51 protein-coding genes and 4 pseudogenes (1 of these 55 cut by a window edge) are annotated in these 56557 nt (G+C 61.7%); 25 read left to right on the forward strand and 30 right to left on the reverse strand.

Annotated elements, in window-relative coordinates:
* Positions 1-322: 322 nt before the first annotated feature.
* The 5 genes from ASG57_RS40045 (at position 323) to ASG57_RS19815 (ending at position 4333) form a co-directional block, all read left to right on the forward strand.
* Positions 323-484: a DUF3768 domain-containing protein gene (locus ASG57_RS40045; RefSeq protein ID WP_422866749.1), complete on the forward strand. Its 162-nt coding sequence runs from the start codon at positions 323-325 to the stop codon at positions 482-484.
* Positions 485-488: 4 nt separating this feature from the next.
* Positions 489-569: a DUF3768 domain-containing protein gene (locus ASG57_RS40050; RefSeq protein WP_155248696.1), complete on the forward strand. Its 81-nt coding sequence runs from the start codon at positions 489-491 to the stop codon at positions 567-569.
* 383 nt (positions 570-952) lie between these two features.
* On the forward strand, positions 953-2032 hold the full coding sequence (locus tag ASG57_RS39690; RefSeq protein ID WP_057197096.1) for an alpha/beta fold hydrolase: 1080 nt from the start codon (positions 953-955) through the stop codon (positions 2030-2032).
* A 156-nt stretch (positions 2033-2188) separates the two neighbouring features.
* The gene (locus ASG57_RS36905) at positions 2189-2995 is read left to right on the forward strand and encodes a class I SAM-dependent methyltransferase (RefSeq protein WP_162250068.1); all 807 of its coding nucleotides are present in this window, start codon (positions 2189-2191) and stop codon (positions 2993-2995) included.
* A 12-nt stretch (positions 2996-3007) separates the two neighbouring features.
* Positions 3008-4333, forward strand: coding sequence for an adenylate/guanylate cyclase domain-containing protein (locus ASG57_RS19815; RefSeq protein WP_024342030.1), 1326 nt, complete (start codon positions 3008-3010; stop codon positions 4331-4333).
* 92 nt (positions 4334-4425) lie between these two features.
* On the opposite strand, the gene ASG57_RS37955 is transcribed toward ASG57_RS19815, so the two are convergent.
* Positions 4426-4593 carry a hypothetical protein gene (locus tag ASG57_RS37955; RefSeq protein ID WP_156402751.1) on the reverse strand — a complete coding sequence of 56 codons (168 nt, stop codon included), beginning with the start codon at positions 4591-4593 and terminating at the stop codon, positions 4426-4428.
* 493 nt (positions 4594-5086) lie between these two features.
* A pseudogene (locus ASG57_RS36910) lies at positions 5087-5505 on the reverse strand (sensor histidine kinase).
* Positions 5506-5524: 19 nt separating this feature from the next.
* Between ASG57_RS36910 and ASG57_RS19820 the strand changes: the two are divergent.
* Positions 5525-6719, forward strand: a pseudogene (locus ASG57_RS19820) (OpgC domain-containing protein).
* 993 nt (positions 6720-7712) lie between these two features.
* On the opposite strand, the gene ASG57_RS19825 reads toward ASG57_RS19820, so the two are convergent.
* From ASG57_RS19825 to ASG57_RS19840, 4 genes are all read right to left on the reverse strand, one after another.
* The gene (locus ASG57_RS19825; protein ID WP_230646708.1) at positions 7713-10052 is read right to left on the reverse strand and encodes an ABC transporter permease; all 2340 of its coding nucleotides are present in this window, start codon (positions 10050-10052) and stop codon (positions 7713-7715) included.
* Positions 10053-10341: 289 nt separating this feature from the next.
* On the reverse strand, positions 10342-11031 hold the full coding sequence (locus ASG57_RS19830; RefSeq protein WP_057197098.1) for an ABC transporter ATP-binding protein: 690 nt from the start codon (positions 11029-11031) through the stop codon (positions 10342-10344).
* Entirely contained in the window at positions 11024-11686 is a 663-nt protein-coding gene (locus ASG57_RS19835; RefSeq protein ID WP_057197099.1) for an ABC transporter ATP-binding protein, read from the reverse strand. Before ASG57_RS19835 ends, ASG57_RS19830 begins: the two co-directional genes overlap by 8 nt.
* Positions 11687-12280: a serine/threonine kinase C-terminal domain-containing protein gene (locus tag ASG57_RS19840; RefSeq protein ID WP_057197100.1), complete on the reverse strand. Its 594-nt coding sequence runs from the start codon at positions 12278-12280 to the stop codon at positions 11687-11689.
* 198 nt (positions 12281-12478) lie between these two features.
* Between ASG57_RS19840 and ASG57_RS40055 the strand changes: the two genes are divergently transcribed.
* Positions 12479-12727, forward strand: coding sequence for a DUF1344 domain-containing protein (locus tag ASG57_RS40055; RefSeq protein ID WP_082529010.1), 249 nt, complete (start codon positions 12479-12481; stop codon positions 12725-12727).
* A 458-nt stretch (positions 12728-13185) separates the two neighbouring features.
* On the opposite strand, the gene ASG57_RS19845 is transcribed toward ASG57_RS40055, so the two are convergent.
* Positions 13186-13989, reverse strand: coding sequence for a tyrosine-protein phosphatase (locus tag ASG57_RS19845; protein WP_230646709.1), 804 nt, complete (start codon positions 13987-13989; stop codon positions 13186-13188).
* A gap of 242 nt (positions 13990-14231) precedes the next feature.
* Between ASG57_RS19845 and ASG57_RS19850 the strand changes: the two genes are divergently transcribed.
* From ASG57_RS19850 to ASG57_RS38770, 3 genes are all read left to right on the forward strand, one after another.
* Positions 14232-15005 carry a COG4280 domain-containing protein gene (locus ASG57_RS19850; RefSeq protein WP_028146045.1) on the forward strand — a complete coding sequence of 258 codons (774 nt, stop codon included), beginning with the start codon at positions 14232-14234 and terminating at the stop codon, positions 15003-15005.
* Between the two features lie 288 nt (positions 15006-15293).
* Positions 15294-15458 carry a hypothetical protein gene (locus tag ASG57_RS38765; protein ID WP_200948570.1) on the forward strand — a complete coding sequence of 55 codons (165 nt, stop codon included), beginning with the start codon at positions 15294-15296 and terminating at the stop codon, positions 15456-15458.
* 23 nt (positions 15459-15481) lie between these two features.
* Complete coding sequence (locus ASG57_RS38770; RefSeq protein ID WP_200948571.1) at positions 15482-15787, forward strand: DUF2127 domain-containing protein; 306 nt, start codon at positions 15482-15484, stop codon at positions 15785-15787.
* A gap of 745 nt (positions 15788-16532) precedes the next feature.
* On the opposite strand, the gene ASG57_RS19865 is transcribed toward ASG57_RS38770, so the two are convergent.
* The 3 genes from ASG57_RS19865 to ASG57_RS19875 all read right to left on the reverse strand — a co-directional run bounded on the left by ASG57_RS19865 (position 16533) and on the right by ASG57_RS19875 (position 21287).
* Complete coding sequence (locus ASG57_RS19865) at positions 16533-19772, reverse strand: efflux RND transporter permease subunit (protein WP_024342022.1); 3240 nt, start codon at positions 19770-19772, stop codon at positions 16533-16535.
* Between the two features lies 1 nt (position 19773).
* A complete protein-coding gene (locus tag ASG57_RS19870) occupies positions 19774-20817 on the reverse strand; it encodes an efflux RND transporter periplasmic adaptor subunit (protein ID WP_244490938.1) in 1044 nt (347 codons plus the stop codon).
* 188 nt (positions 20818-21005) lie between these two features.
* Entirely contained in the window at positions 21006-21287 is a 282-nt protein-coding gene (locus ASG57_RS19875; RefSeq protein WP_024342020.1) for a metal-sensing transcriptional repressor, read from the reverse strand.
* Between the two features lie 107 nt (positions 21288-21394).
* Between ASG57_RS19875 and ASG57_RS19880 the strand changes: the two genes are divergently transcribed.
* A complete protein-coding gene (locus ASG57_RS19880) occupies positions 21395-21673 on the forward strand; it encodes a metal/formaldehyde-sensitive transcriptional repressor (RefSeq protein WP_024342019.1) in 279 nt (92 codons plus the stop codon).
* Positions 21674-21680: 7 nt separating this feature from the next.
* The gene (locus tag ASG57_RS19885) at positions 21681-22742 is read left to right on the forward strand and encodes a HoxN/HupN/NixA family nickel/cobalt transporter (protein WP_057197102.1); all 1062 of its coding nucleotides are present in this window, start codon (positions 21681-21683) and stop codon (positions 22740-22742) included.
* Between the two features lie 435 nt (positions 22743-23177).
* On the opposite strand, the gene ASG57_RS19890 is transcribed toward ASG57_RS19885, so the two are convergent.
* From ASG57_RS19890 to ASG57_RS19915, 6 genes are all read right to left on the reverse strand, one after another.
* Positions 23178-24602 (reverse strand): HAMP domain-containing sensor histidine kinase, encoded by a 1425-nt coding sequence (locus ASG57_RS19890; RefSeq protein WP_155248690.1) that lies wholly within the window; start codon positions 24600-24602, stop codon positions 23178-23180.
* Positions 24589-25266: a winged helix-turn-helix domain-containing protein gene (locus tag ASG57_RS19895; protein WP_057197175.1), complete on the reverse strand. Its 678-nt coding sequence runs from the start codon at positions 25264-25266 to the stop codon at positions 24589-24591. The genes ASG57_RS19890 and ASG57_RS19895 overlap by 14 nt, the downstream gene beginning before the upstream one ends.
* A 69-nt stretch (positions 25267-25335) precedes the next feature.
* Positions 25336-26124, reverse strand: coding sequence for a COG4705 family protein (locus tag ASG57_RS19900; protein ID WP_057197103.1), 789 nt, complete (start codon positions 26122-26124; stop codon positions 25336-25338).
* A gap of 144 nt (positions 26125-26268) precedes the next feature.
* A complete protein-coding gene (locus ASG57_RS19905; protein ID WP_057197104.1) occupies positions 26269-26628 on the reverse strand; it encodes a PepSY domain-containing protein in 360 nt (119 codons plus the stop codon).
* 166 nt (positions 26629-26794) lie between these two features.
* The gene (locus ASG57_RS19910) at positions 26795-27349 is read right to left on the reverse strand and encodes a phosphatase PAP2 family protein (RefSeq protein WP_057197105.1); all 555 of its coding nucleotides are present in this window, start codon (positions 27347-27349) and stop codon (positions 26795-26797) included.
* An 8-nt stretch (positions 27350-27357) separates the two neighbouring features.
* On the reverse strand, positions 27358-27606 hold the full coding sequence (locus ASG57_RS19915) for a PilZ domain-containing protein (RefSeq protein ID WP_057197106.1): 249 nt from the start codon (positions 27604-27606) through the stop codon (positions 27358-27360).
* Between the two features lie 323 nt (positions 27607-27929).
* On the opposite strand from ASG57_RS19915, the gene ASG57_RS19920 reads away from it, so the two are divergent.
* The gene (locus ASG57_RS19920) at positions 27930-28766 is read left to right on the forward strand and encodes a COG4705 family protein (RefSeq protein WP_082529012.1); all 837 of its coding nucleotides are present in this window, start codon (positions 27930-27932) and stop codon (positions 28764-28766) included.
* 78 nt (positions 28767-28844) lie between these two features.
* On the forward strand, positions 28845-29372 hold the full coding sequence (locus ASG57_RS19925) for a cytochrome b (RefSeq protein ID WP_057197107.1): 528 nt from the start codon (positions 28845-28847) through the stop codon (positions 29370-29372).
* Positions 29373-29588: 216 nt separating this feature from the next.
* Here ASG57_RS19925 and ASG57_RS19930 read toward each other — a convergent pair whose 3' ends face one another.
* From ASG57_RS19930 to ASG57_RS19940, 4 genes and pseudogenes are all read right to left on the reverse strand, one after another.
* Entirely contained in the window at positions 29589-30368 is a 780-nt protein-coding gene (locus ASG57_RS19930; protein WP_057197108.1) for a sulfite exporter TauE/SafE family protein, read from the reverse strand.
* Between the two features lie 16 nt (positions 30369-30384).
* A complete protein-coding gene (locus ASG57_RS40060; RefSeq protein WP_422866743.1) occupies positions 30385-30717 on the reverse strand; it encodes a YgaP family membrane protein in 333 nt (110 codons plus the stop codon).
* Positions 30698-30927 (reverse strand): annotated as a pseudogene (locus ASG57_RS40065) (rhodanese-like domain-containing protein); the annotation flags it as partial. The pseudogene ASG57_RS40065 and the gene ASG57_RS40060, both read right to left, overlap by 20 nt.
* 18 nt (positions 30928-30945) lie before the next feature.
* Complete coding sequence (locus ASG57_RS19940) at positions 30946-31278, reverse strand: ArsR/SmtB family transcription factor (RefSeq protein WP_057197109.1); 333 nt, start codon at positions 31276-31278, stop codon at positions 30946-30948.
* A gap of 93 nt (positions 31279-31371) precedes the next feature.
* Between ASG57_RS19940 and ASG57_RS19945 the strand changes: the two genes are divergently transcribed.
* Entirely contained in the window at positions 31372-32256 is an 885-nt protein-coding gene (locus ASG57_RS19945; protein ID WP_082529013.1) for an MBL fold metallo-hydrolase, read from the forward strand.
* A gap of 41 nt (positions 32257-32297) precedes the next feature.
* Here the strand turns inward: ASG57_RS19945 and ASG57_RS19950 are convergent, their stop codons facing one another.
* Together ASG57_RS19950 and ASG57_RS19955 are read right to left on the reverse strand one after the other, a co-directional pair.
* The gene (locus tag ASG57_RS19950) at positions 32298-33611 is read right to left on the reverse strand and encodes an ATP-binding protein (RefSeq protein ID WP_057197111.1); all 1314 of its coding nucleotides are present in this window, start codon (positions 33609-33611) and stop codon (positions 32298-32300) included.
* On the reverse strand, positions 33608-34270 hold the full coding sequence (locus ASG57_RS19955) for a response regulator (RefSeq protein ID WP_057197112.1): 663 nt from the start codon (positions 34268-34270) through the stop codon (positions 33608-33610). The genes ASG57_RS19950 and ASG57_RS19955 overlap by 4 nt, the downstream gene beginning before the upstream one ends.
* A gap of 102 nt (positions 34271-34372) precedes the next feature.
* Between ASG57_RS19955 and dsbD the strand changes: the two genes are divergently transcribed.
* The 4 genes from dsbD (at position 34373) to ASG57_RS19970 (ending at position 38110) form a co-directional block, all read left to right on the forward strand.
* Entirely contained in the window at positions 34373-36196 is a 1824-nt protein-coding gene (gene dsbD, locus ASG57_RS19960) for a protein-disulfide reductase DsbD (protein WP_057197113.1), read from the forward strand.
* Between the two features lie 29 nt (positions 36197-36225).
* Entirely contained in the window at positions 36226-36873 is a 648-nt protein-coding gene (locus ASG57_RS19965) for a DsbA family protein (RefSeq protein ID WP_057197114.1), read from the forward strand.
* A 317-nt stretch (positions 36874-37190) separates the two neighbouring features.
* Complete coding sequence (locus ASG57_RS39695; RefSeq protein ID WP_283806200.1) at positions 37191-37319, forward strand: hypothetical protein; 129 nt, start codon at positions 37191-37193, stop codon at positions 37317-37319.
* 95 nt (positions 37320-37414) lie between these two features.
* Positions 37415-38110, forward strand: a complete 696-nt coding sequence (locus tag ASG57_RS19970; RefSeq protein ID WP_057197115.1) for a L,D-transpeptidase — start codon at positions 37415-37417, stop codon at positions 38108-38110.
* A 151-nt stretch (positions 38111-38261) separates the two neighbouring features.
* Here ASG57_RS19970 and ASG57_RS19975 read toward each other — a convergent pair whose 3' ends face one another.
* Positions 38262-38645, reverse strand: coding sequence for a DUF302 domain-containing protein (locus tag ASG57_RS19975; protein WP_057197117.1), 384 nt, complete (start codon positions 38643-38645; stop codon positions 38262-38264).
* 30 nt (positions 38646-38675) lie between these two features.
* Positions 38676-39134 carry a hypothetical protein gene (locus tag ASG57_RS19980; RefSeq protein ID WP_057197119.1) on the reverse strand — a complete coding sequence of 153 codons (459 nt, stop codon included), beginning with the start codon at positions 39132-39134 and terminating at the stop codon, positions 38676-38678.
* A 405-nt stretch (positions 39135-39539) separates the two neighbouring features.
* Between ASG57_RS19980 and ASG57_RS39250 the strand changes: the two genes are divergently transcribed.
* Both ASG57_RS39250 and ASG57_RS19990 read left to right on the forward strand, forming a co-directional pair.
* Positions 39540-39866, forward strand: a complete 327-nt coding sequence (locus tag ASG57_RS39250) for a hypothetical protein (RefSeq protein WP_063997006.1) — start codon at positions 39540-39542, stop codon at positions 39864-39866.
* A 383-nt stretch (positions 39867-40249) separates the two neighbouring features.
* Positions 40250-41770 carry a multicopper oxidase family protein gene (locus ASG57_RS19990; protein ID WP_057197180.1) on the forward strand — a complete coding sequence of 507 codons (1521 nt, stop codon included), beginning with the start codon at positions 40250-40252 and terminating at the stop codon, positions 41768-41770.
* 247 nt (positions 41771-42017) lie between these two features.
* Here the strand turns inward: ASG57_RS19990 and ASG57_RS19995 are convergent.
* The 5 genes and pseudogenes from ASG57_RS19995 to ASG57_RS37960 form a co-directional block, all read right to left on the reverse strand.
* Positions 42018-43217, reverse strand: a pseudogene (locus ASG57_RS19995) (MFS transporter).
* A gap of 273 nt (positions 43218-43490) precedes the next feature.
* Positions 43491-44951, reverse strand: coding sequence for a heavy metal sensor histidine kinase (locus tag ASG57_RS20000; protein ID WP_057197120.1), 1461 nt, complete (start codon positions 44949-44951; stop codon positions 43491-43493).
* Positions 44929-45603 carry a heavy metal response regulator transcription factor gene (locus ASG57_RS20005; protein ID WP_057197122.1) on the reverse strand — a complete coding sequence of 225 codons (675 nt, stop codon included), beginning with the start codon at positions 45601-45603 and terminating at the stop codon, positions 44929-44931. Before ASG57_RS20005 ends, ASG57_RS20000 begins: the two co-directional genes overlap by 23 nt.
* Positions 45604-45969: 366 nt before the next feature.
* Complete coding sequence (locus ASG57_RS20010; protein WP_156402753.1) at positions 45970-46470, reverse strand: hypothetical protein; 501 nt, start codon at positions 46468-46470, stop codon at positions 45970-45972.
* A gap of 26 nt (positions 46471-46496) precedes the next feature.
* Positions 46497-47183 (reverse strand): hypothetical protein, encoded by a 687-nt coding sequence (locus ASG57_RS37960; RefSeq protein ID WP_156402754.1) that lies wholly within the window; start codon positions 47181-47183, stop codon positions 46497-46499.
* A 414-nt stretch (positions 47184-47597) separates the two neighbouring features.
* Between ASG57_RS37960 and ASG57_RS20015 the strand changes: the two genes are divergently transcribed.
* From ASG57_RS20015 to ASG57_RS20025, 3 genes are all read left to right on the forward strand, one after another.
* Complete coding sequence (locus ASG57_RS20015; RefSeq protein WP_057197127.1) at positions 47598-49001, forward strand: TolC family protein; 1404 nt, start codon at positions 47598-47600, stop codon at positions 48999-49001.
* Positions 49002-49111: 110 nt separating this feature from the next.
* Positions 49112-50080 carry an efflux RND transporter periplasmic adaptor subunit gene (locus ASG57_RS20020; RefSeq protein WP_230646711.1) on the forward strand — a complete coding sequence of 323 codons (969 nt, stop codon included), beginning with the start codon at positions 49112-49114 and terminating at the stop codon, positions 50078-50080.
* Positions 50077-53283 (forward strand): efflux RND transporter permease subunit, encoded by a 3207-nt coding sequence (locus tag ASG57_RS20025; RefSeq protein WP_057197131.1) that lies wholly within the window; start codon positions 50077-50079, stop codon positions 53281-53283. Before ASG57_RS20020 ends, ASG57_RS20025 begins: the two co-directional genes overlap by 4 nt.
* A gap of 209 nt (positions 53284-53492) precedes the next feature.
* On the opposite strand, the gene ASG57_RS36245 is transcribed toward ASG57_RS20025, so the two are convergent.
* A complete protein-coding gene (locus ASG57_RS36245; RefSeq protein ID WP_063997007.1) occupies positions 53493-54251 on the reverse strand; it encodes an IS5 family transposase in 759 nt (252 codons plus the stop codon).
* A gap of 260 nt (positions 54252-54511) precedes the next feature.
* Between ASG57_RS36245 and ASG57_RS20050 the strand changes: the two genes are divergently transcribed.
* Positions 54512-56557, forward strand: the 5' portion of a protein-coding gene (locus ASG57_RS20050; protein WP_082529015.1) for an adenylate/guanylate cyclase domain-containing protein. 1215 nt of this gene lie beyond the right edge of the window; the window shows 2046 of its 3261 coding nt (coding positions 1-2046); the start codon lies at positions 54512-54514; the stop codon falls past the right edge of the window.

A 56557-nucleotide genomic window follows, 5' to 3' on the forward strand; every position in this document is an offset into this window, starting at 1 on the left:
CCCCGCCGCCTCGCGCTTGTACTCTTCAGTAAACGACCGACGTGCACGTTCCATTCAACACCTCCAGGCTCAACGAGCCTACTACAGGTGTCCACTCATTCGGAGGAAGTTCAGAAACTTCTAGCACTGCGCGAACGCGGCCGTGAGTGGACCGATGTGTGGTCTGCACAGTATGACGTGATTGTCCCTACTGCGGGGCCCGCCACATGTCTCCTTACAAGAGCGGGACGCTGATGACGCAGAGGAGAGCGATGACGAATAGGATCGCTCTTCTCATGAAGTCTTCATAAGCGCATTCCGCGGCGGCAAGGTGATGCTGCCGATGGCGGGGGTGCGACACTGCCTGACTGCGAAGGCACAGCCGCTGCTTTTGGTGACGAGCTTCTCGGAATTTTCCACCGAGAATGACTCGCATGGCGAGCACGACTTAGGCCGCTTTAGCTTGGTGGGCCGCACGTTCTTCTGGAAGATAGACAATCGATAAGGGCATGCGGCACGACTCCGAATACCCGAGCGATCCCGAACGGACGCTGCGTGTGCTCACGTTGATGCTCGCCAGTGAGTACTGAACAGAGCAAGAAGTGACCGCCTCCCATCTAGACGCGAGGGGCGAATGCTCCAGCAGGAGGAGCACAGTTGTGGGGACCATCGTATGGCCTGCCAGAACCTACGGGTTCGGTGCCCGATCAGGGCGGATTTTCCCTGGACATTCTTGTCCACCAACCCTTGCTTCAACGCGAGGGTCTTTTTTTCTCGATCGAAATGACCCCTTCCAATTCAATGGCAGGGAAAGGCGCATTTAATCATACTGCTGACATTGCATCACTTTAGTCATTGAAATATCTTCAAAGAATCGGCCAGTGCAGCGGTGATAGGGTAACGGGCACCGGCGGCTTGGTCGAGCTGCCTCCCTTGAACCTTACAATGACCTAGACCATTCGAAACCTTTGACATGACTCAGATCCGGTTCTGCAAATCCTCAGACGGCGTCCGTATCGCTTATACTCAGGGCGGCCAAGGTCCGGCGATGATCGAGGTAGCGACTTGGCTCAATCATGTGGAATACGATTGGAAGAGCCCAATCTGGAATGCGCGACTTGCCGAGCTGACAAGGAACTACACGCTTACGCGCTATGATGGTCGCGGCTGCGGACTCTCCGAACAAAATCCCCCGCACCTGACATTCGATGATCTTGTTGCCGACCTCGAGGCGGTCGTCGACGCGTCAGGGCTGAAGCGATTCATACTCCTCGGCTGCTGCCAGGGAGCGCCGGTGGCGATGGCTTACGCGGCACGTCATCCGGAGCGCGTGAGCCACTTGGTTCTTTATGGCGCCTATGCACGCGGAAAGCTCACTCACAATCCGTTGCCGCAGGACGTTGACGAAGCCGAGACGATGCTCAAGCTGGTCGAACTCGGGTGGGGGCGTGACAATCCGGCGTTCCGCCAGGTGTTTTCTGCCCTCCTGATACCCGATAGCAGGCCGGAGCAATACAGCTGGTTCATGGATATGCAGCGCATGACGATCTCGCCACAAAACGTGGTGCATCTGATGCGGACGCATAACCGCATCGATGTTAGCGACATGCTGTCCGATATCCGCAGTCCGACGCTTGTCATGCACGCGCGCAATGACAGGCGAGTGCCGTTCGCCGACGGCCATACGGTCGCCCATTCAATCCCGAATGCCGAATTCGTGCCCTTGGAAAGCAATAACCATCTTCTGCTCGAACATCAGCCTGCGTGGCGTCAGTTCCTTGACGAGACGGCACGATTTGTCCGCGCTGATCGGCGCGCGGAATCCGGAGAAACCCCGTTTCTCGAGCTGACTGCACGCGAACGCGAGGTGCTCGACCTGATCGCCCGCGGTTTAGGCAATTTGCAGATCGCTAAGTCGTTGACGCTGAGCGAGAAAACCGTCCGCAATCACATCAACAGCATTTTCGGCAAGCTCGGCACGCTAAACCGCGCGCAGGCGATCGTCCGTGCGCGCGAGGCGGGGCTTGGATCTCGGGGCTTCTCCAGGAACTGACCGAATCTGGGTCCTGGGCCCCAAACTCTTTCATTGATCTCGTCAAAATTGTGCAGCCGTCTGGGTCCGGCGGCTCATGACGAATGCTCAGTATTCTTGATGAATTGGCAAACCTGGAGCGATCGCGCCACCAGCCAAGTTTGGAGGGAGAAGGCAATGACCGTGACAAAAACCGCACCTGCTGGATCTGCTTCGGTGCAAGGGGACTTGTGGGGCTCGCGTCCCCGTGACTATGCCGAGGTACAGGAGCCGACGTTCCTTCCCCTTTATGAGAGCGTGCTGGCGCGTCCGGAAGTCGCGAAGGCTGGGTCAATCCTCGATATTGGGTGTGGAGCTGGGCTCGCAGCGCAGGTTTTCTCAAGAGCAATCGGCCGTGTTGCAGGCGTCGATGCTACTGCGCCCTTCATCGAGATTGCGCTGCGTCGCGTCCCCGGTGGAGAGTTCCACGTCGTCGAAATGGAAGCCCTCCCCTACGAGGACGACTCTTTCGACGTCGTGACAGGCTTCAACGCATTTCAGTATGCCGCTTCACCGGTGAACGCCCTGCGTGAGGCGCGACGCGTCGTGAAGACCAACGGCATCATCATCATCGCAGTCTGGGGCTTGCCGGAGACCTGCGAGGCTGCCGGGCACCTGAAGGCTTTGGGATCGCTGATGCCGCCACCACCCCACGGCGCTCCAGGCCCGTTTGCGCTCTCGGATGAAAGCAAGCTCAAAACGCTCGCGAGCGAAGCGGGCCTGACACCGGGCGTAGTCGTGGATGTCTCATGTCCCTGGATTTATCCCGATTTGGAGACCGCACTCAGGGGCATGCTGTCCGCGGGACCAGCCGAGCGCGCGGTCCGGGCCTCCAGCTTTGAACGCGCCCGCGACGCAGTCGCCGCTGCGATCGAGCGCTACCGCACTGCGTCCAGCGGCTATCGTCTGAACAACACGTTCCGATACCTAGTCGCTCGCTCATAGAGACGAGACTCAATGTCCGACATAGATTTGCCCCCGACGCATTACGCGCTTTCAGGTGAGGTCAGTATTGCCTACCAGGTGATGGGCAACGGAGCGATCGACATCATCATGGTCCCTGGCCTGTTTTCGCACGTCGAGTTCATGCATGAGCTCCCAGGCTACACGGCGTTCTTGCGGCGGCTATCCCGATTTGCCCGGATTGTGAGCTTCGACAAACGAGGCCAGGGGTTGTCGGACAGAATGTCCGGCGCGCCCTCACTCGAGCAACGCATGGACGATGTCCGCGCCGTCATGGACGAGATTGGATCCCGCTGCGCCATTATTTTCGGCTTCTCTGAGGGTTGTCCTATGAGCATTTTGTTCGCGGCAACCTATCCCGACCGGGTCTCGCACCTTATTCTCGTGGGAGGGTTTTCCCGCGCTGCGGATCGGATGTCTGACGACTTGTGGCAGCCTCGTTTGGAACAGATCATCAAGTCGTTCGGTAGCGGAGCCATGATCAAAACGGTCATCCCGAGTCAATTGCACAGCGCCGCCGCCGTTAGCCAGTTCGCTAAGCTAGAGCGGTTATCCAGCAGTCCCGGCGCGTTGCGGACGCTCTTGGCACTCAACCGGCAGATCGACGTCTCCTCGATCCTCCCCACATTGCAGATCCCCACTTTAGTGGTGCACCGCAAAACAGATGCTCAGGTCCCCGTCGCCCTGGGTCGAAAACTGGGTCAGAAAATTCCGGGGGCAAAGTACGTCGAATATGCCGAGGGCGATCACTGTTACTGGCTCGGTGAAGTTGAGGCGCTCTATGGAGACATTGAGGAGTTTGTTACCGGCCGACGGGAAGCTGCATCAATGGACCTGGAGCGAGTATTGGCGACCGTGCTTTTCACGGACATCGTCGGTTCGACCCGGAATGCCGCCGAGATGGGCGACCAAACGTGGCGTCGATTGCTGGATTGTCACGATGAATTGGCGAAGCAGATGGTCGCAAAGCATCGCGGCACTTTGATCAAGAACACTGGCGATGGTATTCTCGCGACATTCGACGGACCTGGTCGGGCAGTTCGATGCGCGATTGCCGTCGTGTCCGCTTCAAAGAGAATCGGTTTAACATTGCGCGCCGGCCTTCACACTGGCGAGATCGAAATCAGAGGGCGGGATGTCGGCGGTATTGCCGTGCACGTCGCGGCTCGCGTCATGGCCAATTCCAAAGCTGATGAGGTACTTGTTTCAAGAGTCGTGACCGATCTCGTGGCCGGAGCAGGTTTGAAATTCTCCGATCGCGGGTCGCACGAGCTTAAGGGCATTCCGGACCGGTGGGATCTCTTTGCTGCAAGCATCTAGTCTCTGGTCCACGACGTCATCTGTTGCGGTTTGCACAAGAGAGGTCGTTATCGGAGCGAAGCGCCCGTCGCTGAAGTTTATGAGTGTGCGCCCTAATAGCCTTCGGCCTCCCCTATCTGAACGGCCGCGACATTCGGAAGCTGCCCCACCTCGAGCGAAAGGCCGAGCTCAAGAAGATCATCGCGGGAACGGACGACGTACAGTATAGCAAAAGCTTCGAGAGCGAAGGGCAGCTTTAGCGACTTCACCATCTTCTCCACGGTCGTCTTGTACTTTTAAATGATCCGATCCGAGATGAGCGTCGTAGCGCTCCTATCCCGGTAGATCTCGAAGACTTCTAGCGCTGCCGTTGGCCGTCGGTGTTTCATCGTTCTGGATGCACCCGCGACCCTTCGCAATCTTACATACCCGAAACTTCCTCAATCACGCTCCGGATAGTTCTTTCCCAAGCGATGACAGCGCCATACTCTTCCGATGGGTTTGGTCCTCTGGGTGTCCGCCTCAACGCCGGCACGTCGTGCCGGGGCCCTAGCCGCCGCCCTCGGGCTCTGCGTAGGCTGGGCCCGGGTCTACCTCGCCGCCCATTTCCCTTTGGACATTGTCGGCCGATAGACGCCCCGGGTCCTTACAACCCGGTACTTTTTGCGGTGATAACCGATGAAGAGTCGCAGACAGTCGCCTGTGCACTCGATAAGTTCGCCAATTACGCTTGGGACTTGATGTCCGGGACCGCGGGTAAGCTGGCGCTGGCAATTAGCCGTGCTCGCCGGGCGGCCTCGTGTTCTCGAGTCGGATCGAACCGTGACACCGTTCGGCTACACGACGCACAATCGAAAGGCCGAGGCCGGTTCCATCACCTCGCGAGCGACTTCCACGAAAGAACGGTTCGAGATGCGGTCGATTTCCGAAGCAGGGATGCCCGGGCCGGTATCGGCGACCTCCAGGATGACAGCATCGTTTTGCCGCAACAGGCTTAGGTCCACCCGACCGCCTGGCGGGGTGTGCCGAAGTGCGTTATCGATCAGGTTTCGAGAAGTATCGCAAAGGCGACGGGTTCGCCACGCACCCGGTTCGTCTCGATCCGCGCGAAACCCAGGTCGATCGAGCGGTTCTGGGCCGCCGGGCGCAGATCGGCGACCCTTGAGGATGCGATCGAGTGCGCTTAGCGGCATTTCTACTCATCATTAAGAAATGGAGAAAGAGACGTTGGTTGATGAGACCTTTGCCGGTACGGCCGGTTGGGCCATAAGGCCTGTATGGCGCCGGATTCGAGATGTAATCGCCGTCCGATCCGTGCTGCCCAAGTCCCAGCGCGACGCCCGCCTGGACCTATTTCGAGGCCTGGCAAATTGGCTGATCTTCCTAGGGCACATTCCGGACAGCGTACTCGCATGGTTCACAACGCGGAACTACGGCTTTAGCGATGGAGCCGATCTCTTCGTGCTGATTTCCGGCTACACGGCGACGCTTGTTTTCGGCAAGATGATGATGGAACGGGGCTTCTTCATCGGTGCTACGAGGGTGTTGCGCCGGGTCTGGCAGCTCTACGTTGCCCATTTGCTGATCTTCATTTTTTACCTCACTTCGGTTCACTATCTTTCGCATAAGTTCGACGATCCGCATCTGATGGATCAATTCAACGTCACGTCCCTGATGAACGTCCCCGTCGAGACTCTCTTGCAAGGTCTCATGCTCAAGTTCAAGCCTTTGGTTCATGTTGCGATGGCACAATGCGGTGATGATCGGATCTATCGGCCTGTATCTGGCAGCTCGCCATTACGGCTGGAATTTTGCCTCCTATCCTGCGGGCGTTTGGTACTTCAATCCGCTTACCTGGCAGTTGCTCTTTGTTTTCGGAGCTTGGCTGGCACTCGGGGGAGCTGCGGCGAATCGAGGGCTTCTGCAATTTCGCAGCCTTTACGTCCTGAGTATCTGCTTCGTCCTGTTTGCTGTCGCCATCACGCTGGCTGAGCGGATTCCCGAATTGCGGCAGACCGTTCTCGACGCGATCGCAGAGACATTCATTCCGAACGACAAGACGAATCTGGCGCCTTACCGGGTGATCCATTTGGTGAGCCTGATGTTCATCGTCGTCTCGCTCATTCCGGTCGATTGGCCAGGGCTGAAATGGCCGATCTTCAGGCCGATGATTAGATGCGGTCAGCAGTCGCTGCCTGTATTTTGCGTTGGCCTGTTCCTGTCCTTCATCGCGCACTTCGTGCTGGAGTTCGCGTCAGTGGGAGTAGCGGCCCAGCTCCTGGTCGGTGCCGCAGGTCTTTGGATCATGACCATGGTCGCGTACTATCGGGCTTGGTCGAAGGAGGTCGACAAGGGTCTGCCTTCGGGCGGCAAGTTGCCGAAAGGAGAGGCTCGGGCTGAGCCATAAGCCATTCTGAAGTATGGAAGCGTTCCCACATCGAGCCAAGATTTCGGAGCTTCAGCACGAGATTGTCCAGCGCTGTTCGCACTGTGCGTGGCGGGAGGGAAGCGGCAAGAGTAGCGCACCACTCGACGCGGCGCCGCAACACTTCGCTCACGCTCATCGGAGGCACCTCCCGTTGATTTCGAGCTGTTGCACCTGCAGAACTTTTCTGGATTCCTAGCCAACGCGGTTTGCGGAATGCGAACAATTACTACAGGACCGCTACAGGAGAGGAAGGACGGCTTCAGCCGCTACCTTGTAGCACGTGCCATGCTCGTTATGGTCCAGCGAGCAAAGACATGGCAGATTTGGTGTGTCTGGATCTCTCTTCGGCCGGAGCGGTGGTCCTGCAGCTGGGCCGCCTTGGTGAAAATCCCATTCCTCCATTGCATATGGCTTTGATGTCTGGGCGCGCGGTCAGTACAGCGCATTCTTTTGTCGACGCCCCTGTCAACGCGCAGGACAGTCGCCGCCCAACTCGAGTTCGATGATTCCAGCCCTTGCATGCTGCGCGGGCGGGAAACGCCGATGTGGCGCGTCGCCCGAGATCGGAGCCGCCAGTGTGATCTCGACGCGAACGAGAGCTGGCACGCGAATCTCCGCCCAATCGACCCCGGCGGGCTCAGTGAACCGCAGGCTGTGAGCCGCTCCGTGCCGACGCGACGCAGCAAACCCTCTTACCAGTCGTAACTCCACGCCGCCAGCGCTCGGTGCCCGACACATGACCTGCGTTCGCTACGTAACCTTAAAGCTAGACTTAAAGTCAAATCCTCAGGCCGCCTATCAAGCTATGCAAGGCGGCCGACGAAGGATCCAGCGGAATCGCGGATACCGACGCAATTCCATCTAGCCAGAAGAGAAATGGCTGCGCCAACGTGCCGGAAAAGCGTCCGAACGGTCAGCTCTGAGAAGGTGAGGTCGATGGGCGCTGATGCTCCTTCAAGCCTGACCTCAGCCTCAGCCGCCACGCAGGGCTTCAAGGTCGGGCTTCCTGGAGAGTGCCTGCGCGCCGCCTATGGCGGCGGCACCGCAGGCGAGTGCCATCGCAACAGCGAGCGCCAAGTAAAGCCAGGGAATGGAAAGAGCTTCCGGAGCCGGATCGAATACGCCGGTCAGGATCGTGACCAGCGCCTCGGCAAGGCCAAAACCGGCCACGATGCCTAATATCGCGCCTCCGATGACGACCAAGAGCCCTTCGCTCCATAGAAAGACGCCAAGCTGACCCGGCCGCGCACCCAGCGCCGAGAGAATCGTAAAATTACGTCGCCGCTCAGCGAGACCCAGCGCCATGATCAGCCCCGTGACGCCCACGATCATCAAGACAGAAAATCCGAGCTCGAGGGTGGTGAGGCCCTGAAGATTGATTGCCGTCAGGCTCGAACTGATGAGGGCCTGGGTCTCTCGGAGGGTTGTGACCTTCATGCCCGGCAGTGACGCAGCGGTCTGGCGCGCTGCCGCCGCAACACTCTCGGCATTCGCTGAGGTCCGGATTAGGACCACTTCGGCAACATCTGATCCGGTCTTCTCTGCGATGTAGTTCGCGTTGGCCACGAGAAACGAGTCCTTCGGGGCCGTCGGAAACTCCCGGGCTACGCCGATAAACCGGAATGGCATGACGTGATATTGATGATCGGCGGCACTTTGCAGCCTCAGGTTCAATCGATCTCCGGGCTGCAGTTGGAAATCGTTGACGGTCTCCTGCGAGACGAGGACGCCATCGGGCGTCCCGGCCAAAAGGGCGAGAGTCTCGGCGGCGTTTCCGCCCGCAAAATATGCGTTCGAAATCGTGGTCGCCTTCCCGATATGGGCGGGGTTGATTCCGAATAGGTCCTGCAGGTCGGAGCCGACATAGGCAAAGCGGTGCATCATCGGCTCGGCCGTGACGACTCGGGGAATGGCTTGCAGTTCCTTCAGCAAGGTGCCGGCCGGATGTGTCGACGTTCCGGTAACCGTGACGTCGGCGCCATTGGTCAGTTCCGCATCGACGCGCGATTGGGCGTTATAGGTGGTGTTGAAAATCGCGGTGGCCGTGGCGAACGCGAATGCAAGCGCGACCAGTGCGCTTCCGCGCGCAATGCGCAGGCGCTGGCGGGATAACGAGGCAGCGACCAGCGGAGAGAGGTCGTACGACATTGACGCTATCGCAACTGCAACAGCACGCCGGCCGGGTCCAAGCATCAGCCTGTATAATCGTACCGACAAGAGACCGAGGCCGAGCCACAAGCACAGTGGCGCGAGAAACGCCTCGTAGTGCACCGAGGTCTGCGCAACACCTTCAGGCGCCAAGACGATCTCATAGCCGCTCTTCGCCGTGCTCCAGAAGGCGATGGCACCCAGCATGATGAAGGCAAGGTCCAGATAAAGTCGCTGCCAGAGCGGGAACTGTTGATTAGCGTCGACGCGCGCCGCCGATACCGTCAAGAGCTTCGCGTCGCGCCAAGCGGGCACCAGAAAGGCTGCCATGGCGAGAACAAAGCCAACGCCAGCGGCCAACGCGAACCACGGGATTGCGAGACGAAGGTCTGCGAGATGCCACCAGGCAATTGCCGTTGTGCCGGCAAGAGCAAGACCTAGCACGATCGCCAGCAGTCCGATCGCTGCGGCTTCGGTCCCGGCTAAGCCCAAGACCTGCAACAAGGATGCCCCACGTATCCGGAGCAATGCCTGCTCGCGGCGGCGGCGATCCGAGCCGGACGCCGCGACCGCAAGCGTAACCAGGAGAGCAAGGACGATGCCGGGAACTCCGAGAAAGAGAAACAGCACCCGGGCATAGAGCGCGTCAGCACGCACGCCGTCGAGCCGTGCGGCAAGATTGTTGGCGATGACCGCGCTGCCGGCGACTCTGGCTTCAAGATTATTGGCCAGCCGCTGTGCCTGGATGAACGCCGCGCTCGGGTCGGGTGGCAAAGCATTGCGTGCGAGCTGAACATGAATTTCGGTCTTCACCGTGTCCGGCCGAGCCGCCTTTTGTGGATCAAAGATGGCCTGCCACTCGGCCATGGGCATGAGCAGGACGTTATCCGGCGGCGCCTGAGGAGCAATGCCCTTGGGAAGGCCGATCGCCTGGAACATCGAGTCGGCGTTCGGTAGTGCGACGACGCCGGCGATCTTGACGTCGACCGGCGCCGCACCGATCCGGTCGATCGTGACGGTATCGCCAGGAGCGACGTGAAGATTGGCGGCGGTTTGTGAGGCGATCAGCACGCCGTCCGCTGAGCCGAGAATGGAACGAATTTGATCTGGAAAATGATTGCGATAGCCCGCCTCAAGACCGAGCACCTTGCCCGGTCCCGTCATTTGCGAGGTATCGCCGGTCGTGGCCGCGAAGCCGGCGCTGTCGGCATAGCCGACAGGTGCGAGCGCCGTTGTGGTCGCAGCCTCGCCGACCGCCTTGGTGACGGCTGCGACGTCGGCTCCCGGAGCGATCAGGACCTGCCAATCGACGGGCACGCCGGCCACCGCACGCCGCGCCATGCTCTCCGAGGAGGCGACGATGAACGCCCCCAGCGCGCCCAGCAGCCCCACGGTCAGCGCCACTCCCGCAACCGCTGCCACAAGACGGCCCGATCGCGCGGCGACAAGCCCCTTAAGCCACAGCTTGATCATTTGCACACCCTATTTGCGGTGCCCGAAGGGTCCCGTGGTCCATGAGCCAGGTGACTTTCATCCGTTCCGCAACCATGGGATCGTGGGTTGCGATGACTAATGCGGCATCGCTCCCATCGATTGAATTGAGCAAGGTCTCGATGGTTTGGCGTGCGGTCGGCTGATCCAATTGGCCGGTCGGCTCGTCGGCCAGGACGAGCCGAGGTTTGAGGACGACCGCCCTCGCAAGGGCCACGCGCTGCGCTTGGCCACCCGACAATTCGTCGGGCAGCTTGTCGGCGACCGCTGTAAGGCCAAGCAGCTCCAGCATCTGCATGGCTACCTCCCTTGGTCTTGATACGCCTCCGACCAGACGCAAGGGGACCTCGACATTCTCAACCGCACTCAGGGTTGGGATGAGACTCGGTGCCTGGAAAACCATGCCGATATGCTTGGGGCGCAGTGCACCACTTGGGCCGAGGGCCGGCCACGTCAGTTGGCCGGTGCTTGGGCGATCGAGGTCCGCCATGAGGTGAAGGAGGGTTGATTTTCCGCTTCCCGAGGGACCCAGCAGCGCAATGCGGTCGCCCGAACGGACCTGGAAAGATGCCGGCCGCAGGGCATAGACATCCATATCTCCCTGCTGGAAGCGACGCGTCACGGCGGCCCCTTCGATGAGAAGGTCAGGCATCGACGACCCTCCCATCCCGAAGTTGGACAATTCGATCGGCTCGGTCGGCGAGCGGTCGGCTGTGCGTTGCGACCAGAATGCCTGTTCCCGCCTGCCGTTGTTCGTTCAGAAAATCGAGAATGAATCCTTCGGTGGCGGCATCGACCTCTCCCGTCGGTTCGTCCGCCAGGAGCACACGCGGGCGGGCCGCCAGGGCAACGGCAAGGCCCGCTCGCGCCAATTCGCCCCCCGACAATTGCCCGGGACGCGCCCCCCGTCGCTCCGCGATGCCGACACTCCGCAACAGCTTTTCTGCCCACGCAGGATCTTTCCTGCGTGCCAGCAGCATCGGCAATTTGACGTTGTCGCCAACGGACAGGGTTGGGAACAGGTTACCCGACTGCATCAACACGCCAACACTTGCGGCTCGTCGCTTCGCTCGCTCCGCTTCGGGAAGCCGTGTCAGACGCTCACCGAGCAGCTCGACGTGACCGCCGTCAGGTTCATCGAGGCCCGCGAGGCAAGCGAGCAGGGTAGATTTGCCGCTGCCCGACGGCCCCATCAGCGCCACCATCTCGCCGGCATCAACCCACAGGCTGACACCGCGCAGAGCGAGGGTCTCGGACTCGCGGGTATGGAAGAAGCGGTAGAGGTCGATGGCTTCGAGAACAGTCATCTAGCGCCACCTGAAGCTCTTGGCCATGAGCAGCCACTGATCGGCATTGTCCGCTCCGAAAGGAGCCGACAGCGTCAAGGTGACTAGCTTGCCGTCCTTCCACAAGAAGTAGCGCTCGTTCTCAAGGCGGACCGCCTTGTTGGTCACCGCGTTTGGCTCGGAATTCGACCCGTAGGAAACGACGATCGCGCTGCTCGATGGCAGTGAGGTCGGCTTGACTCTTGAGACACGAACCGCCTTGCCGGATCGCTCCAGGTCGGCGACCTCCTTCTGCTTCACATTGTTCAAATCGATCGATCCGGCGCGCTGTGCGACGGTGAGTTCAATGGTGTTGTATTTGTCGCTGAAAACAACGCTATCGGATGCTTCACGCCGCGCCCACCCTTCCGGAACCTTGATCGTGAACCCAAGCGGCGACTGATAGTCGATGAAGACTTGATTGTCAGGAATGTCGCCTGGTGGGTTCTTCTCCGACTTAATCGGGTTCTCGAGTGCCGGTAGGGGCGTCGCTCCCTGCGCCAATCCCGGCATGGGTGCAACTCCGATGGGACTCGAAACCAAGCCTATCGCGAGCCACGCAGCTACCTTCTTCATTGATATCTCCCGCCGACCATCGGTTGGTAAGCCATGATCGAGCATAGAGAACGCGAGCTCTCCGGGATTTCGCCGGGACTATACGAATTTGTAATCTCAGATCGCTACCCGGGTGAGGTTCGGTCGTGTGAACGAGCACAAATCTGTCTTATTCTGGTTCGTGTGTTGATCGGGGGCGACGCAACGGAGTGACGCGCTATGCGTAAATTTCTCTTGGCAACGGCAATCGCAGCCGTCGCGGCGACGAATGCCCAAGCGGCCGAAACTACTGGAACTGTCCGCAGCGTGAATACGAGATCGGATTCCGTCACATTGAGTGACGGGACGACCTATTCGTTGCCCGAAGGCATCGAGACTGAATCTGTGAAAGTTGGAGAGAAGGTCAGGATCAAATTTTCTTCTAGTCACAATCAGAATCGAGCCTCTTCCTTGGTCAAGGCGAAGTAACCTGCCCGTTAGTGGACAGAGCGATCACGCTGCGAATGCCAAAAGGGTCAGCGCTGTGAGTCCGAAGGCCCAGCAGTAATAGGCAAAAGGATTTAGCGCCTGGGAACCGTGTGACACGAAAACCGCATCAATACCCAGTCCGAAAGTGAGGCAATCGCGCCGGCGAGTGCTTCCGACGCGATTACCAGTCCGGTGATGCCGCCCGCGTTTTGATGTCCCATCTTTCGGACTTCGAGTACAGCAGCGCCGAAGATGATCGGGGTAGCGATGAGGGAATGAGAATGGGACGCGGCTCATGCTGGGGCTCGACCCTCAGAGAATGCGATGACAAATGCAGAAACGGCGACACGAACAACCCCGGTCGACGAACGCAACAAGACCGCAAAGAGCGATAGCAAGCTGACCACGGCCCGTCAGTTTCAACGGGCCGGTCCTGCCGCTTCCGTAAGCTGGCGCGACTACCGGGATGAGCGATGCGCTTCAACATACTCCCAAAAGCTCTTGTCCATCGCATTTGTCTTGCTCAGGAGATAGGGAAAATGCCCGTAGACCAGCGAAAGCTGTTGAGCAGCTTCATCGGCCGATTTGCCTTCCACTTCGGCGACGTAAAGAGCCGCCACCAGACCCGATCGGTCAGCGCCGCCTTGGCAGTGAATGAGGAGTGGCTTGGGGGCGTCGCGAACGATTTTGAGAATTGCACGGATCTGCTGTGATGTGACAAGACGGCGCGCTCCAATGCCGTAATCAAAGTGCGTTACGCTCATGCTTCGCGAGATAGCGATTTCGTCGTCGTACCAGGATGTACCAGAATTATCCCCTCGTAGGTTTAAGATCGACCTTATCGAGTACTCGTTGATTACCCGCTCAAACTGGTTCTTGTTAAGTTGCGCCGAGCGGTAAAGTTGTCCGTCTTCTACGACATGAACGTTGCCCAACAGCTGGATGATACCGCAATAGGACGCGATAGACGTCACGATGAGCAGGGTGGTGAGGGCTGCGATATTCGCGGTACGACGGCAAGCCCGCCAGAGATTTGAGGTGATGATGGCGTCTGATTCAGTCATGAAATTTTTTTGGGTGGCAACTGGAATCCCTCGACTTGTCATCCGGGAGAGCCCGACTCGCATGAAAACAGGCGCGATCGCGGGCTGGGTTGTGACGTAAAAGGCGATGATCGTCGGCGACGAGCCAAGCCGATAGGCACCCCCGGGAGCCGCCTTGGCCCGGATGTAAATTCGGCGGGCTCGACCAAACCAAGGCAAGCCGCGCGCTTCCCTTGTTCATTGGTGTTCAGCCGGCTACCGGTGATTCGCCATGGCCGAGCATACGGGCCCCAAGCTCTCCAAGATTTTACCGAAACTATACGAATCCGTAATCTGATTCGAACTGCCGCGTCGGGACTTGCGCTGGAGCTGGCGTGTATATGTTGAGAGCCAAGCATCGTAGGCTGAGCAGGCTGGTCGGGCGCGGCAGAGGCCGAGCTCACAATCACGCGTAACGTTCCATGCCCGTCGCCGCCACCTTACATACCTGGACCCATTCGGCTCCCTCTTTCTTGGCGGCATTCCTCGCCTCGCTTGTCGAATTCGTGGAAGCGCTGACCATCGTGCTGGCGGTCGGAATTGTGCGCGGATGGCGCCCTGCACTTGTTGGCACGGCAGCCGGCACCGTGCTTCTCGCCGCGATGATTGCCCTGCTCGGGCCATTACTGGGACAGATACGAATCGAGCTTCTTCAGTTGGTAATCGGATTCTTGTTGCTGCTATTCGGGATGCGGTGGCTGCGCAAGGCAATCCTCAGAGCGGCAGGCATTATCCCGCTCCACGACGAAATCGCCGCTTTCTCCTCGGAAGTCATCCAACTCCGCTCCGCCGGGCCGATGGCCACCATCATGCTCGACCCGATTGCGGTCGGGACGACTTTCAAGGCCGTCGTGCTCGAAGGCACCGAAGTGGTCTTCATCGTCCTTGCAGTCGGTGCTCCCGGCAATGCGCTGATACCGGCGAGCGTTGGAGCCGCCGCTGCGGGCGTTCTGGTCATCGCTCTCGGTATCGTCTTGCATCGGCCGCTATCTCGTGTCCCGGAGAACGCCCTCAAATTTGCCGTTGGCATTTTGATCTCCGGGTTCGGAATTTTCTGGGTCGGCGAAGGACTCGGCTTTGAATGGCCGGGTCGCGATCTTGCGCTGATCCCGATGTTCGCGTTGCTCCTCACGACATCGCTGGTCGGGGCGCAACTCGCTCGGCGGGCGACCGTGCCATCCGGAGCCAACAAATGAGTTCTCTTTCTGGCGTGCTGCGCCAGCTTTGGCGGTTGTTCGTCGATGATGGCAGCCTCGCTGGTACGCTTGTGATCTGGTGTGTGGGCGCCGGGTCCGTTCTTCCGCATTGGATAACATTCGGCGGCTGGAACGCCCCAATCCTGTTCGTCGGATGCATTGCGATACTGCTCACAAATATTATGTTGGCGGCGCGACACCATCGCTCACGGAGACGAACGAATTTCAATGCTGAGTGAGCAATCGCCTTCGAGGTAAGTAGATCGATGCAATTGGGCTTACCGGTTCATGAGCATTCCATTTCAGGAAAAGAACCTTCGTCTCGCATTTCGGATTAGCCTCACGATCAAGGGCGTCTTCGCTCTACTGGAGATATTCGCTGGCATCACCGCGCATTTCGTCAGCCAGCAGTTCCTTTTGAGCGCCATCCTTGCAATAACCGCGAAGAGCTGACCGAAGATCCTGGCGACGTCGTCGTGCGCAATCTGCTCCAGACGGCACACAGCTTCTCGCTGGACACCCAAAATTTCGCGTCGATATGTCTGCTCAGCCACGGAATAACCAAAGCCTTACTCATTGCCGGACTGCTGCGCCAAAAGCTGTGGTATTACCCAGCGGCAATTGTCGTATTTGTGTCCTTCATTCTCTATCAGCTCTACAGATTTAGCCATACCCATTCGGTCTGGCTCTTGCTGATCACGCTATTGGATGTAGTCGTGATTTGGTTGACATGGCACGAGTACCGCCATTTGCAAAAGCATCATGCAGCGATCGGCCCATAGCCCCGGACAATTCATGCAGTCGCCGGCCTTGCCGTTGCCAGGCGCCTCAGTGATTCAGGGCAATCAATCGCCGCGCATCGCCCTAGCTGCTGTCTCACCGCCAAAGGTATCCTTTGAGTCCTATTTCGCCGGCGCGGGGATCGTCGAGGCAGGCACAGGAAATATCGCCCATCGGAGTGTCGGTTTCCGACATTGGTGGCGGCCGGCGAACCGCGCTTCAAGATCGACGATTTAGGGCAAGGACCACTCCTGCCGGCCCTCGCCAGAGTGAAAGTGGCACAGGCAAGTCTTGCGACGACAAAGAACCTGCTCAAAGCTGGCAAAGGATTGAGCGTCGCAGGCTCTATCAGCACCATCGACGTGGACAACAGCCGGTATGACGGGAGGCTTTCAATGACCCACATCTAGCCGAGTGCGCTTGGGCTGTGCCGACATCTGCGACCCTCCAGACGGCCTCCGACGAGGAGATGATCTGCAGGATGCTCGACATATGTGCCGCGACGTGCCGGCTCATGGCCGACGAAGGGCAGGGCACGCCCAAAATGCATGAGCATTCCCGGATCTGCAGCCGATGCCGGCGTACACGAGCGCTTGCGGGGAAGTCGGGCGCGGCAGAATTCACTAGTCGCCTGCCCACGAAGGGCCCTAGAGGGTGTGCGCGTGACTACCGAACTGAGTGCGGCCGCGGAGGCCACTAAGATGCCCTCCGATGTGGGACCAAGGCCGAAGAAATTGGCCTGTCCGATCATTCAGCCGCCCGAGGCATTCCACTTCGTTCAAGAACAGAACTGATCTGCTGTCGCCTCGTGAACCTTGCGTAGAGTGCTGGTAGTACCACGAGCGTGAGTACTGTCGCCGTCAGCAATCCGCCGATGACGACCGTGGCAAGCGGCTTCTGCACTTCCGCGCCCGTCCCTGTTGCCAGCGCCATCGGCACGAAGCCGAGCGAGGCCACGAGAGCTGTCATGACGACGGGGCGAAAGCGTGTCAGGGCTCCGTCGCGGATCGCCCGGACAGGCGCCACCCCTCGCTCGATCAGCGACCGGATCTGGGTCAACATCACCAGACCGTTGAGCACGGCTACACCGGACAATGCGATGAAGCCGACAGCTGCCGATATGGAGAACGGCATGCCGCGCAGCCACAAAGCGGCAATTCCGCCGGTCAGGGCGAGCGGCACGGCGCTGAAAACCAGTAGCGCATCGCGTGCCGACCCGAGCGCCCCAAAGAGCAGCAGGAAGATCATCGCGAAGCATCCGGGGACGACGATGGCGAGCCGCTGGCGCGCGACCGAGAAGTTCTCGAACTGTCCGCCCCAGGCCAAGTAGCTTCCTGGGGACAGCTTCACCCCTTCCGCGACCTTTTCCTGCGCTTCGGTGACTAGCGATCCGATATCCCGCCCGCGGACCTCTGCGGTGGCGACGACGCGCCGTTTGCCGTTCTCTCGGCTGATCTGGTTGGCCCCTTCGGTCTGCTCGAACGACGCGACCGCACGCAGGGGTACGGTCGCCGCCGGTGCGATCGGATTCGAATGCGGCAACGGCACCGGGAGGTTCTCAAGCGCGGAAATGTCGCCGCGCAGCGCGTCGTTCAGCCGAACCACGATCTGGAAGCGCCGATCCCCCTCGAACACTAGCCCCGCTGCGCGCCCGCCGATAGCAGTCTCGACCAGGTCTTGGACGTCTGCGAGATTGAGGCCGCGCCTTGCGATTTCGGCCTTGTCGATCTTGATGTCAAGGAACGGCAGTCCGGTGGTCTGCTCGACCTTCACGTTTTCGGCGCCATCGATCTTCCGCAGGACGTCCGCAATGCGGGCTGCCGTACGCTGCATGTCCGCGAAGTCGTCGCCGAACACCTTGACGCCGAGATCCTCACGGACCCCCGCGATCAATTCGTTAAAGCGCATCTCGATCGGTTGCGAGAAGCCGACCTTGTTGCCGGGAAGCTTGGTCGCCTCCACCTCGATGGCCTGGATGAGATCGTCCTTCGTCATCGAGGGGTCGGGCCATTCCCTTTGCGGCTTGACGATGATGTAGGTGTCGGACGCGCTCGGCGGCATCGGATCGGCCGCCAGATCCGGCGTGCCGGTGCGGGAGAACACGAAGGCGACCTGCGGGAACTTGCTGATCACCTTTTCGATCTCGAGCTGCATGGCCTGCGACTGGGCCAAGGCCGTGCTCGGCACGCGCTTCACCTCCATGACGATGTTCTTTTCGTCGAGCGTCGGCGTGAATTCCTGTCCCAGACGTGAGAACAAGGCGAGCGAGGCGGCGCAGAGCACAGCCGCCGACGCGACGACCACGCCCGGACTTGCGATGCTTCGCGACAGGATCGGCTCATAAGCCTCCTTCAGTCGGCGGACGAGGAAGTTCTCGGTCTCCCTTACGGACTTTGTCAGGGTGATCGCCGTCGCCGCCGGGACGAAGGTCAGGGAGACCACGAAGGCCATCGCCAGTGCGATCATCACCGTCAGGGCCATCGGTTCGAACGTCTTGCCCTCCACGCCGGTGAAGGCGAGCAGCGGGACGTAGACGAGGATGATGATGAGCTGGCCGTAGACGGTCGGCCGGATCATCTCGACCGCGGAATCGGAGATCGTCCTGAGCCGTTCGTCGCGCGTCAGAGTCCGTCCCAGGGCGACCTGCCGCTCGGCGAGGTGCCTGAGGCTGTTCTCGCAGATGATCACCGCGCCGTCAACGATCAGACCGAAGTCGAGCGCGCCAAGGCTCATCAGGTTCGCGCTGATGTGCCCCCGCAGCATGCCCGTCGCGGTCAGCAACATGGTGATGGGAATGACGCACGCAGTGATAAGGGCCGCCCGGAAATTGCCGAGCATCAGGAGCAGCACGGCGATCACCAGCAGCGCTCCTTCCGCCAGGTTAGTCGCGACCGTGAGGATCGTGGCGTCGACGAGCTGAGTGCGATTGAGCACTGTCCGGGCGTGTATGCCCGGCGGCAGCGCCCGACTGATATCCTTAATCTTGGAGTCCGCCGCGGCAGCAACGGTGCGGCTGTTCCCGCCGATCAGCATCAGCGCTGTTCCGAGGACCACCTCGCGTCCGTTGACGCTGGCGCTTCCGGTTCTCAGCTCCTTCCCGATGGTGACGTCGGCGACGTCTTTGATCCGCACCGGCACCCCATTGCGGGTCGAGGCCACGATCTGTCTGATGTCCTCGACGTTCGCGACGCGCCCGGCGGCGCGGACCACGTACCCTTCACCGTTCTGCTCGATGTAGTTGGCGCCTCTGCTGGCATTGTTGGCTTCGATTGCATCGATGACTTGCTTGAATGAAAGGCCGTACGCGATCAGCTTCGCTGGATCCGGCTGCACCTGATACTGCTTCACGAATCCGCCAATCGCGTCGGCGCCGGCCACGCCCGGTACCGTCTTCATCTGCGGCCGGACGATCCAGTCCTGCACGGTCCGCAAGTAGACCGTCCGTCGAAAGTCGTCAGTCAATCTCTCGCCTTCCGGCGTGAGATAGCTGCCATCGCTCTGCCAGCCCGGCTTGCCATCACGCACGGGCGCCGTGGCGCCAGGCTTTTCGTATTCGACCGCCCACCAATAGATCTCGCCGAGGCCGGTCGAGACCGGCCCCATCTTCACTTCCACCCCCGGGGGCAACGAGGATTTGGCGTCGTTGATGCGCTCGGCGACGAGCTGCCGCGCGAAGTAGATGTTCGTGCCGTCCACGAAGACGACGGTTACCTGAGCAAAGCCGTTCCGGGAGAACGATCGCGTCGACTCCAGGCCAGGAATGCCGGCCAGCGCCGTCTCCAGCGCGACCGTGACCTGCTTCTCGATCTCGACCGGCGTCAGCGCCGGCGCCACCGCGTTCACCTGCACCTGGACGTTGGTCACGTCCGGCACGGCGTCGATCGGCAGCTTTGTCAGCGACCAGAGGCCGGTCGCCGCAGCGACCAGCACTACCAGCAGAACCAGCCAGCGGCGCCGGACGGAGAATTCGACGATACGCGCGATCATCTCAGTCCTCGTCGCCAGGCTTGGAGAGCTCGGCCTTCAGTGGAAAGGTATTCGATGACGCGATTGTTTCGCCGGCGGCGAGTCCGGACGTCACTTCGACCATCCCATCGTCGCGGCCGCCGAGCACGACGTCCCGCTTCTCGAATCCCTCCGACATCCGCACGAACACGACCTTCCGTCCATCCACGGTCTGCACGGCGGTCGCCGGCACCACCACAGGGACCTGGCGCGATTCCACGGCGATCGCCGCCGTCACGAAGGATCCGGGACGCCAGAGCCGATCCGGATTGTCCAGGGTGGCGACGACGCGCGAGGCCCGCGTTTCCTTGTCCAGCAACGGGCTGACGAAGATGACTTTGCCCGTCCCTACGCTGCTTCCACCTCGGACGGAGACCGCAACCTCCTGCCCTTCTCGGACCGCGGGGAGGTCGGACGAGTTGACCGTCATCTCGACCCAGACCCTGCTGAGGTCGATGATGACAAAGAGCTCGGTCTCGAGGCTGTCTCTTCCGACGGCGGCTCCGCGCTCCACCTTGCGTTCGACCACTTGCCCGGAAATCGGCGCCCGGATGTTCTGCAGCCGCAGCGCCCCCTCGGGCGCGTGAGAGATCGAGGCGATCTCGCTTTCCTCGATACCGAGCGCAAGCAGCTTTTGCCGTGCGATGTCGAGGCGCATCGCCGTCTGCGCGGCAGCGTTGCGCGATTTGATGTACTGCTGCTCTGGCACCGCCCGGCCTTCCCAAAGGGACTTGTCGCGGGCTGTCAGATCCTGCTGCAGATCGTTGGACAGGCGGGCCGCCATGAACTCGCTCTTGGCGTCGGCGACCTCCCGGCTTTCCAACGCGCCCAGAACCTCGCCCTTCGCGATCTCGTCGCCGATGTTCTTGCGGAGTTCGGCGACCGTTCCCGACAGCTTCACCGATACGTGGGCCACCCGGTCGGCGTCCGGCGCGATGACGGCCGGGACGGACAGCCTCGTCGCAATCGTGGCCGGTCCGGCCTTGGTCTGTTCGATTTTGGCCAAGGCAATCCGCTCTTCGTCCATCCGGATGATGGGTTTGCGCTCCTCCGCCTGCGGGCGGGGTGGCTGCGGCGGCCCGGCTGCGGCTACGCCCACCGTCTTGCGTAGCGCCGGCGCGCCCGGCTCCCAGGCCGCGAACGCGCCCGCCGCGACGATGGCGGCCAGACCGAGAACCCATAGGGAGTTTCGAGAGGACATCGGGCGACTCCCGGTCATAGATAGCGCGAGATCGCCTTGAACTCGGCGAGTACGGTCTTGGTCGGCTTCGAGGAGCCGCCGTTGGCCGCGACGTCGAGGCAGTTGTCGACGTGATCGTGGATCAGCGTCCGCTTCGCTTCTGTGATCGCCTTCTCGACTGCGTGAAGCTGCTGGGCCAGGTCCAGGCAGGAGCGCCCGTCGTCGAACATCTCGATGACGCGGCGAAGGTGACCCTCCGCGCGCTTCAGGCGCTTGACGATCCGGACGTGGCTTTCATGGGCGTGCTGCTTCGTCATCCCTATATCCTATCCTCGTGGAGGGGATATTCCTAATCTGGAAGGGGCAGAAACTGACTGCGGTATCGTAGTTGACTATCATAGGATACCCCCCTATCTTATGGTGCATGTCGCACACCATCACACACAAGTCAAAGCTCCTTGCCCGCGTCCGGCGCATTAAGGGACAACTTGACGCGGTCGAGCGGGCTCTGGAGGCGGAACTGGGCTGCGCCGACGTACTCATGCTCGTCGCATCGGTCCGGGGCGCCGTCGGCGGTCTGACCACGGAACTGCTCGAGGATCACATCCGCCATCACGTCGTCGATCCCGCGCACGAAAAGGATCCGGAAAAAGCCAAGGGCGCAGCTGACCTGATCGAGGTCGTCCGAACGTACTTGAAGTGAGCCGGAGATGCCTGACCTGTCTCAACTGCTCCAGCAGAGCAGCGCAAACGCATGGCTGTTCGTGCCTAGCGCGATCCTCCTCGGCGCGCTGCATGGTCTCGAGCCCGGTCATTCCAAAACCATTATGGCGGCGTTCATCGTCGCCGTCAGGGGCACCGTGCTTCAGGCCGCGCTCCTTGGTCTGTCCGCGACCATCTCCCACACGGCGATCGTTTGGGCGATTGCGCTCGCGGGCCTCTACTTCGGCCAAGAACTCTCCGGCGAACGCAGCGAGGCCTACCTGCAACTCGCGTCGGCCGTCATCATCATCGGCATAGCCGGCTGGATGGTCTGGCGCACCCGGAGCGAGCAGAACGAGGAGCACGACCACCACCATCACGACGAGCCGCACTCCGTCTCGCTGGCCGGACAGTCGCTCTCGCTGCAGATCAACGAAGACGACGCGCCGCCGCGCTGGCGAATGCGGAACGACACCGGCGCGCTCCCGCCAGCCGGCGGCATCCGGGTGACGACGATCCGTGAGGACGGCGCCGAGCAATCGTTCGGGTTCGTCGCCAAGTACGGATACTTAGAGAGCCTTGATGAAATTCCGGAGCCGCACGCGTTCAAGGCGCGCGTCGCACTCGCCGGCGACACCGCCGAGGTTCTGTTCGATGAACACGATCACGACCACATCGATCTGGGCGACGAGGACGACGCTCACGCGCGCGCCCATGCGGCCGACATCCGGACGCGCTTCGCGGGCCGCACGGCTACGACCGCGCAGATCCTTCTCTTCGGTCTTACCGGCGGGCTGATTCCCTGTCCGGCCGCGATCACCGTTCTGCTGCTCTGCATCCAGTTGAAGCAGTTCACTCTCGGCTTCCTCCTGGTGCTATGCTTCGGCATCGGCCTGGCAATCACCATGGTATCGGCCGGCGTCCTTGCGGCCCTCAGCCTGCGACACGTCGAGCGGAACTGGCGCGGCTTCAGCCGCTTCGCCCACGGGGCCCCCTATGTGTCTGCAGCCTTGATCGTCCTCGTCGGGCTCTACACGGGGTGGATGGGCGTGCACGAACTCGTCTTGTAGGATGCGCGGAGAAAGAGGCCTGGTGTCAAGCAGGAGACCAGGGATGGGCGCACGCTTGCTCTCGATTGCTGTGGTCGTCGCACCCCGCCTAGCGCCGTAGCCGCTCAGATCGCCGCCGATCCGCCGTGGAATCCACATCACATCGGCTCCATACGTCAGGCTGTCCTTGCCAAATGCCCATCGAAACCCAGCGCGGCCCACTCCTTCGTGACCTACCTTCGCAGCGAAGTGCACCTGCAGTACCTTCACTGCGAGGGCGTTACCTTTCTGCGACACGGCGGGATGTCTGAGTGGAGGCCATTACCGCCAGCTTCGACGTTTTCGTGCGCTCGCCAACGATCGATGCAAACAGAATCCGTACTGGCTCGACCGGCGACTTTTCGCCAGCCTCCTTCGCAATCTGGCCGAAGGTCGCGTCAGGCGCGTCGACCTCGCTTATTCACTGTGAGAGACGCAAGATACGGCCAAGCCGTTCTCGCGTCCGGCACCCGTTCCAGAGCTCGCATCCGGAAATCGCAGCGTGATCTTGAGACCTGGTTTGTTGTCGGACAGTTCAATCACGGCTTGATGGAGATCGGTAACGGCAGCAACCAGACTAAGTCCAAGGCCGTTTCCCGCCGTGGTGCGGCTCCGCTCCAGGCGGTAAAATCGCCGGAACACGCGATCTCGCTCGGGTTCCGGGATGCCGGGACCGTCGTCGCTCACCTCCGCGATGACTGTGCCGCGCGAGTGAAATCCGCGCAAGACGATGCGCGTCTTCGTCGGTGTATGCCGCAGCGCGTTTTCCATCAGGTTGGAAAAGAGTTGGATCAGAAGCTCGCGGTCGCCATTGATCGGAAGCTCGTCGGCAAGTTGCAACTCCAAAGCTCGGCCGCCGTCCTCGATTGTCGGCTCGTAAGCATCCGCAACCGTCCGCATGACCTCCTCCAGATCGACCAAACGGAACGACGCGCGTCGAGCCCCGGCCTCGATTTGCGCGATTCTCAAGAGTGCCGAAAATGTCTCGAGGAGCTGGTCTGCGTTCTCGATGGCCTGATCGATGGCACGTTGATAATCGACTGGCGAGCACGCCCGCGCTTTGGCGGACTCGAGGCGCTGGCGCAGGTGAGTGAGCGGTGTCCGGAGATCGTGGGCAATATCGCTGGAGACCTGTCGCAGGCTCTCAAGCAAATCCGCGATGCGATCGAGCATCGTGTTCAAGGTCGCGGAAAGCCGATCGAAGTCGTCGCCCGAGCCCGTCAGGGCGATGCGCTGAGACAAGTCGCCGGCAATGATTGCTTCCGCAGTCCGGCTGACGTGGTCAACCCGCTTGAGCAGCGAGCGGGTGAAGAGGATCCCAGCCGCCAGACCGAGCACGAGTGCAAGGCCGAGCGCGATGAAAAACCCATTCAGGACCACATCTTCGACGTCCTCGACGCTTTCGAGATTGTCGGCAACGACGAGCGTCAAGCCGTTTGCCAATGCAGTCGACTCCACCAGGATCTGGTCGGTTGCGTCTTCGCCATGGGACCGAGGCACGATCTTCGGTCGTGCGGTCGACGTTGCGGCAAATTCAGCCAGATAGCTTTCACCGATCAGGACGTGGCCTTCGGCATTGACAATGGCATAATGCAGACGCCGCTTGGCGGCCGAAGATCGCTCCTCGATCGTAGAGCGCAAGCCCTCCATGCCGTGGCGCCGATATTCGGCCAGCAGCGACGAAGACTCCGCGTCCATGCGGTCCCGCGCCTGATGCTCAAGAGCGGACGTCACCGTGATTTCGGCAACCCAGGCGATGACAGAGACGGACAGTACGAAGACGACCGTGTGAAGCAGAGCGAAGCGGAACCCCGTGCTTCTAAAAAGTCTAGGGGCGGGCACGGAGAATGTATCCTGAACCGCGAACCGTCTCGATCAGCTCAGTGTCGAAACCGCGATCGATTTTTGACCGCAGCCGGCTAATGTGAGTTTCTACGATGTTCGTTTTCGGATCGAAATGGAAATCCCAGACACTCTCCAAGAGCATCGTGCGCGTTACGACCCGACCGGCATTGCGCATCAAATACTCCAACAGACGGAATTCGCGGGGTTGTAAGTCGATGTCCAGACCGGCGCGGCGCACTTCTCGGCTGATCAGGTCCATCTCCAGGTCCGCGACTTTCAACACGGTCTCGACTTGGGCCATTGGCGGCCGTCGGGCCAGGGCATTGATCCGAGCCGACAGCTCGGCAAACGCGAACGGCTTGATGAGGTAGTCGTCCGCGCCGGCCTCGAGGCCTTCGACGCGATCACCGACGCCAGACATCGTTGTCAGAAAGAGCACTGGGGTCTTGAGTCCCGTCGCACGGGCCGTCTTGACCACCGAGAGGCCGTCGAGATGGGGAAGCATCCGGTCGACGATCAGGATATCGTAGGCCTCGCTGGTCGCCATGAACAACCCGTCACGACCATTTGTCGCGATGTCCACCACGTGACCCTGTTCCCGCAAGCCCCGCCTGAGATAGGACCCCGTCTCGGCGTCGTCCTCGATTACAAGAACACGCATCGCCTGCATCTCCCATCGCATGAGCAGCCGCCTCGCGATCAGGTACGATCCTACAATGCCGGCGCGTCGTCAAACGCGCCGCTCGACCGGAACGGCCTCCTCGCCCTCGTGGCTGAGCGTCATATAGACTATCACGCCGGCAATAACGGTCAGGAACACCGCGCTCGTGATCACGGTGCCAAGTCCCAAGCCGCCATTTCCGATCGGTTGCGACAGGAGATCGCCGAAGGATGCGCCCATCGGGCGCGTCACAATATAAGCGAGCCAGAATGCGAGGATGGAGTTCATCTTCAGCCCGAAATAGCCGAATGCAATAACGGCGATGACTGCGCCGTACACCAGCCCGGCCTGCAGATAGCCCAGGTTCAGGCCTTCAGCGGCGAGGTCTCCGGCGGCCGTGCCGAGGGCGAACGTCAACAAGATGGCCAGCCAGTAAAACAGTTCGCGCCGGGTGGTGTAGATGGTATGAATGGAAAGGGTCCTTTCCGCCAGATACCATACGGCGAAGGTTGCCGCGAGCGCGATGGCGAAGCCGATGCTGGCGGCCTCTTGGCTGACGCCGAGGTGATCGACAAGGCTGTCGGTGAGCAGGGTGCCGACAATGCTGACCAGAACCACGGTCACCCAGTAGATCCAGGGTACATATCTCTTCTGCGCAAACTGCACCATCAGCACGGCGAGCAAGAGCCCGCTCATCAGCAAGGATGTCTTCGAGAGGCCGAGACCCAGATTTGCGTTGAGGAAGTCTGCCGCCGTCTCGCCGACGGTCACAGCCATCAGTTTGATCAACCAGAAGTCGACTGTTACCTTCGGTACGCGATTGTAGATGGCGCTTAGGGGCGGCTGGGTTGCATGCATCGGATCGGCTCCTATTCGAGAACTGCTGCCAATTGCGTACGGCTCCCGCGCGTTCGACGCGCAAGCCGAGGGTCAAAAAACATTCGGGAAGATGCGCGAGAGGAAGGAACTGGGGCCGCCGTGTAGCGGCCCCAGTCGTCGAGATCAGTCGTCGTCGCCTTCGTGACCGTTCTCGTTCTGCTCGTTGTGGGCAGTGACGGTTTTCACCACCTTGCCCGATTGGGGGTCGATCAGCACCTCGTGGCGGGTGCCGCCCTTGAGGACCTGCACTTCGAGATAGACCGTACCATCTTGATCCTCGATGCCCGAGCCGACGGCCTTGCCGCCGACCGCTTGTTCTGCGGTTGCCATGGCCTCTGCCATACTGACCTTGGCGTTGGCCATGACCGCCGCTTCGTCGGTCGGAGCATCGCGGTTTTTGGCGTAAGCCGCGACTGAGCCGCCGATCGCGCCCGAGGCAAGGGTACCGGCCAGGATAGCGGTCATAAGTTTGGTGCGGAGCATTGGTGTCTCCTTTCGTCCGCCGCGAAGCGAAGGCTTCGCTGATAGGCCGAACCATGACCGGGAGAGCATTGCCTGAAATCGACCGACGCTATACGTTTTGGTAATGATCGCCCGGATATCGCGAGGGTGCCGCGATATGCGGTCCGCCTCGGGACCCTAAAATCCATTATGGAAAACGGATGATCACCTCGGTGATCGGCTGACGCAAGGCGACCGTCGCGCGCATCACGATGGCCGCCAATAGCGCCGTGCCCATGCCGCCGACTACGTCCGAAACGTAGTGCGTTCCGACGTAGATGCGCGAGACCATCAGCAGCGCCGCCGGAATCGCCAAGATCAGCGCGCGGAGCCGGCGATGCTGCAGCAGTGTCGCGGCGACGATCGCCATCGCGGCCGTGGCATGATCTGAAGGAAAGGAGGGGTCGGAGCTGCGTGCGACGATGAGATGGGTTATACCTAGCTCGTAGGGGCGGAGACGACTTACAAACAACAGGATAAACTGGTTAATGAGGAGACCGAAAAGAAAGGTCAGTCCGGCGTCGACCGCGAGCATCCTCTCGTTTGCCCTGTCCTCGCGTTGCCACCACCGCACCGCGACCGCCAGAACCATGACCGGAATCGTGAAATCCGTCACCCCGATCATGAACCAATCGAGCATAGGACGATGTCCGGCCGAGCTGTTGAGCCACTGAGTAAGCGCGATATCGAGACCTTGTCGCATGCGTGGTGCTAAGCCTCCAGGAAAGCAACGCCAATCTGGGTTTGCGTTCTCCAGGCGGCCCGGCAGGCCTTTCGCGCTTTGTCGGCGTTGACAAGAAGGATGAACTCGTCCGGAATTCCGCAGGTGTTTTCGACATTCAGCGCAGCGCCACCCTGCGACAAGTTCTTGATGGTGCAGTCGATGATTGAGCGCCCGTGGTTGAAAACAATCTTGCCACCCTTGAAGGTGCGCCGTCTGTCCGCTTGCCGCTTCTCCATGACTGCCCCAACTCGGCGCGATCCATCCGACGAGAACAGGAGCCTAGCAGTCGACACCTGACGGGGCCTTCACCAAAACTATACCGATTTGTAATGTCGGCTCGACGAGTTCTGGCGAGCAGGGGGCGGTTTTAATGTATGCGACGCTCGCAGTCCTGATCTTCCGGATGAGGCGATAGCATTCGACTTGCGGTTTGCAAGTCTGCCCTCGCGCCGCCTTGCAGTCCGCAGAATACGAAATTGTATAGAGCCCGTAACCTCGCGGAAGGAGAACAGATTGCACTCTGCGCGTTGTCGCGTCGTTCAAATCAGGAGGTGCTCACATGCAAGAGAGAAATGCCGGTCGCCATGCAGGGCAGGACTTCTCATCACCGTCTGCTTCAATCGAACTGCAGGATTTTGCCACAAAAGTACCGGCGGTTACTCTCTCGTTCTGGGTGATCAAGATCGCCGCCACCACGCTGGGCGAGACCGGCGGCGATACCGTTAGCATGACGTTGCATTGGGGGTACCTCGCCAGCACCGCGCTGTTTCTCTCGATCCTTGCGGTCTTGGTTGTGCTGCAGACCGCAGCGAAGAGGTTCCACCCGTTCCTTTACTGGGCCACCATCATCGCATCGACCACGGCCGGCACGACCATGGCTGATTTTGCCGATCGCTCGCTCGGTATCGGCTATGCTGGCGGCTCCTCGATCCTATTTGCTTGCGTCATCTTTACCCTGGGTTTGTGGTACTGGTCGCAGGGATCGATCTCCGTCGACACCGTGAACACGCCAAAGGTCGAGGCATTCTATTGGGCGGCGATCACCTTCTCGCAAACCCTGGGCACCGCTCTGGGCGACTGGACGGCCGATTCGACCGGGCTTGGGTACGAAGGAGGGGCGATTGTCTTTGCGGCAGGACTTGCCGTCCTCGCAGCGCTGTATTATCGGACCACAGTTTCACGTGTTCTGCTGTTCTGGGCTGCGTTTATCCTGACACGACCATTGGGCGCGACCGTGGGCGACTTCTTCGACAAGCCCGTCAGCCAGGGCGGTCTGCACCTGAGCCGCCCTATCGCTTCGGCCGTGATTGCCGTCTTCATCGTCGCCTGCCTCTTGATTTTCCCTCAGCGGGCCGGCCGACATCCGGCAGGGCGCCTCGCCAGCGATGCGGTCTAAACCCTCAGCCCACCTGGCAAAACGCGGCCCGGCGTCAGGTGAAGCAGCACCCAAAGCAAGCCTGTGCAGGACATGCGGATGACAACCCCATTGCAGTACGGCACCACCGCGAGAGTTCTTCACTGGCTCGTCGTCGTACTGCTGCTCGCGCAATATTCGATTGGATGGCTGATGCCGGACATTCACCGCGGCGAGCAGCCGGGCATCGGCATGACCCTCCACGCCAGCTTGGGGATCCTGATCCTGGCCGCAATGCTGCTGCGGTTCGCATGGCGGCTTGCCCATCCTGTCGCGCCAGAGAGCTCGCTGTCCACCTGGCAGCGCTTGAGCTCGGAAATGGTGCACTGGTCGCTTTACGCGCTGGTGCTCGCGACGACGCTCACGGGATGGCTGTTCGCCTCTTTTCGTGGCTGGTCGGTCTCCTTCTTGTTCTTGACACCGCTGCCGATGCTGGGTTCTGTCGATGCGACCGCCGCTCGAGCCATTGATGGCCTCCACCAAGCCATGGAATGGACCCTGCTGGCGTTCATCGTTATCCATGTGTCGGCAGCCCTATTGCACATCCTGCTGTACCGCGATGGGGTCGTGCAGCGGATGCTACGATAGAGCCCTTTCGTCGCGCGCGTTCGCGGGCGGTGTGGAGCATCGCAGCTTCATCCGCGGGATCTCGGAATCAGATAGATTTCCATGCCGGGCGCGTCATCGAGCGACCAGCTGGAAGGCCAACCGTTCAGGAGCCCGGCCCCTCCTTGAGGGGGCGGCCACGCCTCTCATGGCTTTCGCGCCCGGTCACGTTCGGAACAGCCGGCCTGCCAAGGTCCATCACAACAGACCCAGGCTGCGGACCAGCATGTAGATTGCGACTGCGAATATGAGCGCCGCAAACACGGTGTTCAACGCGCCTTTGCGGCCAGCGAGGGAGGTCGCGGAGCGGGCGCCGAGAAGCCCGCCGAGAACGCCGCCGACGATGAACAACCCGGCGAGAGACCAATCCACAAGGCCGGACAAGGCGTAGTTCGCCGCAGTTGTCAGCCCGAACGCGGTGACCGCCAGGAGTGAGGAACCCACCGCGTACAAGATCGGCATGCCGGTGGCTGCGATCAGGGCGGGCACGATCAGAAAGCCACCGCCGATCCCGAAGAAGCCGGATAAGGATCCCGTGACGAGGCCGAAGGCCACAAGCTTCGGCAGATTTTCGCGATTGAGCCTCACCGACGGCTCGCCCTCGCCAGAGCGGCCTTTCATCATTAGCGCGCCCACCACCAACATGACGATGGCGAAAAGTGCGAGCAGCTTCTGGCCATCGATGATCTTGCCGAGAGTGGAGCCGAGAAAGGCGCCAGCTATGCCTGCAAGCGCGAACACCGAGGCGCAGCGCCACTTCACGTTACCGGCGCGGACGTGATTCGCCAGGTTGGCGGCAGCGTTTGCCGCGACGGCGATCGCGCTCGTCCCGATCGCGACATGAGGATCCGCTACCCCAACCAGATAGATCAGCAGCGGAACCGCCAGAATGGAACCGCCGCCTCCTACCAGGCCCAGCGAGAAGCCTACCAGCGAGCCGGAGGCCAGACCGAGCGCGCCTTGGGTCAGGGACAGCATGGCGACAACTCCTCCTTCATGCGGCTCGCGCCGGCGCGCCGTAAACTTCGCGGTTCCAAGGCGCCCGCATGAGGATGCGGGCCATGCCGCAAAAGCCTGTGAGCCCGGCCGTCATCAGTCCGGCACCCACCAAAGCCGGCACGGCGAAGAACCAAGGCGAGGCCAAAAGGCCGAGCAGCGTGCCAGCGAAGACGAGACTTCCGGCCCCGATCTGCACCTGCCGCTGAAGCTCGATCGGCAGCCGTCGGTCGGTCACGACCGGCACCAGCCTTGCGCCAAGCGTCGAGCCCGCCATCAACGACGAAGGACTCGCAAGCGGCATCGAGTTTTGCGGCGAGCCGCGGCGCATTGGCTTGGGTACGGGCGCCGCTCTTGCAATGAAAGATGATCGGCTTGTGATGCCCCCGACATCGGCTTCGTCGAGTTTCGACAATGGTAGGTTTCGCGCCCCCGGAATTTTCTCGCGCGCGTGCTCGTCTGCTTCGCGGATATCGACGAGGGTGGCGCCCTCGTCGAGAAGACGGCGGGCGTCCATCGGGTTGATAGTCCGTAGCGACATTCCTAGTTCCTTCTTGGCTTATCTGCTCTTGGCTTTGACGGGCGTGCAAAACAGCTTGTGCAGCGTGGCATAGAGCTGCTCGATGCGCGGATCGGCGATGCGATACCAGAGCGTCTGGCTTTCCCGCCGGAAAGTGACGAGACCCTCGTCGCGCATCTTCGCGAGATGCTGCGAGAACGCCGATTGCGAAAGGCCGACGGCCTCGGCGAGGGAACTCACGCTGTCCTCCCCGCATTCAAAGAGCCTGCACAGGATCATCAGCCGACGCTCATTGGCGAGAGCGCGCAGGATGGAGGCAACCTCAACCGCCTGCTTTTCGAAAGTTTCCGGATCGAACGTTGCTGAGGCCACCGCCCTGTTCCCATTATTTCAGTCATTGCTGAATTAGATATTGCTAATATATCCGTCAAGACCAACCGAACAATGGCATCAGGGAGTTCCAGAATGTCACAGCCAATCATCCGATCGTTCTTCGACGAGCCGACAAACACGGTGAGCTACCTCGTCGCCGATCCGGCCACGAAAAAGGCCGCTATCATCGACCCCGTGTTCGACTACGATCACAATTCCGGCGAGGTGGATACGCGCTCCGTCGAGGCGATGCTGGTGGCCGCCGAAGAGGCGGACAACACTGTCGAATGGGTGTTGGAGACCCACGCGCATGCCGACCACCTCTCGGGCGCACCGTTCATCAAGGCGAAGACCGGCGCGAAGATCGGGATTGGCGAGCACATCAAGGACGTGCAGCGCATCTTCCGGCCGATCTTCAACGCCACCGACTTGAAGACCGACGGCAGCGACTTCGATCATCTGTTCCGCGACGGCGAGCGCTTCAAGATCGGCGAACTCGACGTCGAGGTTCTCTACACGCCGGGGCACACGCCGGCGGACATCTCTTACAAGATCGAGGATGCCGTGTTCGTCGGCGACACATTGTTCATGCCTGATTACGGCACCGCACGCGCCGACTTCCCGGGCGGCGATGCTCACAAGCTCTACCGGTCGATCAAGCGGCTGCTGTCGCTCCCGCAGGAAGCTCGGCTGTTCATGTGTCACGACTACAAGGCTCCCGGCCGCGACACTTTCGCGTGGGAGACCACGGTACGCGAGCAGCGCGAGAACAACGTCCACGTCAAGGAAGGCGTTTCGGAAGACGAATTCGTCACCATGCGGGAGGCGCGCGACACCAAACTGTCGGCGCCGAGGCTGCTGCTGCCTTCCATTCAGGTCAACATTCGCGCCGGCAAATTCCCGTCGGCTGAAGCCAACGGGGTGCGCTATCTCACGATCCCAGTGAAGCTGAAGGGCGGGGCGCAGACCTGCGTATAGGCCTGAGACATCGCGCGTCATGCCGCGGCACCGGCCGGCAATCATACGTCGAACGTCAGCTCCGATCTGGTGCCGCTGCGACCCTCGCGGTTCGATATGGTGAGTTTCGCCCCGACCTTCGCAAGCGCGAGCTTAACGATCGCAAGGCCCAGCCCGCTTCCGATAGGACTTCTCAGTCTGCCCCGGAAGAAGCGCTTTCCGATTTGGTCGAGTTCGTCGGCTGGGATCCCCGGCCCCTCGTCCTCGATGACGAGCGCGTTGCCCCGGGCCGTCCACGCGACCCGTCCCCCGCGCGTGTGCTGCACTGCGTTTTCATGCAGGTTCCTAAGCGCGAGTTGAAGACATTCGGCATTCGTGTTGAGCGTCATCGTCCTGACGCACTCGTCGATCGTCACCGTCGTCCGTTCGTGCCTTGGCGTTGCGGCGACGATCTCCTCCAGGATCGGGCCGACTGCGACCGGCGCCAACGGTGCGTCGGCGGTGTCGGAATCCAGCCTTGCGATCGTCAGGAGCTGGCGCACCAGGCGCGCGCTCCTGTCGACAGCGGTGACGATCTGTTCCAACGCCCCGCGCACGACCTTTGGGTCGTCGGCGGCCAGAGCCACCTGGGCTTGCGTCTTCAGGCCCGCCAGCGGTGTGCGCAGTTCGTGTGCAGCGAAGGCTGTCACTTCGCGTTCATGCCGGCGCGCGGCTTCGACCCTGCTGAGAAGCCCGTTCAAGGCGACCGCCAGCGGCCTGACCTCGGTCGGAGCACGTTCGGTCTCGACGTGCCGCATGTCGTCCGGCTCGCGCGCGCCGAGATCCTGAGCCATCCGCCGCAGTGGGCGCAGGCCCTGTCCCACGCTCGCCCAGATCGCGGCGCCGAGCAGCGGCGCGATCAGCAGCGCAGGCCACATCAGCCCCTTGATCAGGTCGGTCACCAGACGCTCCCGCAGCCCGACGCGGTCCCCCACCATCACACGCAGATTGTGATCGGCGTCCTCGACCGAGAACACGCGCCAGGGTTCGCCGTCGATGATCCGGTCCGAGAAGCCGGAGGCGGCGGGCGAGAGCTGCTGGTCGGGCGCGCCGCTCGATTTCGCGACCATGCGACCGTCGAGCGACCAGATCTGACACGACAGTTGACGTTCGTAGCTGCCGAGCGGCTGTACCGGGGACGGGGTTGAGCTTCCCGGAAGGGTGTCAAAGCCGGACGCGAGAGAGGCCACCATGCGCGCGGCCTCCTGCAGGCGCGTGTCGAGAACGTGCTCCACCTCGTCGCGGCTTCCGACGTAGATCCAGACGACTGCCGCCAACCAGACGATCCCGGTCGCTGCGAGCAGCATCGCGAACAGCCTCAGTCTCAAGGACCTCATCGGGCTGTCCCCATCCGGTAGCCTACGCCGCGCAGCGTCTGGATCGTGTCCTTGCCGATCTTGTTGCGGAGATTGTGGATGTGAACCTCGACCGCGTTGCTCTCGACGTCCTCCTGCCATCCGTAGAGGCGCTCTTCCAGTTCGGCACGCGAACGGACCTGCTCCGGACGCTCCATCAGCGCCGCCAGAATCGCGAACTCGCGGCGCGACAGGTTGATCGGCTCGCCGGCGACGGTCGCCGAGAGATCAGCCGGCGAGAGCACGATGGCGCCGTAGGTCATGGTCGGGACCGCACGCCCACCTTCCCGGCGGACGATGGCGCGCAGGCGCGCCGCCAGTTCATCGAGGTCGAAGGGTTTCGCCAGGTAGTCGTCAGCTCCAGAATCCAGTCCCGAAACCTTGTCGCCGACGCGGTCGCGCGCCGTCAAGAGCAGAACGGGCGTGGCGTCCCGCCGTCCCCGGAGCCTGCGCAGCAGATCCAGGCCGCTACCATCCGGCAGCATGATGTCGAGCACGACCGCCGAGTAGCGCGACGTCGCGAGCGCGGTGTCGGCATCCTCGCAGGTGCCGACCGCGTCGACCGTGGCGCCGGTCAACGACAGTCCCGCCCGCAGACCATCGGCCAGGATCGGATCGTCTTCGACGACGAGTATGCGCATCAGTACCTCCGAGGTTCCTCTCGTTCCCCAGCCTTAAGGCTGGCTTAAGGTAGCCTATCCAAGTCGTGGCATCCGCTCACAAAACGCAGGGCCGCCACCGACATGCCGGGCTTTCATCGACTATCGGTCATATTGTTCGTTCTCCTGTCCTCCTTCGCGTTGGCCCGGGCGGGAACGCCGCCGTCCGCCGACCAGGCGTTCCAGTTGAAGGTGTCACGCGACGACGCCGCGCTATCGCTCATCTGGGCAATCGGGCCTGGCAGCTACCTCTACCGCGCAATGATCGCCGCCAAGAACGCGGTGCCTCCCGGGACGGCTGTCACGGTCCAGACGACCCATGGAGAACCCAAGGACGATCCGAATTTTGGGCCACAGGAAATCTACCGGAACGCAGCAAAGGCCGAGATCGCTTCGATCAATCTACGAGGGTTGCGCGAAATCGTAGTGACCTATCAGGGTTGCGCGGAGCAGTACCAAATCTGCTACCCGCCGGTCGCCAAGACGATCAATCTGGAAACGCTGGCGATCAAGGACCGCGACGCCACCGCCCCGTCCTCGTCCGGTTCCTCATCCTTCGTGGACGCTCCGGATGCCGCGGTTGGAGCGAGCGACGGCGTCTCGGCGACGATCGCGCCCGCACCTCGCGAGGGCATCTCCTACTGGGTGACGCTCGGCGGCATGCTGGCCTCGTTCTTCGGCTTCGGCATTCTATTGTCGTTCTCACCCTGCACCTTCCCGCTGGTGCCGATCTTCTTCGGTCTGATGGCCCGGTCGCAGGAGCGTCTTTCGTTCGGCCGGGGGCTTGCCCTCGCGGCGACGTTTGTCGGAGCGTCCGCATCGGCTTACGCAACGCTTGGTGCGTTCGCAGCCTGGTCCGGATCCGGAGAGAACCTGCAGATCCTGCTGCAGACGCCGGTTGCGCTTGGCGTAATGAGCGCCGTCCTCGTCACCCTCTCGCTGTCCATGTTCGGCCTGTTCGAGATCCAGCTGCCGGCCGCCTTGGTCGAGCGGATATCGGGCGCGGCCTCCGGAGGCGGTCGCGGACCGCTGGCCGCAGCCGCCGTTCTCGGATTCGGATCGGCACTGATCGCCGGCCCCTGCGTGACACCTCCGCTGGCCACGGCCCTGCTGTACGTCGCTCGCACCGGCGACGTGATGCGCGGCATGGCGGCCCTCTTCCTGTTCGGAGTCGGCATGGGCGTGCCGCTTCTGGTCTTCGGAGCGTTGGGACCGCGGTTCCTGCCGAAGCCAGGTCGCTGGCTCGTCCGCGTCAGGCATGCCTTCGGCTTCATCCTGCTCGCCGTCGCGATCTCGATCTTTTCCCGCGTTCTGTCGCAGCAGACCACGCTGCAGCTTTGGGGCGCGCTCGCGACGGGTGTCTCCGTCTATCTCGGAACGCAATTCCTTATGACGCACAGTCGATGGCGCTTTGTGTCCATGGGCCTGGCGAGCATTTCGCTTCTGATCGGCTCGGTCCTGATGATCGGATCGGCAGGTGACGACAGTCTCAACGCGACTCGCATCCTCGATCGGTTCGTGACGCGCGAGACCGGATCCGAAGACCCCGTCCGAACGATCCGATCGGTCGCCGCCTTGGACGACGAACTCGCTACGGCCCGCGCGGACGAGAAGCCCGTCATGCTCGACTTCTCCGCCGAGTGGTGCGTCGAATGCAGGGGCATGGATGCCGTCCTGCGCAAACCTGAAGTCCGTGCACGCCTGCAAGCCTTCAGAATGGTGCGTGCCGACGTGACCGCCGTCGACGACGCGAGCCGAGCCCTGATGAAGCGCTTCGACATCGTCGGGCCGCCGACCATTCTGCTGTTCGGCACGCTCGGAAGCGTCGATCCGACGGTCAAAATCGTCGGCGCGGTCGATGCCGACGCCCTGCTCGGAAAGCTGTCGGCGGCCACCTCGGCCGACTGACCTCAACTCCCAGAACAAGGAAAACTAACATGCTTCAGCACGTCTCCAGACGCACGCTCGCCCAAATGATCGCCGTCGCGGGCGTCCGCTACCTGGTCGGCCCCGCGCGCGCCGACGACGCTCCCAGCGAAGCGGACATATCGCGCGAAGCCATTCTCTACGATCCGGCCGCGCCGACCGCGGGAAACCCGAAGGGCGATCTGACCATCGTCGTCTTCTTCGACTACAACTGCCCCTTCTGCAAACAGGCGGAGCCAGAGCTCGAGCGGCTGGTGAAGACCGACGGCAAGATTCGCCTCGTCTATAAGGATTGGCCGATTCTGACGCCGGATTCCATCAAGGGTGCGCAGTGGGCGCTGGCCGCGAAGTATCAGAACCGCTACGACGCCGCGCACTTCGCGATGATGGGAATTCCCGGGCCGAAGATTCCGGCCGAGCGTATGCGTGAAGCGATCGCGAAGTCCGACGTCGACATGGATCGTCTCGATGCCGATCTGAAGGCCCACGGCGACGACATCACCAAGCTCCTGCGACGCAATCTTGCCCAGGCCGATTCGCTAGGCCTGATGGGCACGCCCGCCTACATCGTCGGCCAGTACCGCGTGACGCAGGCCTTGAACTATGTAGGCTTCAAGCGCGTCGCCGCCGACGCGCGCGCCCGCGCAGCAAAGAAGTGAGTAACGCGGGCTCGCGCTCTTAAGCCTGGCTTAAGCTGCAGATCGAGACTGACCGCCATTGGCGAAGTCACGTTGGGATCATCGGATGTCAGGGCCGCACTTCTTTTCAGAGGACGGACGCATGGCGGGCACACCAAATCTGGACAGCCTCAAGGCGGAAGACGAAGGTGTCCGCCTCGTTCACAAGGATTGGCCGATCCTGACGAACGCCTCTCTCTATGACGCCCGCCTCGCGTGGGAGTTCGGTATAAAGGCGGGTACGACACGGCACACCACACGCTCATGGCCATCCCCGGGGCCAGGATGCGCAGCAGCAGATGCTGGAGAGCCTCCGCGCATCCGGCATCGACATGGAGGCGCTGCAGGTCGACCTTCGCCGCCACGCCGACGTCATCGATGCGCTGCTCGTCCGCAAGTCCTTGAGCCTCGCCGAGACGCCATCGTAACTGATCGGAAGTCCTCTCTACAACACGCTCGACTACGCGGGCTTTCGCCGGGCAGTCGCCAACGCGCGCCGGCAGGCGGCACCGAAGGAATCAATATGACGCTTCGAAAGCAATGGGCTGTGTGTGCCGCGGCAGTGCTTCTGCCGGCAGCGCTGGCGGGCTGCGTCTCCGACGCCGACATCGTGCCCAAGGCCGCGGCCGCGAGCTACGCGCCGATGTCCGACCCGCGATATGGCGCGGTCTCGGACGGCGCCTATACCGTTGCGGCGGTTCCTGGCGGCGACCTGAAGACCCGTTACATGCGTCAACTCGTCGACGATCCGACCGGGCAGCCTGCCGGGACCGTCGTCGTGGACCCGAAAAACCGTTTCCTCTATCTGGTGCAGGAAGGCGGCAAGGCGCTCCGCTACGGCGTAGGCGTCGGCAAGGAGGGCATGGCCTGGTCGGGTACCGCCAATGTAGCGATGAAACGCGAATGGCCGCGTTGGACGCCGACGACGGAGATGATCGCCCGGGAGCCGGGGAAATACGCCAAGTGGGCTCGGGGCATGGAGGGCGGCACGCAAAACCCGCTCGGCGCCCGCGCTCTCTATCTCTTCAAGAACGGCAAGGACACGCTGTACAGGATTCACGGCACCAACGAGCCATGGTCCATCGGGCAGGCGATGTCGTCCGGCTGCATCCGCATGATGAACCAGGACGTGATCGACCTCTACCGACGCGTGCCGTCGGGAGCCAAGGTCGTGGTCCTGCCGACGGGCGGTGCAGAGACCGCGGCGTCCGGCGGATGAACTTCGATCGGCGCGCGACCTCGACGAAAGCAGGGATGCCCCAAGGGGCGGGGATCCCGCTCCTACGGCGGTGCTGAGTGCCCCTGTCGACACTTCGTCAGGCGACGTCGCCGAGCTGGAGCGATGCACCAACACAAAGACCAGAAGGCCTTTAGATGGCTTCGACCGCCGCCCTCAATTCGCCGCGGACCTTCTCCGCGATCGTCGCCAGTGATTCATTCTGTATGGCCTGCATTGACGCTACCGGATCCACCGCTGCCACTTCGGTCTTCCCATCGAATTCCTGAACCACAACGTTGCACGGAAGCATGGTTCCGATCTTGTCCTCGGCCATCAGCGCCTCATGCGCCATTCTCGGGTTGCACGCACCCAGTATGACGTAAGGCCGAAAGTCGGCGCCGATCTTCTCCTTGAGCGTCGATTGCACGTCGATCCTGGTCAACACGCCGAATCCCCGGGCCTTGAGTGCCGTTATCGTTTTGTCGACGGCCTCCGCAAACGGAAGGTCGAGTGTTTTCGAGAAATAGTACGACATTCCAAACTCCTGTACTGGTGTGCCTCAGCGCTACGCTGGTGCAGTCGCGTTTGGGACACCCCTCGCAGCCCGAAGGGCGCTATCCGCGGTTTCCGCCACGTGCCTGAAATCGCCTCGTAACGCCATCAGGGCTCGACGTTCTTGCTCGATTTCGTAGGAAGTGCGAAAGCCCAGCTTTCTCAAGACAGGCACCGGGGGGCACCACCCCTGGATCGTATGCTGGAACAGAAAGCCGGTCACCAGCGCCGGGAGTGCGAGCCAGCGCTGATTGTGAGCGGCCGCCAGAACGATGCCAGTGAATCCGGTTACAGCTGCATTAGCTTCGATGGTTCTCTCGATGTCCCACTCCCGGTCGAGCTCGCGCAACCTGTCGGCAATCTGGTCGCGGTGTTCGGCGAAAAAGGCGACGTTCGCCCGCATCGTGCGCTCGCTGCGACAATTATCGCTCCCAGACGAACGTAGGGGTACCCGATTCCGCGTCGTGGCCATCTATCAGCTCCGAGACGTCCTCACTGGATTACGCGCGCTGTCCTGATTTGTTCCTACTGCGCACGCGCTGACGACGGCCGACTGTCGCGCGAAGGTGCAGCGGACAGCTATGTCCGACGATTCGTCGCGACGATCACTGACGGCTGTTTCAAGGCGCAATGTCGAGCCTCGGGCGGTAACGAATCAGGCGCGCTCCACGTCGCGGGCTTCGCGGTTCCGAAATACGAGCTGAAGAACGTTGCCGGCGGCAGGCTCGCTCCGTCGACCCCTTAGTGCGTCGAACCGCTTGCTCTTCAACCTTTCTCCAATTTCATCTAACGCCGACGCAATTAAGTTGATTTTGCCGCGCACTCCCTCACACTTCAAATAGCCTCGCGCAACGCTGCAATGGTGGGAGCTGTCGTAATGCCGCAATTCGATCCCGAGCTGGTGTCGCGAATGAGGAGCGCTCTTGAAGATGCGATGACGAGGGTGCCCTCAGACGTCGCCACGGTTTCCACAAAGGCGTTTCTCGCCGAATGCATTCTCAAGGCCGCGGCGCAAGGTCACACCAGCTACGCCGATCTCGTCGCAGCCGCCACTGACCAAATCCAAGCCCTGATACGATATTGTCGTGAACTGCCGACCAATCACATCACGAAGCAGGAAGGGACGCGGCCGCCGCTTCCTACGATATTTGACAAAGGCGACGTGAGACCGGGACTGAGATATGAGATCGGCGCAGATGCATGAGCGAGGCCAGCGATGGATCCGTTCACTCTTCTGAAAAATTGATGGTTCTTCTTCTCGGTCATGCTCGGTGTCCGGCACCGCCGCCCGATCGAGCGGCTGTGCCGCTGACAGTCGCCACCCCGCGTACGCCCGCGAGAAGATCATCGGCGCGGGCCTACCTGGTCGACTTCCGACGACGAAGGGAGAGGCCGTGCACGCATACATACCGGTAAGCGCTTGGAACTCTGTCCCGTAAGCGTCGTTGCTCACACTAAGAGTTTCACGAAAGCGCAGGACTATGGGCGAACGCTCCCCGATGGCTTGCCGGAGATGACAATGCTGTGGCGTTCGCCTCCGCCAATGGGAGGCCATTCAAGCCCTCCAATTTGCTGCAGGACGATGTCATGATGTCTCGCCGCGCTCTGCTCACCGGTGCTGCTCTGGCTGGCACCGGCGTCGTCGTGGCCGGTTCACTCTGGCACGATCGTGCAGCCCCCGAGCCGCAGCTACTGCGGATTCCCGATCTGATCGACCTTCGGGGGATGGGGCAATCGGCGTCCCTCAAGGTGCAGCGAGGCACCACCTCGTTCTTTCCAGGTCGAGAGAGCAGAACCCTCGGATACAACGGCAGCTATCTCGGCCCCACACTTCGCGTCCACAATGGAGACGACGTCGAGGTGGCGGTCACGAATGCGCTTGGCGACGACACAACCGTGCACTGGCACGGGCTCCTTGTCCCGGCGGAAGTGGACGGCGGGCCACATCAACTCATCCGTCCTGGCACCACATGGCGCCCCGTGCTGCCGGTCCGCCAGCCCGCGGCGACCCTTTTCTATCACTCACACGTCCATGATCGGACGGCCGAACAGGTCTACACTGGTCTTGCCGGTGTACTTCTTGTGACCGACGACGAAGAGAATTTGCTCGGGCTCCCATCAGAATATGGTGTCGATGATCTGCCGCTCGTTCTGCAAGACAGGCAATTCGAGGATGGTCGGCTCGTCATTCCTAACGGGATGATAACGTTGATGGCTGGTAGGAGGGGCGACACAATGCTCGTGAACGGGACAGTGAATCCAATAGCGAGGGTGCCGAGGCAGCTGGTTAGATTGCGTTTTGTGAATGGATCGAATGCTCGCATTTTTGATCTTTCCTTTACGGATGGCCGGACGTTTCACTGGATTGCCTCGGAAGGCGGACTGCTGGAGCTTCCTGTCAAGCTGCAGTCGCTGAGCCTTGCGCCCGGCGAGAGGGCGGAGGTCCTTGTGGATTTTTCTGATGGACGATCAGTCGCGCTGCAGACGGCACCCGACCGTAACATGCCCACGATGATGCGCATGGTCGGCGGCCCGCGAAACTTCCTGCGGGATCTCGTCGACCTCGATCATGAGCGCGTGCTCGCGTTCGAACCAACGGAAACAGCGGGCCATCGCACCAAGACAACCGTTCCCGACCGACTCGTCACACGCCCGAATCCAGACTCAAGCAGGGCCGTGAGGCGCCGGCGGTTTGCGCTGAACATGGGTATGGGCGGCATGATGGCCATGATGGCTGGCAGAGGCGGAATGATGGAAGGTGGCAGAGGCAGTGGCATGGCGATGGCTGGCATAAATGGCCGCGCCTTTGACATGGATCGTATCGACGAGAAAGTCCGGCTAGGTGATTTTGAGATTTGGGAAGCGTCGGGCGAGATGATGGCCCATCCACTACACATCCACGGCGTGCACTTCCAAGTGCTAAGTCGGGGCGGAGCCAAACCGTCTGTTCGCGATCAGGGTATTCGGGATACTGTCCTAGTGGAGGAGTCTGTCGAATTGCTGGTACAATTCACACAGCCCGCTTCGAAGGCGGCGCCTTTCATGTATCACTGTCACATCCTGGAGCATGAGGATAATGGAATGATGGGGCAGTTCACGGCCGCCTGATATTTTCATAGCCCTATTCCAAATATGGTCATCTGATAGGACGAAACCGCAGCTCGTCGACAGTGGGCGGCGGCCTCCTCATCGCGAAAGCACCGATGTGCTGCCGTTTCGTGTAGTCGATTTCGCCCGCTTTTCGTTGCACACGCTCGGCTGGAAAGACCCGACACCTGCCGGCCAACGCCACCCACAAATGAAGCAAGTAAACCCAAATAGAATGGCGCAAACTCAGGCGTTCTAAAGAGAGAGATCATAGACACGCCCGTGTATTCTTGCCCCGCACGGCCAGCAACCCCGCCAGCGCGAACCCGGCTCCCGCGACGAAAGTTCCGCTCGGCCCGGCGGCATCCCAGAGTGCGCCGGCGATCACGCTCGCGGCGAGCATCGCCAAGCCGCCCAGCAGATTGAAAAACCCATATGCCGTCCCTCGCAGTTCCGGAGGCGACGTATCCGCAATGAGGGTCGCCAGCAGCCCCTGCGTGAATCCCATGTGCAGTCCCCAAAGCACGGTCCCGACGGCTATGCCGCTGGTCGTGGGAAGGAAAGCCAATGCCAGATCTGCCGCGATCAAAAGGGCGAGGCCGAGCGCAAGCAGTCCCGTCCAGTCGATGCGGTCCGAGAGGATGCCCGCCGGATAGGCCGCCAGGGCATAGAAGACGTTCATCACGATCAGCACCGCCGGCACCAGTGCAATCGGCAGCCCGACGTTCTGCGCGCGCAGGATCAGGAATGCCTCGCTGAACCGCGCCAGCGTGAATACGGTGGCGACCGCCACGACCCACCAGTACACCGCGCTGAGACGCTTGATCTCGGCCAGGCTGATCGGATTGCGCACCTCGCGCATCCCCTTCGTCCGCGCCGGCTCATGGACGGCGAAGATGATGAGCGCCAGCGCCAGAAGGGCGGAAAGACCGCGAACCAGAACACGGCCTTGAAGTTGTCGGCCGTCCACCACATCAGTGCGATCGCCAGCGTCGGCCCCGTGAAGCCTCCCGCCGTATCCAGCGACTGACGTAAGCCGAAACTCGCCCCTCGCAGATGCACCGGGGCGATGTCCGCGATCAGCGCGTCCCGCGGCGCGCCCCTGATGCCCTTGCCGACCCGGTCCGTGAAGCGCGCAGCCACCAGCCGGTCGACCGTAGATGCGAGCGGAAACACCGGCTTGGTCACTGCAGCGAGGCCGTATCCGACGACGGCGAGCAGCTTGCGCTTGCCAAGCCGGTCGGAGAGGGCGCCGGAGAAGATCTTCGTGATGGATGCTGTCGCTTCGGCGATGCCTTCAATGAAACCGACCGTGACCATCGAAGTGCCGAGCACGGTCACCAGGTATACCGGAAGCCGCGTGGATCATCTCCGACGAGACGTCCATCAATAGCGCAACGAAGCCGAGCGCCCAGACGCCGGTCGGAATGTCCCTCACCGAGTATTTCTGCCTGCTCGCCTCAGCCATTTCGTAGCCCGCCTGTGATTTTGTGAATCGCGCCGCCCCGTCGGAAAGCATCAAGCTCGCTCCTGCCGGCACCCGCGCCTGCCAGGCCGCTCCTATCTAGATCACCGGGACCGCTCCCGCGGATTGGGCCCGGGATTTCCAGTTGCAGTCGACGGCTGGAACGGTCGAGATCACGTTGCCGCGATCCATCCCGGCAAGGCAGCGCGAGCCACGTGCCAGAGCGCTGCGTGGTGGCGACGCGTCGCCAGGCAGAGCCGTCTGTGCTTTTTCGCGTCATGCGCAACTCCTCGGAAATTCCATGGTCACCGTGGTGCCTTCCCCGAGATGACTGTCGATCTCGACATGCCCGCCGTGCCGGACGACGATCGATCTGACGACTGCGAGGCCCAGCCCGACGTTGTGTTGCGAACCCGTCCGCGCCTTGTCGACCCGGTAGAACCGTTCAAAGACGCGCGGCAGATCAGCCGGGGGAATCCCGCTGCCGGTGTCCGAGACGGCAACGGCGAGAGCACCTTTTGAAGCCTGCGCCTTGATGCGAAGCCGTCCGCCGCGGTCCGTGTGGGTTATGGCGTTCGAGACCAGATTGCTTAGAGCCTGGCGGAACAACGTTCGATCAACGCGCGCCGTGAGCGCCGGAGGAGCGCCGAGCTCGAAGTCGATACCCTTCTCGGCGGCCGAGGGTTCGAAGAAGTCTTTCACGCTCGCGATCTCGTCGCGGACGTTTACCTCCTCGACGTCGAGTTGGCCGACCGCGTTGTCGGCCCGAGCCAGGAACAGCAGGCTTTCGATGATACGCGAAATGCGGGCGCACTCCTCCAGGCTGGAGCCGAGGATATCGCGGTAGTCCTCGTTGCTTCTCGCCCGTGTGAGGGCGACCTCAATCTCGCCCCTCAAGTTGTTGACCGGCGTCCGGAGTTCGTGCGCGACGTCGTCGCTGAATTGCGAGATGCGGTCGAACGAGCCCTGCAGCCGGTCCAACATGTGGTTGAAGGTGGAGGAGAGTCCCAGAAGTTCCGTAGGCAGATCTGCGGTATCGATCCGCTCATGGAGCGTGGTCGAGCGGATCCGCTCCGCCGTTTTGCTGATGCCGCCGACCGGACGCATGGCGCTGCGGGCAATCGCGTATCCGACCAGCGAGCTGAGGACCACGGCCAACACCAGAATCAGGTAAAGGCGTTCTCGGTAGCGCCGCAACGTCTTTTCTTCGGCTCCGCGGTCCATCGCCACCTGCACGTACTGCGCGTCCGGGCTCCTGGCGTCGGCGGGCGCGCGCGTGGTCAGGATCTTGAACGACCGCTTGGAGCGGGTCGCGATGTCCCGGGTCTCCGGCGGTCCGGTCGGGAGCGTTTCCAGGGTCTCCGCCGACGGCGGCGGAATCTCCTGCGTCATGCCGGGGGTCTCGACCAGCAGTCGGCCGTTCCGGTCCAGAACGCGGATGTATATCTGCGTGTCCGCCGGCGAGGCATCGGGTGCTGCTGGCTCGGTGAGAAAGCCCGAGCCGTGCTGCGGCTTCAGGAGCAGTCGGAGATTATCCAGGTTGTTGGTGAGGATGCGCCGATCCTCTTGATTGAGGTTGGTCGCCATCGCCCAATAGAGCGTGCCGGTCGCGGCCGACACTATGGCCACGGCGGAAAGCACGTACCAAAGGGTTATGCGCAGAGCGATGGAAGTCGGGCCGCGCCAGATCGGCCACCGCCGTGCCCCCGCAGCTTCAGGATCGCGTTTCGAGGACATAGCCAATTCCGCGTACGGTATGAAGAAGCTTTCTGTCGAACGGATCGTCTACTTTTGACCGAAGCCGCCGAATGTGGACATCGACCACGTTGGTGTCGCTATCGAAGTTCATGTCCCATACCTGTTCAGCGATTACGGTCCGGGAAAGGACGTCGCCGGCACGCCGCAAGAACAGCGAAAGCAGGAGAAATTCCTTTGGCGTGAGGTCCAACGGCTTGCCGGCGCGGGTGGCACGCCCGCGATTGAGATCGATTTCGAGATCGTCGAGCCGAAGTATCGTCTGCTCGCGCTTCGCGCTCCGCCGCAGAATGGACCGGGTGCGCGCCAGCAGTTCCGAAAACGCGAAAGGCTTCACGAGATAGTCGTCCGCCCCGAGATCCAGGCCCTTGACCCGGTCCTGCAGACCATCGCGGGCCGTGAGGAAGAGGACGCGCACGTCGCTTTGCGTGCGCCTGATCTCCGTCATGACGGACCAGCCGTCGATGACCGGCAGCATGACGTCGAGAATGATCAGGTCGTATGGTCCCGTACGCGCGAGGAACAACCCGCTTTCCCCATCATGCGCCACGTCCACGACGAAGCCGTTCTCCTCAAGGCCCTTCTTGAGATACGCCGCCGACTTCTCTTCGTCGTCGATGACGAGGATCTTCATTTACCGAACGACTCCATCGCTTCAACTTCGCACGCGCTTGATCCACGTCAACATAATCTCCCCGTCGCGTCTTTGGAAATCAATCCGGTGCCGACGCCAAGATGACGAAATCGTCATCTTGCAGGTGCACCTCCGATTCGATCAATGCGCTCTGGACATGCGACCGGCCGACGTTCGGCGCGCCGGCGGAGGCAAACATTTTATTTCGGTCACTGGCCGAGTTGTGGAACGATTTGGCGAGCCGACGGAGCGATCGGAGCGTACCCCAGTCTCGCCCCGTGTCGATTGTGCGCCACAGACACAGTGGTGATGGCTCAATCGCAATCGCCGACCGGCGTAGCGGCCAGGTTTGCGCATCGCTGCACATCAATGGCGCTGATAGAGCTGCAGACTTGCTCGGATCTCAAGCATCAGTTCATCAGAGTCTCGCGGCCCGAACACCATGCCTGCCGGGCCGACGATGCGATTGTGCGCATATTCCAAGTGCAGGTTGATGAGCTTCTTGAAGTGGGGAGGAGGATTGTAATTGATCCCAAGTCTCACCGCTTGATGCCGAGCACTTCCGCCAAAACCGGCGGCGCTTGCATTCACCACATCATGGCGGACGAAGAGGTCGAGATCGCCCCAGATTTCGGTGTCGAACAGCGAAAGCTGGGCCATGACGTAGCCGCCACCAATTTTCGTCTTGCTGCCGCTGAAGTTCGAAAGCAAGCCCTCGGCTTCCAAGGTGATAGGATGTCCGAAGGCCTTAAACGAATAGGACACATCGCCTTCGACGGTCAACTTGTCGCCTTCGGCCGGGAGGGCGCCCAAGCCAGATTGGCCGACGGCGGTCAGCAGCCTCAGCATTCCGTTGTGGATGTCCATCGTATGATCGATGCCGCCCCCCAAAGTTAGTTTCTGTCCGCTTTCCCTATCCTCGAATGGCGTCGCAGAGAGCTTTGCCGAGAGCGAATTGCCGATCGAGTATCGAGGGCGGTCGACGTTGAACGAGCCGCGGTTATCGAGGGCGGCAAAGGCGATCGTGTATTGCGGCGACAACGCCTGAACATACTCGAACCAAATTGCGCGCCGAAGAGATTCGCTGTCCCATGCTCTTCTAGGATCAGAGATCGATTGATGGTTGGGAGATTGCCGGACGACAGATTGTCCTCGCGCGAGAGAATATGGGGGTTCTGGCCGAGCAGGGCGCGCAGATGGCCGGGATCCCGGACATCCTGAATCGCAACGAAAAAATTTTCTAGATTGCAGCGGCCAAATCCGCTTGTTCCGCCGATGCCGTTCTTGAAGAAGTAAGAATTGACCATGTCGATTTCGTAGACGAGCGCTGGCCGTAACTGATCGGTGATACGGGGAAGATCAAACTCACTGCCCTGCCGGAAGCGGCGCCATGTGCTGTTGTTGTCGCCCTGCGCGTCGACCAGACGTTCAGCATAGCCCCAAAACGTCCATCGAAAATCGACGTTCTGGTAGAAGAGACTGGCGCCCGGATCAATAGGACCAAGTTCCCCACGGTCGCTCTGAAGTGACCGATGGGGCCGTCGCTCCGGCCATCCGGGTCGCGACGTTCGTCGATTCATCTGCGAGCGCCGGTAGCTGACCGAGAACGGCCAAGCCTGCCAGCATGGCCATGTGCTTTGCGGCTGCCATGAAAAACCTCACCCTGATGGCGCCTGTTCCTGACGTTTGATGCGAACTGGCGGCACTAGATTTCACGCCAAAAACACCGAAAGCCTCATTCGACTGCATGCGGGCGATCCAATTCGAACGGGACTCCTACCGCGTCCTCCGAAAGTGGCCTCACGTCAAGCTAGTCCGGCCCGAGAAGACAAGCTTGATCTCCGTCACGAAAGGCGAAGCGCATTGCTACCGGCAGATGACGAAATCGTCATCTTGGCGTCAGGGGCCTGTCAGGCTCGCTTCTGTAGGCAAGTGTAGGTGTCGAGGTTTGGATGAATCCAATGTGGCGGGCGAACTTATTCGGTCGGAAGTCGATGTGGACCGCATTTGCCGTTCCCTTGACGATCGTCGTCGCAGGCTGCGCCCAGTATCGGCCCGAGCCGTTTTCCGCCGAGCGCCACGCTGCGGCGCTCGAAGAACGTTCGCTCCACGATCCGCGATTGGGCGAGTTCGTCGAGCTTGGTTTGCCTCGGCAACGGAAGGGGGGCCGGGCATGGGAGCTCTCGAGCTTGACGCTGGCGGCGCTATACTATCATCCGGATCTCGACGTCTCGCGCGCCAAGCTTGTCTCGGCACGGGCCGCCGTGATTACCGCCGCGCAAATTCCGAATCCTACGCTGAGTGCGAGCGCGACCTACAACGCCACGATGACCGCGCCGACGCCGTGGACCGTCGGCCAGATCGTAGGCTTCCTGATCGAGACGATGGGTAGGCGCGAGTATAGGATTGGCCAGGCGGAAAACCTGGTCGAGGCCGCGCGCGAGGACTTGGCGACGGCCACCTGGCTGGTGCGCGGGCACGTCCGCGCCGCCTTCCTGAACCTGTGGGCGGCCCAGAGAAGGCTAGAACTGAACGGCCGGCGTGCGGCCCTTCAGCGCCAACTCGTCGACCTGCTCCAACGGCGGTTCTCGGAAGGTCAGGCCTCCGCATTGGACCTCACGCGCGAGCGGATAAACCTCAATCAGGTAAGTCTTGCGGTGCGCGATGCAGAGCGGCAACGCGCCGAGGCACGGGCGCAACTTGCGACCGCCGTCGGCGTGCCGCTCCGAGCGTTGGACGCCATCAGCCTCTCGTTCGGCGCTTTCGAGCGGGCACCTCCATTCCGCCTGGAGGCCGGCGAATTGCGCCGCGAGGCCCTCGTCGGTCGCAGCGACGTGCAGGCGCTCCTCGCCGAATATGCGGCAATGCAAACTGCCCTGCAGTTGGAGATCGCGAAGCAATTCCCGAACGTCAATGTCGGGCCCGGCTACACCTTCGATCAGGGCGCCAACAAGTACAATCTCGATCTGTCCTTCGAACTGCTGATCTTCAACCAGAACCAGGGGCCGATCGCCGAGGCGGATGCCCGCCGCAAGGATGCCGCCGCTCGCTTCGACGCCTTGCAGGCACAGATCATCGGGGCGATCGACACCGCCGTCTCGAGCTATCGCGCGATAAACCAGACGATGACGACGGCGGATGCGCTGGTTGCCACTGGACGTCGGCGTCAGGATGAAGTCTCCCGCTCGTTGCAGGCCGGGGACGTCGATCGCTCCACCCTGGTCACGGCCGAGCTCGAGGTGGCGGCGATCGAAATCTCGCGTTTCGACGTCCTGGTGCAGCAGCGACAGGCGCTGGGCGCGCTGGAGGATGCGCTTCAGCACCCGATATTCGAACCGCGCGTCCGCCTCTTCGTCTCGGAGACGAATCCACGCGGACCATCAGGGTCAGGCATATGATCGAATCGAAGCCATCGAAGAAGCGCTGGCGGCCGTTGCGCCGTTTCCTTCTTGTACTTGTCCTGGCCGGCGTCGGAGGCGGGATTCTCTGGGGTTTCGTGGCGGGACGAATGGAGGCGGCGCTCGAGGCCGAGCGGGAAAGACCCATCAAGGCTCCGCTCCGCGTCTCCCTGGATAACGACGAGCAGGTCGTGACGCTGGACGCCGAAGCCCAGAAGCACAACGGGATCGAAACGTCCCCGGTTGCGGCGGCGCCATATCGGGAGCGCGTCCGGGCCTACGGCACGGTCGTCGATCTGGCGCGCCTGACCGACCTGAGCAACAGCTACCAGAACGCCAAATCCTCGCTGCAGGCCGCGAACGCCCGGCTCGCGGCATCGCGCCCTGCGTACGAACGTGCGCAGACGTTGAACAAGAACGAGCAGATCGTCTCGCAGGCGACAGTCCAGGCGGCGCAGGCGACCTACGGCGCCGACGTGGCCACTCAGGCGTCCGCCGAGTCGCAGCTCCGGACGCTCGCGGCCACCGCGCAACAGGAGTGGGGGCCGGTTCTAGGCAAGGCGCTGATCGAGGGATCTCCGACGATCACCCGATTGATCGAGCGGCAGGACTTTCTGTTGCAGGTCACCCTGCCGCCGGGGGTGTCGATACCGACGCCTCCGCCGACTGCCGCGATCCTCACCGCCAACGGACTGCGCGCGGACATCAGGTTCGTCTCGCCCGCGACGCGGACCGATCCGAAGATTCAGGGCGTGAGCTATTTCTATATCGCCGCGGCCGACAGCGGCGTGTTGCCCGGCATGAACGTGATTGCGTATCTGCCCAGCGGCGCAACTGTCGAAGGCGCGGCCATTCCGGAGCCGGCCATCGTATGGTGGCAGGACCGGGCCTGGGTTTACCGGCGCAGCGCCCCCGACAAGTTCACCCGCGTCTCGATCGCGACCGACTTTCCGGCGCCCGGCGGAGGCTACGTCGTCAAGGGCTTTCCGAAGGATGCCCAAATCGTGACGCGCGGCGCACAGGCGCTCCTGTCCGAGGAGTTCCGCGCGCAGATCCAGGTCGGCGAGGACAAGAAATGACCGGCGCGCCTCCATCGGGACCGCAGGCGGCGGTCATCGGCTTTGCGATCCGCTTTCGCGGCATCGTCATCGCGCTTGCGTGCCTGCTGCTGGCGTACGGGGTCTATTCGTTGGGGCGGGTCAAGTACGACGTGTTCCCGGAATTTGCGCCGCCCCAGGTCGGCATACAGACCGAGGCCGCCGGCCTCACGCCCGAGCAGGTGGAAATTCTCGTCACTCGGCCGATCGAGACCGCGATCAACGGAGTGCCCGGCGTGCAGACGTTGCGCTCCACCTCTATACAGGGGCTCTCGGTCGTCACGGTGTTCTTCGATCCCTCGAGCGACATCTACCGCGACCGCCAGGTCGTGGCCGAACGGCTGGCCGCAGCCGCCCAGCAGCTTCCCGTCGGCGTCCAGCCGCCCTCACTGACGCCGCTCACGTCATCGACCAGCACCGTGCTCGTCGCCGGCCTGACCTCGGATTCGAAATCGTTGATGGAACTCCGCTCGATCGCGGAATGGACCGTCCGCTTGCGGCTGCTCGCGGTGCCCGGCGTCGCCAACGTCGCGATCTTCGGCGGTGAGACGCGGGCCATTCAGATTCAGGTCCACCCCGATAAGCTCATCCTGTACGACCTTGGCCTGAACGATGTTCTGACCGCGGCCCGCAAGGCCACGGGCGTGCGCGGCGCTGGCTTCATCGACACCAAGAACCAACGCATCGTATTCCAGACCGAAGGCCAATCGCTCCAGGCGGCGCAGATCGCCCGTACCGTGCTGCTGAGCCAGAACGGCTCGAGCGTCACGCTCGGCAATGTCGCCGATGTGAGGGACGCTCCGGAGCCCGCGATCAGCGGCGCCGCCATCGGCGGCCGGCCGGGTGTCATTCTCAACGTCTCCGAGCAGTACGGCGCGAACACCGTGGACGTGACGACCTCCGTTGAAGCGGCGCTCGAGGATTTGCGGCCGGGGTTGGCGGCCAGCGGCATTAGCGTTCAGTCGGACCTGTTCCGGCCGGCGAACTTCATCCACACCGCGACCAGCAACGTCCGCGATTCCTTGATCATCGGCGGCGTCCTGGTCATCGCAATCCTGTTCCTGTTTCTCTTCGACATGCGCACCGCGGCGATTTCCTGTATCGCCATTCCGCTGTCACTGCTGGCCGGGACGATCGTTCTCCAGGTGGTGGGGGCGACCCTCAACACCATGACCCTTGGCGGCCTTGCGATTTCGATCGGCGTCGTGGTCGACGACGCGGTGATCGGGGTAGAGAACATCGTCCGGCGCCTGCGCGAGAACCGGCGCCTGCCCGAACCGCTATCCGAAGCCAGGGTGATTCTGGACGCCTGCATCGAGGTCCGCAGCGCCGTCGTCTACGCCACCTTGGCCGTCATTCTCGTCGTTCTACCCATCATGGCGCTTTCCGGACTTGCCGGTCGGTTGTTCGCGCCGCTCGGCTTCTCCTACACGTTGGCCGTGCTGGCGTCGCTCCTGGTCGCGCTCACGGTGACGCCGGCGCTCTCGATGGCGCTGCTTGCCGGCCGGACCGCCGCAGCCCACGATCCTCCGGTCGTCCGTTGGACGCGCGCCGCTTACGAAAACCTGCTGCGGGGCATTGCGCAGCAGCCGCGGACCGTAATTGCCGCCGCGGTAGCGTTTACGCTAGTCGGCTGCGCGGCCTTGCCTTTTTTCGGAGGCGGGTTCATTCCCGAGCTCAAGGAGGGGCACTTCATCATTCACATGTCGGCCGTGCCCGGCACGTCCATCGACGAGTCGCTGCGCATCGGAGCGCGCGTCGCCGACGCGCTGCGGACTCTGCCTTCGGTCCGGTCGGTCGCGCAGCGGGTGGGCCGGGCGGAGAAGGTCAGCGACACCTGGGGACCGCACTACAGCGAATTCGAGGTCGATCTGAAGCCGCTAAGCGGCGATGAGGCCGAGGGCGCGCAGGCTGAGATCCGCAAGACACTCGCCGGCTTCCTTGGCGTCAATTTCTCGGTCAAGACGTTCCTGACCGAGCGGGTCGAGGAGACCCTTTCGGGCTACACCGCCTCCGTCGCCGTCAACATCTTCGGCAACGACCTCGACGTTCTCGATCGGACGGCGCAGGAGATCGCACGCGTCCTCGGCGGGATTCCCGGCGCCACCGAAGTTCAGGTGCAGTCGCCGCCGGGGCTCCCACAGCTCACGATCCGCTTGCGGCAGCCAGATCTGGAGCGATGGGGATTCGATGCCGTCGAGGTGCTCGATCTCATCCGCACCGCCTACCAGGGCGATGTCGTTGGCCAAACCTACGAAGGTAACCAGGTCTTCAACGTCATCACGATTCTGGATCCGGAAAGCCGCGGCAGCGTGACCAAGGTCGGCGACCTTCCGCTTCGCGTCACAAGTTCTCCGGGCACGGCATCGGCCACGGCCCGTGCAAGCTCTTCCGGGGGCGGCACCTACGTGCTGCTGAAGCAGATCGCCGATATCTACGAAGTCGCCGGACGCTACCAGGTCCTGCACCAGGGCGGGCAGCGCCTGCAAACCGTCACTGCCAACGTGGCGGGGCGGGACGTGGCTTCCTTCGTTCAGGAAGCGCGTGCGGCGATCGGCTCGAAGGTTCGGCTTCCGGCAGGCTCCTACGTGACCTTCGCCGGCGCCGCGGAAGCGCAGTCGCAGTCGCAGCGCGATCTCCTTCTGAACTCGCTGATCGCCGCCGTTGGCATCGTACTGCTACTCTCGATCGTGACGGGCAACTGGCGAAACCTGCTCCTGGTGCTGGTCAACCTGCCGTTTGCGCTCGTTGGTGGCGTGCTGGCGGTGTTCGCAACCGGAGGCCTACTGTCGCTGGGGTCGCTGGTCGGTTTCGTGACGGTGTTCGGGATCACGCTTCGCAATTCGATCCTGATGGTTGCGCACTACGAACATCTTGTCGAAGTCGAAGGAATGAGTTGGGGGCCGGATACCGCGATCCGCGGCGCCGCCGATCGGGTGACGCCGATTCTAATGACCTCGCTGGTCACCGCCCTGGGCGTGCTGCCGCTGGCGATCGGCATGGGTGATCCCGGCCGCGAGATCGAGGGGCCTATGGCCGTCGTGATTCTTGGCGGGCTGTTAACGTCCATGGCGCTCAACCTGCTCGTGCTCCCGACGCTGGCGCTGCGGTTCGGGCGTTTCGAAGCGGAGGCCAATGAATTCGCAACTCGACAAGCAAGCCCGGGGCCCGCTCCCGCAGAGTAGATCGGATGGCGAACAGCGCGATCTTCGAGCGTCTTGGCCGATCGCGGCGGCTTCTGAGCAAAGAGAGACCTCTGCCACGCATAGCCCAACAACATAGGTCCAGTCCGGATCTCTCGATCGTCTAAATGATTTGCAGACAGTACCGAGCAATGAATCGCGGGACGTGCCGAGCAGCATTTTAGCTGGAAGAGGCTTTCGCGTGGGCGCAACTAGGACGCGGACTCATTAAGGCGCAACCATAATCTGATTGACGCGAGTTGAACGAAGGCAAGGTAGTTGGCGGCAAGCTTGTCGTAGCGCGTCGCCACCCGACGACATTGTTTGATCTTGTTGAAGAATCGCTCGACCCGGTTGCGAGCGCGGTAGAGATACGGGCTGAAGCAGATCGGATCGCTGCGGTTTCTTTTCGGCGGAATGTTGGCCCACGTGCCCTTCTTCATAGCAAGCTCTCTGATCCAGTCGGCGTCATAGCCACGGTCCGCGAGCAGCATTGACCCGGATTTCAGACGAGATAGCAGTTTTCCGGCCAGTCGAACGTCGTGCGCCTCGCCGGGGCTCAACGCCAGCCGTACCGGCAGACCGTTGCTGTCGACCACCGCATGAATTTTACTCGTCAAGCCGCCGCGTGAGCTTCCCATCGACTGGCACTGGTTCCTTGTGCAGGCTCCATGCTGATGTACGCGGACAATGGAGGTGTCGATCATCTGAACAGCGGCATCATGGGCAGCGGCAAGTGCGTCCATAATGCGGCCCCAGACACCAGCCCGCCGCCAGCGAACAAAGCGGTTGTAGCAAGTGGTGTAAGGACCGAATGCCGCCGGCAGATCACGCCAGGGTGCGCCTGATCGTAAGACCCAGAAAATGCCATTGAGGACACGTCGGTCGTTCACCCGAGGAACGCCGCGCGGCTTGTTTGGTAGCATCGGCTTGATGCCGACCCATTCATAATCGGCGAGTTCGTAGCCCATGATTCGAGCCCCCAGTTTGGGAGTTTGAATCACGGGGGTCTGGCCGAAAGCAATGCTCCTAGCCAGGTCCTCCTGGTCCGGCGCTTACGGGCGGAAGTGGTCATCAACCAACCAACAATCTCCACCGAAACCGCCGAAAATGACCCAAGATGAAGGATTGCATCGCGCTAAGGTTGGCGCGGTCACTTCGCTGAGATGATTATGTTGCACTGTTCCCCATAATCCGGCTTGATCCCCGGCAGCGGAACGTCGAGCATCGAATGCAGCAGATCGAAGACTGGCTTGAGAAGTTGGGCATGTCTGCCTACGCCCGGCGATTCCTTGAGAATCATGTCGACTTCTCCGTTCTCGGGGATCTGAGCGATCAGGACCTCAGGGAACTCGGGGTCGTCCTTGGCGATCGCAAGAAAATGCTTCGCGCGATCCGTGAGCTGCATCCTCCAGGGAAGATCGCGCCCACTGCCATCCCGGCAGAATCGCCTCCCGATGCGGCCGAGCGGCGCCAGCTGACCGTCATGTTTTGCGATCTCGTCGGCTCGACGGCTCTATCCACGCAGCTCGATCCGGAGGACTTGCGGAAGATCATCGGTGCATACCACCGGACCTGCGCTGCAATCGTCGAACGACATGGCGGTTTCGTCGCCAAATATATGGGCGACGGCGTTCTCGTGTATTTCGGCTACCCGCAAGCCCACGAACATGATGCCGAGCATGCTGTGGAGGCGGGACTTGCCCTGGTTGGCGCCATCGCAAAACTCCATACAGCGGCGCCGGGGCGGTTGGAAGTGCGTGTCGGGATCGGGACGGGACTCGTCGTCGTTGGCGACCTTGTCGGGTCGGGAGAGGCGCAAGAACGCGGTGTCGTCGGCGAGACGCCGAACCTTGCGGCTCGACTGCAGGCGGTCGCCCAACCTGGAATAGTCGTTATCGCCGACGCCACCCGGCGGTTGCTCGGTGATCTCTTTCAATTGACGAGCCTCGGTGCACAAGACCTCAAGGGCCTCGCCGGCCCTGTTCATGCCTGGGCCGTGGAAGGTATGAACACCATTGAGGGTCGCTTCGAAGCGTTGCATGGTCGCGGACTGGGAGCCCTTGTTGCACGTGAGAACGAATGCGCGTCGCTGCAGCGGAGCTGGTCCAAGGCGAGAACAAGCCAAGGCCAAGTCGTACTCATTTCCGGTGAAGCCGGCATCGGCAAATCACGTCTGGTAACGGCCGTTATGGAACAAACCGCCGCGGACGCGCCCACGCAGCTACGCTACTATTGTTCTCCGCAGCACACCAATACTGCGCTCTATCCGATCATTAAGCAGATGGAGCGGCGCGCAAACTTCACGCGCAACGACGACACCAAGACGAAGCTCGACAAGCTCGACGCAATGCTTGACCATTCATCCGTGTCCGTCGTGCACAAGGCCGTGCTTGCCGACCTGCTTGAACTCGCCGAAGACGATCGCTATCCCGCCGAGAGTTTGACACCGGCCCAGCGTCGTCAGCGTACGCTGGAAGCGATCGTGCAGGACATCCAGAGCTTGGCGCACTTCGGACCGGTCCTGCTGATATTCGAGGATTTGCACTGGATCGATCCGACCACCCTTGAGCTTCTCGACCAGATCATCGATGCAATCGCGGTGCTTCCCGCGATGCTTGTTGCGACCTTTCGGACCGAATTTGTACCGCGCTGGAGCTCAACCCTCCATGTAACCGTGATGTCTATCGCTCGGCTTGACCCGCGGGACACGGAAGCGCTGGTTAATGACGTCATCGGAGCAGCGTCGCTTCCGGCGCACGTCCGGCAGGAAATCATCGATCGTGCAGACGGCATACCCCTGTTTGTCCAGGAGATGACCAAGGCGGTGCTGGAAGCGGGCACCGAAGCGCGAACTGTCGGAGCGGTTCCGGCGGCCGCAAGCCCGGTGCCAGCCACTCTGCACGCATCGCTAATGGCTCGATTGGACCGGCTCGGTCCCGCCAAGGAGGTGGCCCAATTAGCGGCTGCGATCGGCCGCGAATTCAGCTATGCGCTGTTGTCCTCGATCGCGCCAGTTGCCGAACCAGAACTCGGCCGCTCGCTCGATCGCCTCGTTGCCGCGGGCTTGCTGTTTCGGCAGGGTGAGCCACCCGAGGCAAATTATCTGTTCAATCATGCCCTGGTCCAGGAAGCCGCTTATGGGACGCTGCTGCGTGAAAAGCGCCGCGTACTCCACGCTGCGCTCGTCCAGTCCATCGAACTGGATTTCGCAGACATAGCCGATAGCCAGCCGGAAGTGCTTGCCCGTCATTGCACCGAAGCCGGCCTGTTCGAA

Origin of the sequence: Bradyrhizobium sp. Leaf396 (assembly GCF_001424605.1) — a bacterium.
Taxonomy (GTDB): Bacteria; Pseudomonadota; Alphaproteobacteria; order Rhizobiales; family Xanthobacteraceae; genus Bradyrhizobium; species Bradyrhizobium japonicum_C.

What these genes read in the sequence shown, in the direction of transcription:
- ASG57_RS19990 (WP_057197180.1), top strand. Translation starts at nt 40,250, where the DNA reads ATGATGTCTCGCCGCGCTCTGCTCACCGGTGCTGCTCTGGCTGGCACC.
- ASG57_RS39690 (WP_057197096.1), top strand. Translation starts at nt 953, where the DNA reads ATGACTCAGATCCGGTTCTGCAAATCCTCAGACGGCGTCCGTATCGCT.
- ASG57_RS19910 (WP_057197105.1), bottom strand. Translation starts at nt 27,349, where the DNA reads ATGCGACAAGGTCTCGATATCGCGCTTACTCAGTGGCTCAACAGCTCG.
- ASG57_RS19875 (WP_024342020.1), bottom strand. Translation starts at nt 21,287, where the DNA reads ATGACGAAGCAGCACGCCCATGAAAGCCACGTCCGGATCGTCAAGCGC.
- ASG57_RS19870 (WP_244490938.1), bottom strand. Translation starts at nt 20,817, where the DNA reads ATGGACGAAGAGCGGATTGCCTTGGCCAAAATCGAACAGACCAAGGCC.
- ASG57_RS19930 (WP_057197108.1), bottom strand. Translation starts at nt 30,368, where the DNA reads ATGCTGTCCCTGACCCAAGGCGCGCTCGGTCTGGCCTCCGGCTCGCTG.
- ASG57_RS19975 (WP_057197117.1), bottom strand. Translation starts at nt 38,645, where the DNA reads ATGTCGTACTATTTCTCGAAAACACTCGACCTTCCGTTTGCGGAGGCC.
- ASG57_RS19850 (WP_028146045.1), top strand. Translation starts at nt 14,232, where the DNA reads ATGCCCGTCGCCGCCACCTTACATACCTGGACCCATTCGGCTCCCTCT.
- ASG57_RS19825 (WP_230646708.1), bottom strand. Translation starts at nt 10,052, where the DNA reads ATGACGGGACCGGGCAAGGTGCTCGGTCTTGAGGCGGGCTATCGCAAT.
- ASG57_RS19920 (WP_082529012.1), top strand. Translation starts at nt 27,930, where the DNA reads ATGCAAGAGAGAAATGCCGGTCGCCATGCAGGGCAGGACTTCTCATCA.
- ASG57_RS19885 (WP_057197102.1), top strand. Translation starts at nt 21,681, where the DNA reads ATGCCTGACCTGTCTCAACTGCTCCAGCAGAGCAGCGCAAACGCATGG.
- ASG57_RS37960 (WP_156402754.1), bottom strand. Translation starts at nt 47,183, where the DNA reads ATGAATCGACGAACGTCGCGACCCGGATGGCCGGAGCGACGGCCCCAT.
- ASG57_RS40050 (WP_155248696.1), top strand. Translation starts at nt 489, where the DNA reads ATGCGGCACGACTCCGAATACCCGAGCGATCCCGAACGGACGCTGCGT.
- ASG57_RS19905 (WP_057197104.1), bottom strand. Translation starts at nt 26,628, where the DNA reads ATGCTCCGCACCAAACTTATGACCGCTATCCTGGCCGGTACCCTTGCC.
- ASG57_RS19925 (WP_057197107.1), top strand. Translation starts at nt 28,845, where the DNA reads ATGACAACCCCATTGCAGTACGGCACCACCGCGAGAGTTCTTCACTGG.
- ASG57_RS19900 (WP_057197103.1), bottom strand. Translation starts at nt 26,124, where the DNA reads ATGCATGCAACCCAGCCGCCCCTAAGCGCCATCTACAATCGCGTACCG.
- ASG57_RS19915 (WP_057197106.1), bottom strand. Translation starts at nt 27,606, where the DNA reads ATGGAGAAGCGGCAAGCGGACAGACGGCGCACCTTCAAGGGTGGCAAG.
- ASG57_RS19880 (WP_024342019.1), top strand. Translation starts at nt 21,395, where the DNA reads ATGTCGCACACCATCACACACAAGTCAAAGCTCCTTGCCCGCGTCCGG.
- ASG57_RS36245 (WP_063997007.1), bottom strand. Translation starts at nt 54,251, where the DNA reads ATGGGCTACGAACTCGCCGATTATGAATGGGTCGGCATCAAGCCGATG.
- ASG57_RS19945 (WP_082529013.1), top strand. Translation starts at nt 31,372, where the DNA reads ATGTCACAGCCAATCATCCGATCGTTCTTCGACGAGCCGACAAACACG.
- ASG57_RS19815 (WP_024342030.1), top strand. Translation starts at nt 3,008, where the DNA reads ATGTCCGACATAGATTTGCCCCCGACGCATTACGCGCTTTCAGGTGAG.
- ASG57_RS20020 (WP_230646711.1), top strand. Translation starts at nt 49,112, where the DNA reads ATGGAGGCGGCGCTCGAGGCCGAGCGGGAAAGACCCATCAAGGCTCCG.
- ASG57_RS36905 (WP_162250068.1), top strand. Translation starts at nt 2,189, where the DNA reads ATGACCGTGACAAAAACCGCACCTGCTGGATCTGCTTCGGTGCAAGGG.
- ASG57_RS19830 (WP_057197098.1), bottom strand. Translation starts at nt 11,031, where the DNA reads ATGCCTGACCTTCTCATCGAAGGGGCCGCCGTGACGCGTCGCTTCCAG.
- ASG57_RS39250 (WP_063997006.1), top strand. Translation starts at nt 39,540, where the DNA reads ATGCCGCAATTCGATCCCGAGCTGGTGTCGCGAATGAGGAGCGCTCTT.
- ASG57_RS40060 (WP_422866743.1), bottom strand. Translation starts at nt 30,717, where the DNA reads ATGCGCCGCGGCTCGCCGCAAAACTCGATGCCGCTTGCGAGTCCTTCG.
- ASG57_RS20025 (WP_057197131.1), top strand. Translation starts at nt 50,077, where the DNA reads ATGACCGGCGCGCCTCCATCGGGACCGCAGGCGGCGGTCATCGGCTTT.
- ASG57_RS19950 (WP_057197111.1), bottom strand. Translation starts at nt 33,611, where the DNA reads ATGAGGTCCTTGAGACTGAGGCTGTTCGCGATGCTGCTCGCAGCGACC.
- ASG57_RS19865 (WP_024342022.1), bottom strand. Translation starts at nt 19,772, where the DNA reads ATGATCGCGCGTATCGTCGAATTCTCCGTCCGGCGCCGCTGGCTGGTT.
- ASG57_RS20015 (WP_057197127.1), top strand. Translation starts at nt 47,598, where the DNA reads ATGTGGACCGCATTTGCCGTTCCCTTGACGATCGTCGTCGCAGGCTGC.
- ASG57_RS19970 (WP_057197115.1), top strand. Translation starts at nt 37,415, where the DNA reads ATGACGCTTCGAAAGCAATGGGCTGTGTGTGCCGCGGCAGTGCTTCTG.
- ASG57_RS40045 (WP_422866749.1), top strand. Translation starts at nt 323, where the DNA reads ATGGCGGGGGTGCGACACTGCCTGACTGCGAAGGCACAGCCGCTGCTT.
- ASG57_RS19840 (WP_057197100.1), bottom strand. Translation starts at nt 12,280, where the DNA reads ATGAAGAAGGTAGCTGCGTGGCTCGCGATAGGCTTGGTTTCGAGTCCC.
- ASG57_RS19965 (WP_057197114.1), top strand. Translation starts at nt 36,226, where the DNA reads ATGCTTCAGCACGTCTCCAGACGCACGCTCGCCCAAATGATCGCCGTC.
- ASG57_RS40055 (WP_082529010.1), top strand. Translation starts at nt 12,479, where the DNA reads ATGCGTAAATTTCTCTTGGCAACGGCAATCGCAGCCGTCGCGGCGACG.
- ASG57_RS39695 (WP_283806200.1), top strand. Translation starts at nt 37,191, where the DNA reads ATGCTGGAGAGCCTCCGCGCATCCGGCATCGACATGGAGGCGCTGCAG.
- dsbD (WP_057197113.1), top strand. Translation starts at nt 34,373, where the DNA reads ATGCCGGGCTTTCATCGACTATCGGTCATATTGTTCGTTCTCCTGTCC.
- ASG57_RS19895 (WP_057197175.1), bottom strand. Translation starts at nt 25,266, where the DNA reads ATGCGTGTTCTTGTAATCGAGGACGACGCCGAGACGGGGTCCTATCTC.
- ASG57_RS19980 (WP_057197119.1), bottom strand. Translation starts at nt 39,134, where the DNA reads ATGGCCACGACGCGGAATCGGGTACCCCTACGTTCGTCTGGGAGCGAT.
- ASG57_RS20005 (WP_057197122.1), bottom strand. Translation starts at nt 45,603, where the DNA reads ATGAAGATCCTCGTCATCGACGACGAAGAGAAGTCGGCGGCGTATCTC.
- ASG57_RS20010 (WP_156402753.1), bottom strand. Translation starts at nt 46,470, where the DNA reads ATGGACATCCACAACGGAATGCTGAGGCTGCTGACCGCCGTCGGCCAA.
- ASG57_RS38765 (WP_200948570.1), top strand. Translation starts at nt 15,294, where the DNA reads ATGAGCATTCCATTTCAGGAAAAGAACCTTCGTCTCGCATTTCGGATT.
- ASG57_RS20000 (WP_057197120.1), bottom strand. Translation starts at nt 44,951, where the DNA reads ATGTCCTCGAAACGCGATCCTGAAGCTGCGGGGGCACGGCGGTGGCCG.
- ASG57_RS19835 (WP_057197099.1), bottom strand. Translation starts at nt 11,686, where the DNA reads ATGACTGTTCTCGAAGCCATCGACCTCTACCGCTTCTTCCATACCCGC.
- ASG57_RS19955 (WP_057197112.1), bottom strand. Translation starts at nt 34,270, where the DNA reads ATGCGCATACTCGTCGTCGAAGACGATCCGATCCTGGCCGATGGTCTG.